Source organism: Paenibacillus sp. VTT E-133280 (assembly GCF_002264385.1).
GTDB lineage: Bacteria > Bacillota > Bacilli > Paenibacillales > Paenibacillaceae > Paenibacillus_AQ > Paenibacillus_AQ nitricinens.
The window spans coordinates 1-57,671 of the sequence record NZ_NFUX01000031.1; the positions used below are offsets into that span (position 1 = coordinate 1).

The 57,671-nt window shown below is 44.9% G+C and carries 52 protein-coding genes and 1 other annotated feature (1 of these 53 running past the window's edge); of the genes, 8 read left to right on the forward strand and 44 right to left on the reverse strand.

The genetic code is table 11. The annotated features are described in order from the left end of the window. Positions 1 to 288: 288 nt before the first annotated feature. The 4 genes from CA600_RS14860 to xylA all read right to left on the reverse strand — a co-directional run bounded on the left by CA600_RS14860 (position 289) and on the right by xylA (position 6,819). On the reverse strand, positions 289 to 1,830 hold the full coding sequence (locus CA600_RS14860; RefSeq protein WP_094870984.1) for a response regulator transcription factor: 1,542 nt from the start codon (positions 1,828 to 1,830) through the stop codon (positions 289 to 291). Continuing rightward, entirely contained in the window at positions 1,827 to 3,614 is a 1,788-nt protein-coding gene (locus tag CA600_RS14865) for a sensor histidine kinase (RefSeq protein WP_094870985.1), read from the reverse strand. Before CA600_RS14865 ends, CA600_RS14860 begins: the two co-directional genes overlap by 4 nt. Positions 3,615 to 3,798: 184 nt before the next feature. Beyond that, complete coding sequence (gene xylB, locus CA600_RS14870; protein WP_094870987.1) at positions 3,799 to 5,295, reverse strand: xylulokinase; 1,497 nt, start codon at positions 5,293 to 5,295, stop codon at positions 3,799 to 3,801. A gap of 207 nt (positions 5,296 to 5,502) precedes the next feature. After that, positions 5,503 to 6,819: a xylose isomerase gene (gene xylA / locus CA600_RS14875; protein WP_094870989.1), complete on the reverse strand. Its 1,317-nt coding sequence runs from the start codon at positions 6,817 to 6,819 to the stop codon at positions 5,503 to 5,505. A gap of 376 nt (positions 6,820 to 7,195) precedes the next feature. Here xylA and CA600_RS14880 point away from each other — a divergent pair, with 376 nt between their 5' ends. Further along, the gene (locus tag CA600_RS14880) at positions 7,196 to 8,356 is read left to right on the forward strand and encodes an ROK family transcriptional regulator (RefSeq protein WP_094870991.1); all 1,161 of its coding nucleotides are present in this window, start codon (positions 7,196 to 7,198) and stop codon (positions 8,354 to 8,356) included. 211 nt (positions 8,357 to 8,567) lie between these two features. After that, positions 8,568 to 8,768: a hypothetical protein gene (locus tag CA600_RS14885; protein ID WP_094870992.1), complete on the forward strand. Its 201-nt coding sequence runs from the start codon at positions 8,568 to 8,570 to the stop codon at positions 8,766 to 8,768. 147 nt (positions 8,769 to 8,915) lie between these two features. Here the strand turns inward: CA600_RS14885 and CA600_RS14890 are convergent, their stop codons facing one another. The 7 genes from CA600_RS14890 to deoC all read right to left on the reverse strand — a co-directional run bounded on the left by CA600_RS14890 (position 8,916) and on the right by deoC (position 16,927). Continuing rightward, positions 8,916 to 9,149 carry a glutaredoxin family protein gene (locus CA600_RS14890; RefSeq protein WP_094870993.1) on the reverse strand — a complete coding sequence of 78 codons (234 nt, stop codon included), beginning with the start codon at positions 9,147 to 9,149 and terminating at the stop codon, positions 8,916 to 8,918. Between the two features lie 68 nt (positions 9,150 to 9,217). Next, a complete protein-coding gene (gene trxB, locus CA600_RS14895) occupies positions 9,218 to 10,159 on the reverse strand; it encodes a thioredoxin-disulfide reductase (RefSeq protein WP_042191901.1) in 942 nt (313 codons plus the stop codon). 156 nt (positions 10,160 to 10,315) lie between these two features. Next, the gene (locus tag CA600_RS14900) at positions 10,316 to 12,280 is read right to left on the reverse strand and encodes a heavy metal translocating P-type ATPase (RefSeq protein WP_094870995.1); all 1,965 of its coding nucleotides are present in this window, start codon (positions 12,278 to 12,280) and stop codon (positions 10,316 to 10,318) included. Between the two features lie 442 nt (positions 12,281 to 12,722). Beyond that, positions 12,723 to 12,908 carry a hypothetical protein gene (locus tag CA600_RS14905; RefSeq protein ID WP_094870997.1) on the reverse strand — a complete coding sequence of 62 codons (186 nt, stop codon included), beginning with the start codon at positions 12,906 to 12,908 and terminating at the stop codon, positions 12,723 to 12,725. A gap of 443 nt (positions 12,909 to 13,351) precedes the next feature. Continuing rightward, entirely contained in the window at positions 13,352 to 14,428 is a 1,077-nt protein-coding gene (locus CA600_RS14910) for a hypothetical protein (RefSeq protein WP_094870999.1), read from the reverse strand. A 211-nt stretch (positions 14,429 to 14,639) separates the two neighbouring features. Continuing rightward, entirely contained in the window at positions 14,640 to 15,932 is a 1,293-nt protein-coding gene (locus CA600_RS14915; protein WP_094871001.1) for a homocysteine synthase, read from the reverse strand. A gap of 317 nt (positions 15,933 to 16,249) precedes the next feature. Beyond that, on the reverse strand, positions 16,250 to 16,927 hold the full coding sequence (deoC, locus tag CA600_RS14920) for a deoxyribose-phosphate aldolase (RefSeq protein ID WP_094871003.1): 678 nt from the start codon (positions 16,925 to 16,927) through the stop codon (positions 16,250 to 16,252). 321 nt (positions 16,928 to 17,248) lie between these two features. On the opposite strand from deoC, the gene CA600_RS14925 reads away from it, so the two are divergent. Both CA600_RS14925 and CA600_RS14930 read left to right on the forward strand, forming a co-directional pair. Further along, entirely contained in the window at positions 17,249 to 17,590 is a 342-nt protein-coding gene (locus CA600_RS14925) for a hypothetical protein (protein WP_094871005.1), read from the forward strand. Between the two features lie 10 nt (positions 17,591 to 17,600). Further along, positions 17,601 to 18,593 (forward strand): ketoacyl-ACP synthase III, encoded by a 993-nt coding sequence (locus CA600_RS14930; protein ID WP_256989859.1) that lies wholly within the window; start codon positions 17,601 to 17,603, stop codon positions 18,591 to 18,593. A gap of 66 nt (positions 18,594 to 18,659) precedes the next feature. Here the strand turns inward: CA600_RS14930 and CA600_RS14935 are convergent, their stop codons facing one another. From CA600_RS14935 to CA600_RS14960, 6 genes are all read right to left on the reverse strand, one after another. Continuing rightward, the gene (locus tag CA600_RS14935) at positions 18,660 to 19,493 is read right to left on the reverse strand and encodes a prohibitin family protein (RefSeq protein ID WP_256989860.1); all 834 of its coding nucleotides are present in this window, start codon (positions 19,491 to 19,493) and stop codon (positions 18,660 to 18,662) included. Positions 19,494 to 19,598: 105 nt separating this feature from the next. Next, positions 19,599 to 20,372: a hypothetical protein gene (locus CA600_RS14940; RefSeq protein WP_094871006.1), complete on the reverse strand. Its 774-nt coding sequence runs from the start codon at positions 20,370 to 20,372 to the stop codon at positions 19,599 to 19,601. A 188-nt stretch (positions 20,373 to 20,560) separates the two neighbouring features. After that, complete coding sequence (locus CA600_RS14945) at positions 20,561 to 21,559, reverse strand: LLM class flavin-dependent oxidoreductase (protein ID WP_094871008.1); 999 nt, start codon at positions 21,557 to 21,559, stop codon at positions 20,561 to 20,563. 21 nt (positions 21,560 to 21,580) lie between these two features. Next, a complete protein-coding gene (locus CA600_RS14950; protein WP_094871010.1) occupies positions 21,581 to 22,063 on the reverse strand; it encodes an Rrf2 family transcriptional regulator in 483 nt (160 codons plus the stop codon). Between the two features lie 219 nt (positions 22,064 to 22,282). Next, positions 22,283 to 23,728, reverse strand: a complete 1,446-nt coding sequence (locus CA600_RS14955) for a SulP family inorganic anion transporter (protein WP_094871012.1) — start codon at positions 23,726 to 23,728, stop codon at positions 22,283 to 22,285. A 193-nt stretch (positions 23,729 to 23,921) separates the two neighbouring features. After that, positions 23,922 to 24,998: a bifunctional 3-deoxy-7-phosphoheptulonate synthase/chorismate mutase gene (locus CA600_RS14960; RefSeq protein ID WP_094871014.1), complete on the reverse strand. Its 1,077-nt coding sequence runs from the start codon at positions 24,996 to 24,998 to the stop codon at positions 23,922 to 23,924. A gap of 679 nt (positions 24,999 to 25,677) precedes the next feature. Here CA600_RS14960 and CA600_RS14965 point away from each other — a divergent pair. Continuing rightward, positions 25,678 to 26,223: a glutathione peroxidase gene (locus CA600_RS14965; protein WP_042131085.1), complete on the forward strand. Its 546-nt coding sequence runs from the start codon at positions 25,678 to 25,680 to the stop codon at positions 26,221 to 26,223. Positions 26,224 to 26,287: 64 nt separating this feature from the next. Here the strand turns inward: CA600_RS14965 and CA600_RS14970 are convergent, their stop codons facing one another. From CA600_RS14970 to CA600_RS15015, 10 genes are all read right to left on the reverse strand, one after another. Then, the gene (locus tag CA600_RS14970; protein WP_094871016.1) at positions 26,288 to 26,629 is read right to left on the reverse strand and encodes a 4Fe-4S binding protein; all 342 of its coding nucleotides are present in this window, start codon (positions 26,627 to 26,629) and stop codon (positions 26,288 to 26,290) included. Next, positions 26,626 to 28,236, reverse strand: coding sequence for an FAD-binding protein (locus CA600_RS14975; protein ID WP_094871017.1), 1,611 nt, complete (start codon positions 28,234 to 28,236; stop codon positions 26,626 to 26,628). The genes CA600_RS14970 and CA600_RS14975 overlap by 4 nt, the downstream gene beginning before the upstream one ends. Positions 28,237 to 28,314: 78 nt before the next feature. Further along, positions 28,315 to 29,373 (reverse strand): ABC transporter substrate-binding protein, encoded by a 1,059-nt coding sequence (locus CA600_RS14980; RefSeq protein WP_094871018.1) that lies wholly within the window; start codon positions 29,371 to 29,373, stop codon positions 28,315 to 28,317. Between the two features lie 48 nt (positions 29,374 to 29,421). Next, positions 29,422 to 29,754 (reverse strand): 4Fe-4S dicluster domain-containing protein, encoded by a 333-nt coding sequence (locus CA600_RS14985; RefSeq protein WP_094871020.1) that lies wholly within the window; start codon positions 29,752 to 29,754, stop codon positions 29,422 to 29,424. Continuing rightward, complete coding sequence (locus CA600_RS14990) at positions 29,751 to 31,358, reverse strand: FAD-dependent oxidoreductase (protein ID WP_094871022.1); 1,608 nt, start codon at positions 31,356 to 31,358, stop codon at positions 29,751 to 29,753. The genes CA600_RS14985 and CA600_RS14990 overlap by 4 nt, the downstream gene beginning before the upstream one ends. 23 nt (positions 31,359 to 31,381) lie before the next feature. Continuing rightward, positions 31,382 to 32,269 (reverse strand): ABC transporter permease, encoded by an 888-nt coding sequence (locus CA600_RS14995; protein WP_094871024.1) that lies wholly within the window; start codon positions 32,267 to 32,269, stop codon positions 31,382 to 31,384. A 36-nt stretch (positions 32,270 to 32,305) separates the two neighbouring features. After that, positions 32,306 to 33,109: an ABC transporter permease gene (locus CA600_RS15000; protein WP_094871026.1), complete on the reverse strand. Its 804-nt coding sequence runs from the start codon at positions 33,107 to 33,109 to the stop codon at positions 32,306 to 32,308. Positions 33,110 to 33,247: 138 nt separating this feature from the next. Next, the gene (locus CA600_RS15005) at positions 33,248 to 34,024 is read right to left on the reverse strand and encodes an ABC transporter ATP-binding protein (RefSeq protein ID WP_094871028.1); all 777 of its coding nucleotides are present in this window, start codon (positions 34,022 to 34,024) and stop codon (positions 33,248 to 33,250) included. Positions 34,025 to 34,204: 180 nt separating this feature from the next. Continuing rightward, positions 34,205 to 35,488: an SLC13 family permease gene (locus tag CA600_RS15010; RefSeq protein ID WP_094871030.1), complete on the reverse strand. Its 1,284-nt coding sequence runs from the start codon at positions 35,486 to 35,488 to the stop codon at positions 34,205 to 34,207. A gap of 162 nt (positions 35,489 to 35,650) precedes the next feature. Next, positions 35,651 to 36,988: a PQQ-binding-like beta-propeller repeat protein gene (locus CA600_RS15015; RefSeq protein ID WP_179281630.1), complete on the reverse strand. Its 1,338-nt coding sequence runs from the start codon at positions 36,986 to 36,988 to the stop codon at positions 35,651 to 35,653. A gap of 283 nt (positions 36,989 to 37,271) precedes the next feature. On the opposite strand from CA600_RS15015, the gene CA600_RS15020 reads away from it, so the two are divergent. After that, entirely contained in the window at positions 37,272 to 38,357 is a 1,086-nt protein-coding gene (locus CA600_RS15020) for an LLM class flavin-dependent oxidoreductase (RefSeq protein WP_094871034.1), read from the forward strand. Between the two features lie 605 nt (positions 38,358 to 38,962). On the opposite strand, the gene CA600_RS15025 is transcribed toward CA600_RS15020, so the two are convergent. Both CA600_RS15025 and CA600_RS15030 read right to left on the reverse strand, forming a co-directional pair. Next, positions 38,963 to 39,199, reverse strand: coding sequence for a hypothetical protein (locus CA600_RS15025; RefSeq protein WP_076285512.1), 237 nt, complete (start codon positions 39,197 to 39,199; stop codon positions 38,963 to 38,965). Further along, a complete protein-coding gene (locus CA600_RS15030; protein ID WP_094871036.1) occupies positions 39,196 to 40,203 on the reverse strand; it encodes a TIR domain-containing protein in 1,008 nt (335 codons plus the stop codon). Before CA600_RS15030 ends, CA600_RS15025 begins: the two co-directional genes overlap by 4 nt. A gap of 157 nt (positions 40,204 to 40,360) precedes the next feature. Between CA600_RS15030 and CA600_RS15035 the strand changes: the two genes are divergently transcribed. Then, on the forward strand, positions 40,361 to 41,512 hold the full coding sequence (locus CA600_RS15035) for an N-acetylmuramoyl-L-alanine amidase (protein WP_094871038.1): 1,152 nt from the start codon (positions 40,361 to 40,363) through the stop codon (positions 41,510 to 41,512). A 72-nt stretch (positions 41,513 to 41,584) separates the two neighbouring features. On the opposite strand, the gene CA600_RS15040 is transcribed toward CA600_RS15035, so the two are convergent. From CA600_RS15040 to CA600_RS15075, 8 genes are all read right to left on the reverse strand, one after another. Continuing rightward, positions 41,585 to 42,499, reverse strand: coding sequence for a glycine betaine ABC transporter substrate-binding protein (locus CA600_RS15040; protein ID WP_094871040.1), 915 nt, complete (start codon positions 42,497 to 42,499; stop codon positions 41,585 to 41,587). Positions 42,500 to 42,543: 44 nt separating this feature from the next. Beyond that, positions 42,544 to 43,200 (reverse strand): ABC transporter permease, encoded by a 657-nt coding sequence (locus CA600_RS15045; protein ID WP_094871042.1) that lies wholly within the window; start codon positions 43,198 to 43,200, stop codon positions 42,544 to 42,546. Continuing rightward, entirely contained in the window at positions 43,197 to 44,336 is a 1,140-nt protein-coding gene (locus tag CA600_RS15050; protein WP_094871044.1) for an ABC transporter ATP-binding protein, read from the reverse strand. The genes CA600_RS15045 and CA600_RS15050 overlap by 4 nt, the downstream gene beginning before the upstream one ends. A gap of 192 nt (positions 44,337 to 44,528) precedes the next feature. Continuing rightward, the gene (locus tag CA600_RS15055) at positions 44,529 to 45,164 is read right to left on the reverse strand and encodes a TrkA C-terminal domain-containing protein (protein WP_256989861.1); all 636 of its coding nucleotides are present in this window, start codon (positions 45,162 to 45,164) and stop codon (positions 44,529 to 44,531) included. 81 nt (positions 45,165 to 45,245) lie between these two features. After that, positions 45,246 to 46,505, reverse strand: coding sequence for an Nramp family divalent metal transporter (locus tag CA600_RS15060; protein ID WP_094871093.1), 1,260 nt, complete (start codon positions 46,503 to 46,505; stop codon positions 45,246 to 45,248). Between the two features lie 306 nt (positions 46,506 to 46,811). After that, entirely contained in the window at positions 46,812 to 48,491 is a 1,680-nt protein-coding gene (locus CA600_RS15065; protein WP_094871046.1) for a glutamine--tRNA ligase/YqeY domain fusion protein, read from the reverse strand. Positions 48,492 to 48,572: 81 nt separating this feature from the next. Continuing rightward, positions 48,573 to 48,833, reverse strand: a binding site (T-box leader). A 70-nt stretch (positions 48,834 to 48,903) separates the two neighbouring features. Then, entirely contained in the window at positions 48,904 to 50,460 is a 1,557-nt protein-coding gene (locus tag CA600_RS15070) for a hypothetical protein (RefSeq protein WP_094871048.1), read from the reverse strand. Between the two features lie 49 nt (positions 50,461 to 50,509). Beyond that, positions 50,510 to 51,364, reverse strand: a complete 855-nt coding sequence (locus CA600_RS15075; protein WP_094871050.1) for a copper amine oxidase N-terminal domain-containing protein — start codon at positions 51,362 to 51,364, stop codon at positions 50,510 to 50,512. 169 nt (positions 51,365 to 51,533) lie between these two features. On the opposite strand from CA600_RS15075, the gene CA600_RS15080 reads away from it, so the two are divergent. After that, complete coding sequence (locus CA600_RS15080; protein WP_094871051.1) at positions 51,534 to 52,745, forward strand: oxalate decarboxylase family bicupin; 1,212 nt, start codon at positions 51,534 to 51,536, stop codon at positions 52,743 to 52,745. A gap of 59 nt (positions 52,746 to 52,804) precedes the next feature. On the opposite strand, the gene arsC is transcribed toward CA600_RS15080, so the two are convergent. From arsC to CA600_RS15115, 7 genes are all read right to left on the reverse strand, one after another. Then, entirely contained in the window at positions 52,805 to 53,224 is a 420-nt protein-coding gene (gene arsC / locus CA600_RS15085; protein WP_094871053.1) for an arsenate reductase (thioredoxin), read from the reverse strand. A 21-nt stretch (positions 53,225 to 53,245) separates the two neighbouring features. Next, entirely contained in the window at positions 53,246 to 54,529 is a 1,284-nt protein-coding gene (locus CA600_RS15090; protein ID WP_179281633.1) for an arsenic transporter, read from the reverse strand. A gap of 96 nt (positions 54,530 to 54,625) precedes the next feature. After that, the gene (locus CA600_RS15095; protein WP_094871057.1) at positions 54,626 to 54,952 is read right to left on the reverse strand and encodes an ArsR/SmtB family transcription factor; all 327 of its coding nucleotides are present in this window, start codon (positions 54,950 to 54,952) and stop codon (positions 54,626 to 54,628) included. A gap of 77 nt (positions 54,953 to 55,029) precedes the next feature. Continuing rightward, complete coding sequence (locus CA600_RS15100; RefSeq protein ID WP_306440398.1) at positions 55,030 to 55,584, reverse strand: GNAT family N-acetyltransferase; 555 nt, start codon at positions 55,582 to 55,584, stop codon at positions 55,030 to 55,032. 49 nt (positions 55,585 to 55,633) lie between these two features. Beyond that, positions 55,634 to 56,959, reverse strand: coding sequence for a sensor histidine kinase (locus tag CA600_RS15105; protein WP_094871061.1), 1,326 nt, complete (start codon positions 56,957 to 56,959; stop codon positions 55,634 to 55,636). Next, the gene (locus CA600_RS15110; RefSeq protein WP_094871063.1) at positions 56,960 to 57,628 is read right to left on the reverse strand and encodes a response regulator transcription factor; all 669 of its coding nucleotides are present in this window, start codon (positions 57,626 to 57,628) and stop codon (positions 56,960 to 56,962) included. Between the two features lie 27 nt (positions 57,629 to 57,655). Continuing rightward, positions 57,656 to 57,671 carry the 3' portion of an ABC transporter ATP-binding protein/permease gene (locus CA600_RS15115; protein ID WP_094871064.1) on the reverse strand. Its footprint extends 1,946 nt past the window's final position, so the window shows 16 of its 1,962 coding nt (coding positions 1,947-1,962); its start codon lies beyond the right edge, outside the window; it ends in the stop codon at positions 57,656 to 57,658.

Sequence of the window (57,671 nt, forward strand, 5' to 3'; positions counted from 1 at the left end):
CTCGCGGTAGAAATCCGAGGATAAAGGCGAGCGCTCCGCTTCTACAGTTCCAAATATTCCTCTTCACTCCTTTTCCAGCAGATTTCATTGAACCGAAATCAAAAGAAAATGCATTATATCTCCGCCTGCATAAGCTTAACCAGGTATCTATTTAACTGCATTAATACTTCACCACGTACAATTGGTGGGAGTAAGGAAAACAAAAAAAAGACCCGTGGACTGAAGTTCAGAAAACCAACTGAACTCAGCCACGGGTATAACAGACAAGACAAGAACACCACACCATCCTTAGATACTTTTTCGATAAGAAGTTGGTGAGATTCCTACATATTTACGGAACTTAGCATTGAAATAATCAGGGTTCATATACCCTACCTTCTCGGCCACCTCGTATACTTTCATCCCTTGCGTCAGAAATTCCTTAGCCTTCTCAATCCGCACTTTGTCCACGTACGTATTAAAGTATTCCCCCGTCGTGTTCTTGAACATTTTGCCGAGATAAGCGCTGTTGTAACAAAACAACTCGGACAAGGTCTCTAGCTTTAGGTTCTCATTGTAGCGGCGGTTGATTATTTCTATGATCTTCTTTATTTCATTTCCACGCCCACTGGTCATCTGACCCGCAATTTCTTCGAGAAATGAGACAGCTTGATCCTGAAGATCAGATAAATAATAACTTTGATATAGCTCCCCTATTGGAGGGGAATGCTCTGCTGCATAGCTACGTATTTCCGGATACGTAGGCTCCAGACGGGCCAGCACAGTACTAAGGAGTCTCACAAAGGTCTCTTTAATTCGCAATTCGTCGCTGCCTGCAGATACAAGCTCAGCACAGATGGTCTGCACGATCGGTCGGATCGCGCCAAGACTTCCTGTCTCTACCGCAAGCAGCAGACGACTCTCTGTCTCTTGCGCGTCTTCACTCTCCTCTTTCATCTCCACCAGAAACCCTGAAGGATCTGCACTGATGATGATCCCCTTCTTGAAGAAGAAGGCGCGTCTTATTAGTTCACGTGCTGAATTAAACGATTCTCCCGCCATTTCAGGCCGAGGTACTACTCCCCCCGTTACTGCAATGAAGTCGTAACCCTTTGGTTCTATCACTGCAGATAACCCCTCATATAATTCTTCCCGTTTGCTTGTGCTCTGGTCCGGATCCTTCATGAGAATACCTAAATACTGGGATAACGTAAAGAAAGAAGCATTAGGATGATTACTAAAATACTGTTCCATTACTATTTTGATTCCCCGGAGATCCTCATCATTTGCACCAGCTGTTTTTCTTAACGCAATGAGAATGACTTCATAATTCCCCTGATCGAGTCCTAGCGCATCCGCATGTCTGCTAAGGTCCTCCTCCAGTTCTTCCTCTGAAGTTGGCTGCAGAAGCGCACGAAGTAAAGTTTCCCTATTGCGAGCGGGCTCCTCCTCATTCCAGTCACTGAACCGCTGCTCCTGCTCGATCGTTTCATGTAGCTGTTCCAGACATACGATCATCTCATCCTCATCCACTGGCTTCAGCAAATAACCGTCAATCCGATAACCAATCGCCCGCTTAGCATATTCAAAATCCGCATGACCACTTAGAATAAGCACATGACTTTCTGAGCCTTCTTTTCGAAGCTCACTAATCATTTCTAGACCATCCATTCCAGGCATACGAATATCAGCAACGATCAGCTCCGGGTAGAAGGTATGATACTTTTCAAGTGCTTGCAAGCCATTAGCTGCTGTAGCTACCACCGTATAACCGAGTCTCTCCCATGGGATTAGACTCCGCAGTCCTTCCCGCAGCTTCGGCTCATCATCGACAATCATCACTTTTATCATAGATTGTTGTCCTCCATTGGTATGCAGAAGAAAATAACCGTTCCTACATTAGGTTTACTCTCAATCGTTAGCCCATACTCTGCGCCATAAGATAGTTTTAGCCGGTCATGGACATTACGAAGGCCAATTCGCTCACCTTCACGCTCTTCCTGGCGCTCAAGGGTGTTCTGTAATTCCTCCAGCTTAATTGGAGATATCCCCACTCCATTATCTGTAATCGTAAATTTAGCATGATCTCCAACTTGTATAACTTCCACCGTCACAAATGCTCCCTCCATCGTATTATCCAGTCCATGGATTACTGCGTTCTCGACAAGCGGCTGAATAAGGAGTGGAGGCATGTAAAGGGTTTCAACGGCAGGGTCTACGGTAAATTGATATTTCAACCTCTCCTCATAACGGAATTGCTGAATATCCAAGTAACAGCGTACCACTTCTAATTCCTGACTAAGCAAAACTTTACTTCGTCCTACCTCCAGGCTACTGCGCATCATTTTACCCAAAAGACGTACTACGCGAGCAATTTCCACTTGCCCTTTCATGTGAGCTTCCATTCGAATTGCTTCTAGTGCATTGAACAAGAAATGCGGGTTAATCTGGCTTGCCAGCATTTTGAATCGTATATCATTCTGTTTCTGTTCTAAAAGACGGTTCTGAGCATTGGATTCCTGTACCTCATACATCAAATCATTAACGCTACGCACCATGGAATTGAATTGACGAGCTAACAGGGCGATTTCATCCTTGCCATCAATTTTTAATGTCGTATCAAAATCCCCGGTACTGACTCGGTTAATATGTCTGCTTAAATGTAACAATCGTCGTGAGAACAACGAAGAGAAGCTATATATAATTAAAAAGGCTAGAAGAACACTTATCGCAACTACAGTAATTGAAAGCTTAATCACTTGATTGGGTTCTTTCACAATACTTTCAATGGAAAAGACAGATATAATTCGTAGTGCATTTCGGCTAGATTGTGGTTTAAGCTCCTCGATCACAATTTTGGAGGCTTCACCATCTACTACTGCTTCATAGCTTCCACTCCCCTGGCCCAAGAGCTTGGTGTCAAAAGAAACATCCGCTAGCTTTTTACCTGTTCGATCTTTCCGGTTCGCTGCAATGATATTGTCCTGATCATCGACGATCATCGTATCGAAAGACTCCTGGCTTAGTATGGATGCAAGCTGCTGACTGTTCACATTAATAACGAGAACACCGATTTTGCTGGAGCCCTCCAGCTCGATTTTGCGAACAAGACTTAAATAATTCCGCTTATCACGCTCATCTTCGATATATTCCCAACCGACAAAGCTATCGTACCGCTGTGCTCTCTGATACCACTCACTCTCCTTAATTGCAGGAGAAGGATTGATCAGCTCCCAGTTGTTAAGCAGCGTCGCATTGTCAGTGTATAAACGAATGTTAGATATATCTTTATACAACCTAAGGTACTCACGCATATCCGAGTAATCGCGGTAAGCTTCCACCACATCATAAGTGCTAACATACTGACGAATGGCAAGTCTTTTTAACCGTGCATCATTGCTCAGGCGATATGCGATATCTTGAGAGACACCGATGACTTCTTCCGTTCTTTTCTTTACCCGATCTACGTTGATTGAAGCTTGTTCCAGTGCGCTTTGGAACGCCATGGTCCTCATCTCAAACGTAAGATAACCACCTACCAGTAATACCGGAAGTAATGTGGTGAGTAAAAAAGCAAGCAACAGCTTATTGCGGATTTTGATGTCATTCAACAGCCTAACCATCCATTGGAACATGGCCTTCCGCCCCCCGAAACCTTCACTATCTCATGCAGAGTTTATCTTTGCCCTGGAGATACCCCATACTTTACAGAAGAAAAATAGGAACGGCAACAACTTCATGTTCATAAAAAGGTCCTCCGCCATATGCGAAAGACCTTTTTTATCAGACATATCAAGCATAAACCTTCGGCGTCCTTATTTATTGGCGGTATGCTGCCAGCTTGTTATTCAGTTCACGGGTCTGACCGTAGACTTCCTGATAGAGGTTAAATAAGCCGTCATAGATTGCCGCTTGCTTCGGATCTGGTTTATATACATCCGCAGGACGGATGAAAGCTTCTGCACATGCACTAAGAGAAGTGAACCAGCCGCTACCGTAAGCTGCCAACATCGCTGCTCCCATAGCCGGACCTTGCTCACTTTCAAGCTTCACGATGGATGCATTGAAAATATCTGCTTGCATCTGGAGCCATGCCTCATTCTTAGCCCCGCCACCGATCGCAATGATTTCTGTAATCTCTTTGCCTGAATCACGTACAATCTCGATAGATTCACGTAGCGAAAAGGTAATGCCTTCTAATACGGAACGTGTAAAATGAGTCAACGTATGCCCTGAATCCATACCAATAAAGCTTCCACGAATATTCGCATCTGGATGAGGTGTACGTTCCCCTACGATATAAGGTGTAAAGAGCAGTCCGCCGCTACCCGCTGGAATGGAGGACACTCCACTTAGCAATTCATCAAAGCTCTTGTCCGCCGCAAAGGTTTCTTTGAACCATGTAAGGCTATGCCCAGCCGCTAGAGTAACGCCCATAATATAGTAGGCATCCTTTTCACCATGGTTGAAGAAATGGACTTTGCCTTCGAGGTTTAAATCTTTATTGCTCTCATAGGAAAGGACCACACCAGATGTACCAATACTGCACATCGTCCGTCCTTCACCAAGGACACCCGCTCCGAGTGCGCCGCATGCATTATCCGCGCCACCAGCAAATACCTTTGTGGATGATAAAAGACCTGATGCTTCCGCAATATCCGGCAATAACGTTCCTGTCTGTTCAAAGGACTCTACCAGTCTAGGACAAAGGGAAATCGGCAGTTCAAAAGCTTCAGCAATTTCAGCACTCCAAGTTTTAGAACCTACATCTAATAGAAGCGTTCCTGCAGCATCGGAATAATCCATCGCATAATCACCGGTCAACCGGAGACGCACATAGTCTTTGGGCAACAGGAACTGATGCGCTTGTGATAATACCTCAGGTTCATTCTCTTGTACCCATAGAATTTTAGGGAGTGTGAAGCCTTCCAGCGCACGGTTTCTAGCAACCTCAATAAGCTTTGCTCCGAGCGTCTTCTCTATTCTTCTGCACTGTGCAGTAGTACGTGTATCATTCCAAAGAATGGCCGGACGAAGCACTTGTCCGTCCTTATCGACCAGAACTAATCCGTGCATTTGCCCGGAGAAGCTAAGACCGTCAACTTGTGATGGGTCTATGCCTGATACTTCAATCAAGCGATGAAGACTGACTAGCGTGCCTTTTACCCAGTCCTCAGGATTTTGTTCGCTCCAGTTCGGCTGTGGTCTGCTTAGCGGGTAGGACTCGGAATGCTCAAAAGCCACCTTGCCTTGTGGGTCCACTAAAACAGTCTTCACTGCGCTAGTGCCCAAATCTACACCTATAACGTATTTCATTTTTGACCTCCTAAAAGTTTTGTGAGCATAGGCTTCATTGAATTACTTCGAACAAAACTCGCTTCGTAAGCATCCACTTAGTTTTGTGAGCGTTTCTAGAATTTCTTTGAACAAAAAGGGGGCTGCCGAAGAATGCTCTCTTCAGCAACCCCCGTTGCATTTGTTCATAATGCGCTCAAGGCGTATGCCTTAAGCTCCCTATAAGCACTACTCAGCCAAGATGTATTGGTTAAGTGTAGCTCTCAGGTATTCTTGACGTCCGGATTGGTTAGGACGTGGGTTCTCATTGTTCAAAGCATATTCAGCCAAAGAAGCCAGAGTTGCTTTGCCGGACACGATATCCGCACCAACACCTTCATTGAAGCTGCTGTAGCGTTTGTCGACGAAATCTTCGAATACGCGGTCTTCGATCAATTTAGCAGCTACTTTCAAGCCTTTTGCATAAGTATCCATACCAGCGATATGTGCTAAGAACAGATCCTCAGGCTCGAAGGAAGGACGACGTACTTTAGAGTCAAAGTTGATTCCGCCTTTGCCAAGACCATCATTCTTGAGTACTTCATACAGTGTGAGTGTTGCATCGTAGATGTTCACTGGGAATTCATCAGTATCCCATCCGAGCAATGTATCCCCTTGGTTGGCATCAAGCGATCCAAGCATGCCGTTGATACGAGCTACACGAAGCTCATGTTCAAAGGTATGACCTGCAAGTGTAGCATGGTTAGCTTCTAGGTTCAGCTTGAAGTGCTTGTCGAGGTTGTATTTTTGTAAGAATGAGATCGTTGTTGCTGCATCAAAATCATATTGATGTTTCGTAGGCTCTTTTGGTTTAGGCTCGATCAGGAATTGACCGTCAAAGCCGATTTCCTTAGCGTAATCTACAGCCATGCTGAACAGACGAGCAATGTTGTCTTGTTCAAGACCCATATCTGTATTCAGCAATTCTTCGTAACCTTCACGACCGCCCCAGAATACATAGTTGCTAGCGCCCAGACGTTTACCTACTTCCAAACCTTTCTTCACTTGTGCTGCTGCGTGTGCAAAAACATCAGCATTAGGTGTAGAACCTGCACCGTGCATGTAACGTGGGTTAGTGAACATATTAGCTGTATTCCACAACAATTTCTTGCCGGAAGTCTTCATGCCTTGTTCTAGGATATCAACGATAGTGTCGATGTTGCTATAGAATTCACGCAAAGATGCGCCTTCAGGTGCGATATCTACATCATGGAAGCAGAAGTAAGGCAGATCCATCTTGTCCATAAATTCAAATGATGCTTCAGCGCGAGCCTTAGCTTTGTCCAGACCGTTCAATTTGTTCCAGCTGCGAATTGCTGTTTCAGCGCCAAACGGATCAGAACCGCCAGCAGTTAATGTATGCCAATAAGCCATTGCAAATTTCAGATGCTCTTCCATAGTTTTGCCGGCTACGACTTCTTTAGGATTGTAGAATTTAAATGCGAAAGGGTTGGTGGAACGGCTTCCCTCGTAAGAGATTTTGTTCACTGTCTCAAAATAAGCCATTGTGTAATCCTCCTCAATTTGTGCTTCGCCCGCAAGCGTTTACAGGATCATCTTAACACATCTTTTGGACTTTGTATATTGGTTAAACAAAGTTTTGAAAAGTTTTTTATATCCATTTTTTTTGACCCTATCTAGCCTCCTCTCTCCGCTTCCCAAATATAGGAGAGCCCTGTTGGAAAATTCCCTCTAGACGCTATGTATTGCAATTTCCAGCACATCACTCTAGACTAAGTGGCATACAACAAATGGGAACAATGCCAAGCTAAAACGCCTTTAGCGTCCTTTTAAGGACGGTAAGCGTTTATGCGAGAATTATAAGGAGAAAGTATACCGTGAAGCTTATACTTTCTTATAATTTAAGAAGGATGTGTGATTTGTGAAGGTTACTGGAGACCAAGCACTGGTCAAAAAAATAAATAAATCGATTGTACTACATACCATTCGAAGACACTCTCCACTCTCGCGCGCGAAGGTCTCAGAGATGACCGGACTGAATAAAGCTACTGTGTCCAATCTGGTAGCCGAGCTGTGCACGCAAGAATTGGTAACTGAAGTCGGACCTGGGGAATCAAGCGGTGGCCGCAAACCATTAATGCTGCATTTCAACACGATGGCTGGTAGTGTAATCGGCATAGAATTGCGGGTAAAGCAACTAACAGCGGTCTTATGTGATCTGAGCGGGGGCATTCTTTACGAAAGCGATTTCTCCTTAGAAAACCATGATTTCCCTTACGTTCTGGAACAAATGAAAAAACTTATCTCAAGCTTGATTATCAATGCTCCAGAATCCCCTTACGGCATCGTCGGTATCGGAGTAGGTGTCCCCGGCATGGTGGATGAAAATGGTGTTGTACTCTTCGCTCCCAACCTTGGCTGGGAAATGGTCGAGCTGCGAGCGATACTGGAAGCTGAATTTTCAGTTCCTGTCACCATTGATAACGAAGCGAACGCAGGTGCACAGGGTGAACTCAACTTTGGTGCCGCACGAGAGGTAAGGCATCTCCTTTACATCAGTGCGGGATCAGGGATTGGATCTGGAATTATTATTGGTGGAGAGCTATACAAGGGTGCAAGAGGATATGCCGGCGAAACCGGACATATGACGATTGAAGCACAAGGCAAGCCTTGCAGTTGCGGGAGTCGTGGCTGTTGGGAGTTATATGCTTCTGAGAGAACTTATGATAATCCCGATCTCTCCCTCCCAGCACATACTACGCCAGAGCTGGTTCGATATGCAGCCAGCGGGCAAGAAGACGCTCTGCATCACTTCTCAACGATGGGCGAATATCTCGGTATCGGGGTGACCAATCTAATCAATAGCTTCAATCCCGAGCTTATTGTGATTGGTGGGGCATTGTCTGAGGCTGAAGAATGGCTAGGCGAACCGCTGCGCCGGGTTGTAGCTGAGCGTACTCTTCCTTACCATAAGCAGCAACTCGAAATTACATTCTCTAAGCTCGGCAGCCGTGGAACGATGATCGGCGCAGGTTTCTCTGCTGTTATGCATTTCCTGGGCGACATTCGAGTGACCCTATAGTCCATAACGGTAGGCGTTTTATGTGAGAAATATAAGAATAATTTATAGCGTGGAACATATACATTCTTATATTTTGAAATAATTGACGTAAAATTGACGCATTTGAGTGAATCAAAAGTGCAGTAAAAGGAACAGAAATCCTATATAATAAAGGTCAAGCTAGTGTGACATTTATCACTACAACCCCTTTTTTGAAATGGAGAGCGAGTCCATGACCTATGTTGATACGTCTGATATCTCGGCACAGATGTTCATCACTGTGTTGCTTTTTCTGCTCATTATTGCCCCTTTGATCAGCCTCGGTGTGCTCCGTTTTTTTCAAGCTAAAAAGAAATCAGGATTTATTCTTATTGGCAGCGGGGTTGCTGTATACGCGCTATTTCAGATCATTACATCTTTCACTCAAACCTAAATTCTACTTCTAGATCTACTTTCATAAAAATAGTCTGCGCACAGATGCGTCAGACTATTTTTTATATGTTAAAAGCTCACAACAAAAAAAGACCGCCTCCTGACCGGAAGCGGTCTATTACAATTCCCTTGCGGAAATCTTATTTAATTAAACAGTTGAAAGTGCTTTGTCGAACTGCGTTTTGTTCATGCCAACAATTTTATGCTCACCGATTACAGTTACAGGAATAGCTCTCACGCCCATGTCCCATACTTGCTGCGCAAAATCATCGCTCTGCTCGACATTGCGTTCTTCGTAGGATACGCCTTTTTCGCTTAAAAAGCTCTTCACCTGACGGCAATGAGGGCAATTTGTTGAGGTATATACAATTACTTTCTCCATGATATGACCTCCTATAAAAGATATACAGTGATGATATCAATGTAGCATTGAAGGCTTTTCAAACCCAATTATAGAATGACTGCACTGTGCTCCAAGCTTTCGATATATTTCTCAGCATCCATAGCTGCCATACATCCACTACCTGCTGCAGTAATCGCTTGTCTGTAACGAGTATCCTGCACATCACCACATGCGAAGACGCCTGGGATATTAGTTTCGGAAGTGCCTGGGTTCGTCATGATATAGCCATCCGCATTGGTTGTGATTTGTCCACCTAAGAAAGAGGTATTAGGATGGTGACCAATCGCAACAAACACACCGCTTGCTTCGATGATTTCTTCTTCTCCAGTCTCATTGTTAAGCACTTTTAGTCCATTGACGCCTCTTTCGCTCGAAGTCACTTCCAAAGGAGTACGGTTCAAGTTCCAGTCTACTTTAACATTTGCGCGTACACGATCCTGCATGATCTTCGAAGCACGCAATTCTCCACGACGATGTACCAAAGTCACTTTGGAAGCAAAACGAGTCAAGAAACCCGCTTCCTCAAGTGCCGAATCTCCACCGCCAACAACCACGATTTCTTTATTACGGAAGAAAAACCCATCACAGGTAGCGCAAGTGCTAACACCACGTCCCACGTTATCTTGCTCCCCTGGGATACCGAGGTATTTTGCTGTAGCGCCTGTGGAAATGATCAATGTATCTGTAGTAAGAACACCCATTCCTTCAACATTCAGCTTAAAAGGACGCTCTCCAAGTTCTACACTGTTCACCCAGCCCGTACGGAATTCCGCACCAAAACGTTCAGCTTGTTTACGCATATTATCCATCAAGTCAGGGCCCATGATTCCTTCAGGAAATCCAGGGAAATTCTCCACTTCTGTAGTTGTGGTTAATTGTCCACCGGGTTGGGGTCCTTCGATTACTAGTGGGTTCAAATTGGCACGAGCCAAATAGATAGCGGCGGTTAATCCTGCCGGTCCAGTACCAACAATTATTGATTTATACATATCTATGTCCTCCTTGAGCTAAACGGCAATGACGTCGCTTCTTATTTAAAATAATTATAATGTAGTGTTAATTATGATAACTGAAAGCAAATATGTCAATATGCCAGACTCCCAAGTCCCGAAACTATTTTGTGAACAATTTAATTTTAAGAAATATTATCTCAATAATCTTAGTCCATTTAGAATCACTAATATTGTACTGCCTTCATGACCTATCACGCCAAAAGGAAGGGCAATCCCTTGCACAAAGTTGCTGATCATAAGCACTGCGATCACAGTCACAGCAAAGATCATATTTTGTTTCACAATACGCTGTGAACGGCGTGCCAATGATATTGTGGAAGCAATCTCTTCTATATTATCATTCATTAGCACTACATCGGCTATTTCGAGTGCTGCTCCGCTCCCTTTCATGCCCATACCCATGCCTACGGTAGCTGTCGCCAAAGCTGGTGCATCATTCACACCATCACCTACCATAACGACGTGACCATACTTTTCACGCAATGCCTTGATATGCTTCACTTTATCCTCTGGTAATAGATCGGCAAATACCATATCTACGCCAGTTGTACCTGCAATAACCTGAGCCGTAGCCTCACGGTCACCTGTAAGCATGGCTACTTTAATCCCAAGTTCGTGCAGCTTCCGCACTGCGGCTTCTGCTTGTGGACGAACCGTATCCTGCAAAGCAATCATTCCGGCAATTTGCTCACCGTCCAGAATGATGGAGACAGTCTTTCCTTCTTCAGCCAACTGCTGCCGCTTAAGTTTCCAATGCTCTAGTTCAGGATTCATAGCAGATGGAGCCAGCTCATCAAGCAAATTAGACTTTCCGATTCTCCAAAGACGTCCGTCGATTTGACCTTCAATTCCCCAGCCTGTGATGGTCTTACTGTCCTCTACTCCCTGTAGCTCTAAACCTTCCTCTTCCGCTTTACGCACAATCGCTTCCGCCAGTGGATGGCGGGACATATGCTCAATGGATGCGCTAACCGTTAGCAACTCGTGCCGACTGTAGCCTTCACCTGCAATAAAATCAGTTACCTGAGGAGTTCCCTCTGTAAGCGTCCCTGTCTTATCGAATGCCACAACCGTTGTACGTGCCATATTTTCCAGATGGACCCCGCCTTTAAACAGAACCCCTTTTCGCGCACTTTTGGAGATGGCTGACAGCATCGCCGGCATTATGGAAGAGACCAAAGCGCAAGGTGATGCTACTACTAGAAAGACCATCGCTTTATAGAAAGTTGCGCTCCAGCTCCAGTCCAGCAAAAACGGTGGAAGTATAATCAGTGCCACTGTCGAGGCAACGACAACCCGTGCATAGATGGCTTCTAGTCTTTTAATAAAACGCTGCGAGTTTGGAACTTCCGTTTCTGCCTCTTCTACCATTTTGATGATTTTAGCAAAAAGGGTATTCTCAGCTGCTTTCGTTACCTCAATATAAAGGGGACCTTCTCCATTCACAGTGCCTGCAAAAACTTCGCTACCAGCACGTTTCTCTACAGGAACCGATTCTCCCGTAATGGAAGCTTGATCTACTGCCGATTCTCCCCCATATACTTTACCGTCTGCAGGAATCAAATCTCCCGGGCGCACAAGCAACAGATCTCCGATCACCAGCTGGTCGATATTGACCTCATTCATACTTCCTTTTTCAATGCGCATAGCCGTGGCCGGCTTGAGTGCCATCAGCGAGGAAATATCCTTTTTACTACGTTCCATCGTATAGCTCTCTAATGCTCCACTGAGAGCAAAAATGAAAATAAGCATAGCCCCTTCATTCCAGTACCCAATAGAGGCTGCGCCCAATGCGGCTGCAATCATTAATAGGTTCACATCGAGATCTCGCTCTTTGACGAGCGTTTCTACGCCTTCCTTTGCCTTGTTCCAGCCACCAATCGTATAAGAAATGACATAGAGTGTTATGGAAAGAATTTCTGACCATCCACCAACTGACCAAGCAAAAAGCATAAGCAGTCCGCTGCCCAGAGCAGCCTGCATTTCAGAATTGCTGAGCATGGCACGCGGATCGAACCGACGCTTTGGAGCACCTGGCTTTTTCATACTGCCAGAGATAGATGACTGCTTGGGTAAATGTTTTGATGTTGCTTGCATAATAATCGCCGTCCTTTAAAGTTTTGTGAAGCTTAACTTCATTTGATTTCTCTTCGAAACAAAACTCTCTTCGTAAGCTTACGCTTTGTTTTGTGTAGCTTAGCTTCATGTGACTTTTCTTCGCAACAAAACTTGCTTCGTGAGCATCCGCTTTGTTTTATGGAGTTTTGCTTCTGCCAAATGAGAATGAGAGCCATTATTAAGACCCCTAAAATGACACATGCTGCCCCGGCTTAGCCGGGACAGCATGATTGATAACTATGGGTAGTGAGAATGATAATCATTGTTGCAATAGTACAACTATATTTCCTTAGTGCAACTTATATTTTAATCATACCATCAGAAATGAAAAAGTAAAGCCTATCTATTCAACTAACCCAAGAGGTCTGACCGCCGTTATGGGCCAAGCACCACACGCCGGAAATCAATTTCAGCTCCCCGCTTAGTGGCGTATTTTTCTTAATAGCTGATCCTCAAGCTGTGCCTTCGTTTCACGGGTTTTGGACTTTTCTCCGGCGGGGAAAGAAAAAAGCTCCGCATGAAAACCGTTCTGAATCAGCTGTTCCAGTAAGGCTTGTCCATACAGCACTTCAACTTTGGGATCCTTAATTATCGCAAATTTGCTCACATTCTCTACGATTCCTTGTTTTAAGTCCTCTATTAATCAGTTAAATAAAGCTTCACCGATCTCAATGTCGTAAGAATGGTCAACAATCTTCTTCAGGGCAACTCTAAAATTTGCGGACATGCGCAGCGCCTCTTTTCAGCAGGATGCTAATAGCTTCGATCCGCCTCTTCCATTATCCTTTTTATGTAAATTAATAAAGGTCTGAAAGCAAATCGTCTGGAGCAAGACGATTTGACCCTGAAGACAGGATTTATAAATGAAACGCTCAACATGAAGAAGATCCCCCAACAATAAATTACAGTGAGCATTCAATAACGAAGAGCAGTGATCCTCTAATCATAAAGAGCAGTGATTCTCCAATAACGGCAGAATCCCTGCTCTCTTGTCTTTTTATCTTATTTAGAAGAAGAAGCGGCTTATGTGACAGCCGCTTCGTTGTTGTCCTACTGCCTTCCACCGGCGGCAGTGTCCAGTGTTTCCTGCTGCCTGGCGATCCAGATCAGACAGGCTGCTCTAAGCAGCGCTTCGGTCCGCTGGCCGGCGCTGCAAAAGATCCCGCTGAAGCCGATCTGATACAGATCGGCCAAAGCCGACGCCGCCGGAGTCCCCGCGGCGAGAACTACCGCCGCCGGCTTCACGCTCCGCACGGCGGCAAGGATCTCCCCCGCCGCCAGGGCAAAGCCCTCTGCGGCGGCCCCCTCCGGCGCGAGCTCGCTTGCTGCGCCGTCGAGCACTAGGAAATCGGCGATGCGCGCGATTTCCGCGGCGGCGGAGGGCGCCACATCGGGCGCGATCAGCGCCCCGATGCGGCACGCCGCCGCATAAGCGTGGCCGAGGGTCTGATCGGCCACGACCTCGATGAATTCGCGCTTTGCCGCGAATTCGGCTCCGCTTGCGGTGTAGGCGGCCAGCAGGTCCAGGCGGCAATCGCCGCCTTGCCGCTGGCTCTCCGCCACCGCAGTAAAAAGCGCTTCGAGCTGCGCGTCCTGAAGCGCGGTGAGCTTTGCGGGCTGCGTCGCAAGCTCCTCTGGATGCAGCAGCGTAACTGCTGCCCATTCACCATCCGGTGATTCCAGCAGCGCTGTCGTCGCTGCCTGCAATCGATAATAAATCCGCTGCAGCATTCGATTGGCCTGCAGCTCATCTTCACTGGATAACCAGTTCTCATAAAGACAGAACAATTCAGGTTCGAGCAGCCATTCCTCACTTCGTATCAGACAAGGGCCAGCTTGAACGGATCTTATTCCTTCCCTTGTTGCAGGGCGCTCTTCACGTTCTTCTCGTCCTTCACGCAGCACTAAGAAGGCCGACGGTTCCCCAGGCCGCTTAAAATAAGAACGGTTCAAAGGTTCTACGACATCCTTCTGCTCTACTCCGTTGATAAATTCTGCGGCAGCGGAGGCTACAGATCCGGCTTGGCTCATCTCCATCCCAACAGCCCGATCACTGGCCTTATACATGAACTTGAACGGGCGCTCTTCACTACTCCGAAAACCATCCTGCTGACGTTCACCCTTCATCTTCGCACCCACCCTTTATCTTTGGATTGCTGCCGGTACGCCTAGTACATAAACATCATGCCACCGACATCTTATTACCACACTTATAAATACGGGAACCTCACATGAAATATGCAAGCGTTGCCAAATCATATGAAGATTTAGCCTTATTAAATCACAAAAAAAAAGCATCGCCGCATAGCAGCAGATGCCTTCCTTGAACTTCATTGTTCTATTGTTGACTAGCGGCAATGGCCTGTTCCAGATCATAAATAATATCATCAATAGATTCCGTACCAATCGATAAGCGGAGCAATTCCGGGGTTACTCCCGCTGTGGTTTGCTCTTCTTCGGACAGCTGTGCATGTGTTGTACTTGCAGGGTGAATAATCAATGACTTGGAGTCACCGACATTCGCCAAATGCGAGAACAGCTTCACATTTTCAATCAGCTTGCGTCCCGCAGCACTTCCACCTTTAATACCGAAGGTAAGGATCGCTCCTTGACCTTTAGGTAAATACTTTTGCGCTAATTCATGAGATGGATGAGTAGGAAGTCCAGAATAACTTACCCATTCTACATCTGCATGTGCCTCCAAATATTGCGCAACCTTCAGCGCATTCTGGCTGTGACGCTCCATTCGCAAATGGAGGGTTTCTAGCCCTTGCAACAGCATCCAAGAGTTAAATGGTGAAATAGCAGCACCTAAATCGCGAAGTAATTGAACGCGGGCTTTGATAATATAAGCAATCGGTCCAACAGCTTCCGTATAAACAACGCCATGATAACTTGGGTCAGGCTCTGTAAGTCCTGGGAACTTACCGCTTGCCTTCCAGTCGAACTTACCACCGTCCACAATAATTCCACCGATGGATGTACCATGTCCGCCGATGAATTTGGTTGCCGAATGAACAACAATGTCAGCTCCATGCTCAATCGGACGCAGTAAATATGGACTTGGGAACGTATTATCCACAATCAGAGGAATTCCATGTTCATGTGCAATCGCTGCAATGGCTTCAATATCTAAGACATTCCCCTGTGGGTTACCAATGGTTTCTGCATACAAAGCTTTGGTTTTGTCATTGATCGCAGCACGGAAATTTTCTGGATTATCTGAATCCACAAAATGCACCTTAATGCCAAGCTTAGGCAGTGTTGTAGAAAAAAGATTATAAGTTCCACCGTATAGGCTTGCCGCAGATACAATTTCATCTCCAGCGCCCGCAATATTTAGAATGGAAAAAGAAATAGCCGCTGCCCCGGAAGCTGTAGCAAGTGCACCTGCTCCACCTTCTAGTGCTGCCAAGCGCTGTTCAAATACATCTGTGGTCGGATTCATCAGCCGAGTATAAATATTCCCAAATTCCTTGAGTGCAAACAGATCTGCTGCATGATCAGCATCACGGAACCCATAAGACGTGGTTTGATAAAGCGGTACAGCACGTGCGAAAGTAGTTGGATCAATTTCCTGGCCTGCATGAACAGTCAAAGTTTCAAATGACAGCTTACGGTCTTCTGACATTGGTATTTCCTCCCTTTATAAATAAGAATAGAAATCTTTAACAAATAATAATTGTACCCATTCTCTCATAAACAGCACCATTTGAAAAGAAAAAAATCTTATTATTCCGGTGTGAATTATTATATTTTGATTCATTCGAAGGAAACCCTGTCCGACAAAAATCAGATAACGCTTTCAATAAAAGTCTTTAAACTAAAAAACTTATGAAAACCTATGTAGCTAGTACAGAATGTCTACGTAATAAAAAAGAATAGCGGCGAATAAAGCTTGTCCACCTCATCTCACCGCTACCGATTCACTTATCTTTTTATCTTCTATTAGTAATTGCTTTGGCTTGTTTCTCCCTTAGCAATCGCTACACCACCGCTAGTACCAATACGGCTTGCGCCTGCTTGTACCATTACTTGGGCATCTTCTGCACTACGAACACCACCAGAAGCCTTCACACCCACATTAGGTCCAACCGTTGCACGCATCAGCGCGATATCTTCCTTCGTTGCTCCACCTGTAGAGAATCCTGTGGATGTTTTTACGAAGTCTGCTCCAGCTTCAACAGAAAGCTTGCAGGCACGGACTTTTTCTTCCTCCGTTAATAAACAGGTCTCGATGATGACCTTAGTCAGTGCTTTACCGCGAGCTGCGTCTACAACTGCTGCAATATCACGTTTAACGAGCTCATCGTTACCATCTTTCAGTGCTCCGATGTTGATGACCATATCCACCTCACCCGCACCATTAGCGATTGCATTGGTGGTCTCGAATGCTTTGGTCTCTGTTGTCGAGGATCCAAGTGGGAAGCCGATAACTGTACATACTTTAACCTCAGGCGTATCCTTCAGCACTTCATGGGCAGTAGCTACCCAAGCAGGGTTTACACAGACCGAAGCAAACTTATAGGCTTTTGCTTCCTCTGCCAATTTAACGATATCTTCTTTCCGTGCATCTGCTTTAAGCAGTGTATGATCAATGATCCGCGATAGTGTAATTTCGCTCATTTTTGTCATTCCTCCATGATTTGGATAGTGAATTTTTTTCATCTCTGTAATCATACCAATAGAACTCTGCTTTGCAAAGTCGACCGGGTGATCAGAACCACCCTAACCTGGGTTAACTCATATAAATATATTTAAAGCAGGTCATTATTAACTCAATTATCTTTTCAAGTTAATTTTATAGCTTCTTGTATTTTTTAAAATATAAAGGATAATCCCCCTAAACTTTCCCATTAAAAAATACGATAATACCTATATAAATAGGTTTTTTAGCCTATTTATTGAATTTTTTCTTTTATCTACTTAGGAGGAGATTGATTTAAAATGGGAAACTTTAATTTCACCTCAAACGCTACAGCCCAAAAACTGAATGTACAAGTGGAAGGTTCTATGTCCACTGAGGACGCCGGGCGCTTCATTCAGGAGTACAATCAAATTGTAAGTACATTTGACCCGGCACAATACGAGATCATTTTAGATTGCAAGACATTAAACGTATCCTCGCCGGACACTCTTCCTATGCTTGAGCAATGCTACATACTGTATAAAGAATCAGGATTTAAAAAAGTAACCTTCATTATTGCCAAAAGCCCTGTCTTAAAAATGCAGCTAAGCCGAGTAGCACGGGCAACGAAATTAGAAAATTACGAAATTATTGAAGCATAGGAGGTTTCATTTGGGACATATAACCATCCGCCAAGCCGCTTATTACCATCCGGAGCATGTCGTATCTAATGATTATTATCTGGAGCATTTCCAGAGTATGGGCAAGGACATCAAGCGATTCCTAGAAGTCATGGGTCGTGACCGGAGGTACATCGTAAAGGAAAAGGATGAAAATGCCCTAACGATGGGACTAAAGGCCGCCCAAAAAGCGCTACAAGAAGCCAATTTACAAGGTGAAGATATGGATATGATCATGTTCGCTTCACAGACACCGGAATATACCTACCCTACCAATGCACTCCTGCTGCACCGTATGCTTCAAGGTAAACATCGGACCATTACGCAAGATTCCAATGCCAACTGTGCAGGAATGGTGTCTGCCGTGGAGCAGACAAGTCGTTATATGCAGGCTAATCCTAGCATCCGGTATGCGCTCGTCGTGGGAAGCGACTATAGCTCGGTGAACTGCAATACGGATGATGAAATTACTTACCCTAACTTCGGGGATGCCGCAGCAGCTGTCATTCTGGAGCGAAGTAGCGAGCAATCAGGCTTCATTGACTCCCTTTATTACACTGATTCTGAGGGATCTGAGAATATTATGTTCCCTGCTTGCGGTTTATCGAATATTTATCATGAGGACATTACACCGGAGCAAATCCGGATACGCTGGACACCCTTTGACGGTACAGTTTGTGTAAATGCGGCGGTTGCAGACATGAAGGAGCTTCTCTCAAGAAACGGCCTGACTACAGATGATATCTCTGCCTTCTGCCTTTCACAATTCTCTCTCAAAAATATCGAACTTATCCAAGAGGGTCTAGGACTAACTAATGAGAAATTCATCTATGTAGGTGACGAGTTCGGGTATACAGCTACAAGCAGTCCTTTTATCGCCTTTCAACGCGGCATCGAAGACGGACGAATCAAACGTGGCGATTATGTCTTCTTCTGGTCGGTTGGCGCGGGTTGGCAAATTCCTACAATGCTTTATCAATATTAATAGTAAAAAGAGCTCTTCTTCTATTGAAGGAGGGCTCTTCTATATTTTCATAATTTCAATCAAAATTTATTTAGTCAGGGATTGAATATCTACAAATGGAGTGGCTCCCCCTGTTACAGACGGCAGCACGCCATTCCATTTTTCTAACGCTTTCTCTTGGACCTCTATTTGCTTCAGCTGCACCAGCTCAGGAGTAACCTCTTGCTTCTTAAGTCTTAAGGATTCAGCCTCTGCTTGCGCCTGGGCGATTTTTTGCTTCGCTTCAATCTCGATCCGCCGGAGATCATTTTCAGCCTTCAGCGCCTGCTGCTGAGCGACCTGCTTCGCTTCAATCGACTGATTGAACGCCTCCGAGAATTTAAAGTTAACAATGTTAATATCGTTGACGATCAGGTCATATTTTGCCAGCCTAGCAGTTAAATGCTCACTGATCTCACTCGACACTACATCACGACGTGTAATCAGGTCCTCTGCTGGATATTTTGCCGTCACTTCCTTGACGATTTCCTGAATAGCCGGATTAATAATTACATTATCAAAATTACCTCCGATATTGTTCATCAGATTAAAGGCGGAAGCCTTATTTACGGAATAGTTCACCGCCACATGTGTGGATACGGGCTGAAGATCTTTTGAAGAGGCGGATGTATCGGTCTCCGCTTTCGTTACCTGCGTATTGACTTGAATCACCGTCTGAATAAACGGAACTTTAAAATGAATGCCAGGTGACAACGTATTGTCATTTAATTTACCAAAGGTTTTGTACAAACCTACATGCCCATATTCCACAGATACAAAAGAGTTCGCGCCAATCAACAATACAATGAGCACTGCTGCAACACCGCTAACTATTTTTCCCGGACGCAGCTGTTTCAATTTCGGATTCATTTGCATATTCATCCAATACCCCTCCTAGATTATGGATAATCATTTAAGCTTAATCGTCTATACGGAGTTTTGAGGGAATTGGTCGCAGGAAATATTTCAGCAGCAGTAGTCATGGCGTTACCGCTCTGGGATCAGTCCTTCTAGGGTCAATCGGAATCTTTTGCTCTGCTTGTCCCCGATATCAGAAGCTTCATATATTCCTTCATCTGTTAGCACCACGGAGTCCGCCTTCAAAGCATCATTAACGTAAGTTACCTCAGCGTGATCAACATTCCAGCGGTAAATGTAGGCACTCATCGGATTTCCATGTGCAGCTACACTCTCTATAGAGCCATCCCCATCAACATCCAGCTCTTTGGAATGTCCGGTATCTATTTGCAGCAAACCCAAGGGGTTACCGCTCTCGTCGATTAAATAATAGTTACTGAGCGAGTTATTTGCTCCTAGTCCTCCGGTGATTTTCAACACCTTTTCGTTAAACAGCCGCACCACTTCTACCTTGATATCCTCCGGTTGACGATAATTATAAGTTCCTATCGCCCCTAGACTGTATTGTCCTTGGGATGTAGAAATTCCGGCAAACACATAGTCTTCGTCACTAGCCATCGTATACACACTCACTTGAATTCCTCCGAAATCATCCAGCTTCTTCTCTGTAATCAAAGTAGCGCCTGTGGGTGAAGCACTAAGTTGAGAGACTACGGGGATTGTATCCACCAGCTTCCACTCCAGCTTTATGAGGTTAGCAGCGGTGTCTGTTGGCTTCGGTCTTGAGGTGTGGTAGCCGTTAGCCGATTGAAGGGGGGATGGGTCAACCTGATGTTGGCAGCCTGCCAGCAAATTAATTAGAAGCAAGGCTGTCAGCGTAACGGATTTATGTAAAGGAAACATCTCTTGGTCACTTCCTATCCTCTTTTTAAAATTTAATCTTTCATTAATCATAGATGAAGTTAGAATTTCAAATGTTACTTTTAGGAGGCTGTAGGGTTAATTTATTGTCTTTTGAGGGTATGTATCGATCAAAAAGCTAAATTGGCATACAAAAAACCCGCATCAAATGCGGGTTTGAGAGGAAAGAATCAAGAGCCTAGCAGTTCACGCGCCAACAGTCGATAAACCTCTAGACGTTTCTCCTGCGAATGCGGAATGCTGCATATCATTGCTTCTTGGAATCCATAGTGTGCTTGTTCTTCTTGCAAACGTACAGCGATGTCTTTAACCGCACCAACCAAATGAATCTTGCGCCCTTCCTTGATTGACATCCGGTCAATTTCCGATAACGAAATGTTCTGAGCTTCTTCTGGTGTCAGCACCTGAGTAATCCGGCCCTTACTCATCATCAACCGAAAAATATCCTGCGGTAATGCTTCATACTCAGCTTCTTCCTTCGTTTCTGCTGTGGTCACCATATAGGATACACTGATCTCTGGTTTGTCCATAAAGATAGAAGGCTGGTAGTTATTCCGATAATGGTCCAAGATCTCATTACTCATCGCACCATTAAAAAATTGTGCGAAGGAGTATCCGACTCCCATTTGTGCAGCTTTTCGCGCACTATTGCCACTTGAGCCTAACAACCATACTTCAGGAAGCGCCACCTTCGTTGGAGCAGCGAGATTTTTGGCATATAGCTCATCTTCCGGAATCTGATCACTAAGCAGCTGCATAGTAATGCCAAGCTTGTCATACATATTATGCAGCATTAACTCGCGGCCTTCAGACAAAGCGTACATGGCGCTTGTATCGCCACCCGGAGCTCGCCCTACACCAAAATCAATTCTTCCCGGGGAAAAAGCACTTAACGTTTTAAATACTTCCGCCAGCTTAAGCGGAGAATAATGCATCATCATTACACCGCCGGTGCCGATTCGAATACGGTTGGTTTTGGCGGCTAAACGGGCAGCCGTTACTTCCGGAGCTGAGCTAGCAAATGTATTTCCGCCATGGTGCTCTGCCATCCACATTCTGCTATATCCCAGCTCATCTGCTAAAATAGCCAGTTCTTCTGCTTTATTCAAGGCACCTTCCGCAGTGTTACCGCTTGTCACGGGTGCCTGATCCAATATGCTTAATCTCATGCGAATACATCCCTTCTTTGGTTAGATGACCATTTTATTGCTGACCCATTCCTCTAAGGCTGCAATCTTATCTTTAAAGCGTTCACCACGCATTTCCTCCGACAACGAAGCAATGGTCTCCCGCTTTAATACAGCTTTCCAAGAGGATTCAGCTTCCTCCATCAGATTCGTTAACAGGCAGCAGCTATCTTCTTTTTCTAAATCCAACATGTCTACCAAAATACCATTGGATGAGTACAGCGACTGCTGGCCTTCCACTGCAAGGTAAACGTCATATACACGAATATCTTCAGGTCTTTTCTTTAATTTAAAGCCACCTTTAATGCCGGGAACAGACGTGATGATGTCTGCGGTTACCAGCTTTCTTAACAGTTTTTGAAAATAGGTCGCCGATGCTCCGAGCTGTTGGCTAATCGCTTCTCCAGGCAGCACCGCCTTGTCCGGCAGCATGTTAAGCAGAACCAGTGCGTACACCGACTGTTCTACCCCTGTTTTCATATGCATGTATAGCACCTCGATTTACGTAAATAGCTTGATTAAAAATGTAGATAGTACCGTCCGCGTATAAAGCGGATAAACATTATCCACTTTATATTTTATATTAGATTGTACCAAAAGTAAAACCTTGCCCGTCTTCTCTTACCGTTAATATCTGCTATAAAAAAAAAGATCACGCATATAGCGCAATCTTTTATCAGGGTATCCGTTATTTTCTTGTATGTCCTACTGTATAGATAACCCCACCCGCTGAACCAGCTGTGAGCTCTGATCATTAAGTCCGGTAATGGTGACTTTTTTGCCATGCTCAGCATATTTGCTCATTGTCTTCGCTATGGCATGAACTGCAGATTGGTCCCACACATGGGAGTGTGAAAAATCGATAATAATATGATCCGGATCGCTATCGTAGGCGAATTCATGAATGAAGTGGCTTGTCGTGCCGAAGAACAGCTGGCCGGACACCGCATATGTTTTGGAAGAGGTTGCTTCCTGAACCGTTAGGCGGATCGAAGCTATTTTCCAAGCAAACGTTAAAGCACTTAACAGAACCCCAAACAAAACTCCAATAGAAAGGTTGTCCGTAGCCACCACAGTAACCACCGTTACAATCATAACGAGTGCATCGCTTAGCGGGACACGGGTTAAAGTTTTGAGTGAGCCCCATTCAAAGGTGCTGATACAGACCATTATCATTACGCCGACGAGAGCGCCCATCGGGATCTGCTTCACCACATCGCCAAGTACAATAATTAGAAACAATAAAAAGATCCCTGACACAAACGTGGACAGACGCGTGCGTCCTCCTGACTTCATGTTAACCATCGACTGGCCAATCATCGCACAGCCTGCCATCCCTCCGAAAAAACCAGTGACTACATTCGCCAGCCCCTGTCCCTTCGCCTCTCTGTTCTTATCACTACCTGTGCCCGTAATATCGTCTATTAAGGTGGCAGTCATCAGGGATTCCAATAGCCCAACTACGGCCAGTGAGAGTGAATATGGCAAAATAATAAGCAGCGTATCCAGCGTGAACGGGATCTCAGGGAGATGGAATAGGGGCAAAGTTGCTGTAATATTCCCCATATCACCTACGGTTCTTACGTCCAGATGAAGAGCGATACTAAGAACAGAAACGATAACAATCGCTACAAGTGCTGAAGGTACGGCTTTGGTAAACCGAGGAACCGTGTAGATAATAAGCAAGGTCAGAGCTACCAGGCCGTACATTACCCAACCTTGTCCCTTAAAATGGGTAAGCTGCGCCATGAAAATCAGTATCGCCAGCGCGTTAACAAAACCCGTCATGACCGGCTGTGGCAAAAACGTAATAAATCGCCCCAGCTTTAGCATCCCCATCAATATCTGAAACACACCAGCCAATACCGTTGCCGCGAACAGATACTCAATTCCGTGTTCTAGTACAAGACTTCCGACTAATAGAGCCATAGCCCCCGTAGCTGCCGAGATCATTCCGGGTCTGCCCCCGGCAAGTGCGGTTACAATTGCAATACAGAAAGAGGCATATAAACCAACCATCGGACTTACTCCTGCCAGGATCGAAAAGGCAATCGCTTCAGGAATGAGTGCAACGGCTACGGTCATCCCCGATAAAATATCGGTCCGAGTGTTAGAAAACCACCCATTATTTAAGGTAAGCTGCTTCAAAATCTAATTTCCTCCTGTGACTAATAAGGTATATAGGCCTTTTTCAAAAAGACCCGGGGCCGGTGCAACGCTTATGTTCCTTATTGTACTCGACCCGCCTTCACCTTCACAAAAAGATTAGATAGACTTGTAAGCGCTTATTCACCTCATTTTCTAGCCAATCCTTGAAATATCATTTAAATTCTATATTTCTAGATTACCGGTATAGTCCGGAAGCTTTCACTTCATTAAAGAAGGTGTTGAACTCATCAATATTCAGCTGCTGCGCGGCATCGGACAACGCGGTTGCAGGATCAGGATGCACCTCGACCATAATACCATCGGCTCCGGCTGCGAGTGCGGCTTTCGCACATGGGATAAGAATATCTTTGCGTCCTGTGGAGTGAGTAACATCGACCAATACTGGCAAATGGCATTCCTGCTTGAGAATAGGCACCGCTGAGATATCGAGCGTGTTGCGGGTCGCTTTTTCATACGTACGAATTCCGCGTTCAATCAACATAATTTGTGTGTTGCCACGAGACATAATGTATTCCGCTGCATGGATGAATTCATCGAGCGTGGCAGCCAATCCGCGTTTCAACAGCACTGGCTTATTAACTTCTCCGACCGCTTTTAGCAGCTCGAAATTATGCATGTTCCGTGCACCGATCTGGATGATATCTACATAGTCCAAGGACTCTTCAATATGTCTTGGATCTACAATCTCACTGATGGTCAGCAGGCCATAATCATTTGCTGCTTCACGTAGTATTCTTAGGCCATCCATGCCTAGACCTTGGAAGTCATAAGGGGAAGTCCGCGGCTTGAAGGCACCTCCACGCATTACACGTACGCCAGCTTTTTGCAGGGCTGCAGCTACGGTGCGGGTCTGTAGTTCGCTCTCCACAGAGCAAGGACCGGCTACCATCAGGGAAGAAGAACCGCCAACGGTCACATCTCCCGGCAGAACAATTACTGTGTCTTCTTTGTGACTCTTACGTGCGACTAGCAAAGTTTTTTTATGTTCATCGGATTGTAAGTCCAGAGATGCTGAAAAAATTTGTTTAAAGAGGCTGCGGATGGTCCCGTTAGTGAAAGGTCCTTGATTGCTCGCTACGAGCTGATCGAGCATTTTCTTTTCACGTTCTGGATCAAATTTAGGCACACCTTGCTTTTCTTTAACTACTCCAATCTCCTGCACAATCTTAGCCCGCTCGGAGATCAGCTCCAGCAATTGACCATTGATTTCATCCAGACGACCTCTAAGCACATCCAATTCCACGTTACTCATTACCCTTCCACTCCCTCTTGTTATTTATAATTTGAAACGCAAAAAGGCCCCCCGTCGCAAGGGACGAGGAGCCGTGGTACCACCCTTATTTAGAATTAACCTGAATACTAGCACAAAGGAATAGACAATCCGATTCCCTGGACTAAAGATTAACTCTGTCTTTCACCCGGTAACGCGGAGCGCGGGCCTCCCTACTCATACCTGTCACGACCTGTGACAATTACTTCAGGGGCCGACTCGGAAGTGAACTTCGGCATTCATCGTCTCATGAGGGTGCTCTCAGTCTCCGGCACGCCTTCCCTGTTAAGATCCGCTATAATGCTTACTCTCTTCGTCATTGTCTTTGATTATGTCAGCGCGTCTTTTACGCTGGTTTCTGCTATCTTAATCAAAAAATGTTGCCGACGCAAGATAATAATGTAACGCTGAGTAGCTTTAATTCATTAAAATCATTTGAAGTAAAGTTTTTCCTATAACAACTTGTTTGAATAGGCTTTGAAGATGAAATAACCCATATGCATACTATGATAGCAATACCTTAAAGGTTCCTATCCCTTTCTATGTATGATGTTGACAGCGATATTTTGATTGTTTACAATTAAATCATTGAAAATATTTCCTTTTCTTATTCACTGACAGCTTTAACGTTTTGAATACACAACTGAAGGGATGTAACAGCATGAGCATTTATCCATATACAGCACGCAGTATTCGGGGAAAAGATATCGAACTAGAGCAATACAAAGGTAAAGTCCTTCTGATTGTGAATACAGCAAGTAAGTGCGGATTTACCCACCAATATTCCGACCTGCAAAAGCTCTATGAGAGATACGAAGATCGCGGCTTCCAAATTCTCGGATTCCCATCCAATCAATTTGGGGAGCAGGAACCTGGCAGCAATGAAGAAGTGAATGTATTTTGCCAAATCAATTACGGCGTTACGTTCCCTCTCTTTGAGAAGGTTGAAGTAAAGGGCGAAAATAAACATCCCCTCTTCACTCACCTTACTGAGCAGGCTGGATTTGAAGGTTTCGACATGAACCATTCTTCAGGAAAGCTGCTTCAAAGCATGCTTGAGAGCAAAGATCCGGAAGCATTGAACAATGATGAAATCAAATGGAATTTCACTAAATTCCTGATTGATCGCGAAGGCAATGTTATCACTAGATTCGAATCTACAGTAGACCCGCTGGATATTGAGCCAGCTATTGAAGCACTGCTATAGATTTTAACGTATCAAAAAGCCCCCCCTTTCGGGTGGCTTTTTTAGTTTTTGTACACTAGCACTTTCACGTACGGTACTGCTCCGTAAACACTTCAAAATAAGGGGTGGTATCCCTTTCCGCCATCGAGCCGTTAGCCTCTGGCCCCCAGCCGATCTCAGCCCTCCAGCTTCCTAGCACTCCCGTCCAAATTAACGCCTCCTCATTTACACCAATCAACCGATCTGCCTGCGGCGCTACATAAAGTGCATCTACAGGACAATAAGCTTCACACATGAAACAAGTCTGGCAATCTTCCTGACGCGCAATGACCGGAATCTTCCCCTTCATCTCGAATACGTTCGTTGGGCAAACCTTCGTACACAGTTTGCAGCCCACACAGCGTTCCAAGCTAATTAGTTCGATCATATCGCTTGCCCCTCCTTTAGTGGATTCAGTTCATGAGCATGGGGCACAGCCTCGGTACTGATCCTTATTTGCTCTATACCGGATACAATCAGCCGGTAGGTTTGACGCGGATCAAGCGCTGGATATTCCGCGAGCTTTTGCAGGCCGCGCGTCTCCTTGCGGGCGAGCGCGGCGGTGTACATCCACCTGCCGACCGCGAGCATTGCCGCGGCTTCACGCGATTGCACGATGCCCTGTACGGTGGAGGGAACCCGCCCGTTCAAGAAGGGCATCAAGGCATTCAGCCGCTTCAAGGCTGAAGAAATGCCCGGCTCGCTGCGGAAATAATTGATCTGCAGCGGCAAGATTTCACGCTGGATCGCCGCGACTAGCGGCTTCACCTCCAGCGTGTCCGAGGTGTTGGCGCCAGCCGCCAGACCGTAGCGTCCCGCTGCGGTGAGGTTGCGGCTGTTCGCCTGCCCTCGGCTGGACCGCGCATGCTGCGCGGCTCCCTGGCCTGCCCAGCTTCCGCTGCATATGGCCCAGGAAGCGTTATAAGCCCCGCCGCCGGAGATGGCGCCGGTCACTTTCTCGCGTGATGCGGCATCTCCGGCCGCATAAAGTCCGGGCACGGTCGTCCGGCAGTCCATGCCCGTAAGGCGCAGACCCCCAGTGCCGCGCATCGTGCCCTCATAGCGCAGGGTGAGCGGGAATTTCTGCTTAAACGCATCAATTCCCGACCGCTCCAGCGGCATAAAGAAAATCGGATGCGCTTTTCGCAGAAAATCCTGTTTCTCCGCTGTATCTGCCAGATCAAGCGAAGCATAAACCGGCCCCTTGAGCAGCATTTCAGGAATGCTGCCAAAAGTCCGATCCCCTTTATGCAGCGGATGACCGTCCGCGTCATAAAGGGTGGCCCAGGCCAGCATACGTCCACGTGTTACGGTTCCGTCTGCAAAGCTCGGCGCGTATTGGCGGCTGAATTCCATACCTGACAAATCGGCTCCCACTTCAGCGGACATCAGCAGCCCTTCGCCTGTCAGAACATTGCAGCCAAGACCTTTGCTGAGAAAAGCACAGCCTCCGGTTGCCATCACAACGGCGTTAGCCTTCACTTCCCAGGTCTCTCCTGTCAAACGATTGATCCCGCGAGCCCCGCCAACCCCATGTTCATCATGAAGAAGTTCCAGCGCTGGCGACTGATCGAGGATCGTGACCCCCGCTTTGCGGACAACTCTTCGCATAATCCGCATGTATTCTGGTCCGTGCAGATGTGTGCGCAATGAGTTTCCTGCCTCATCTTTTGGAAAAGGATAACCCCACTGCTCGATTAAAGCCAGATTCTGTTCTACCTGATCCAGCACACGGTGAATCCAAGCATTCTCCGACAAATATCCACCGGATTTTAGCCTGGATTGTACCGCCTGCTCCCGCAGCTCAGCAATTGGAGGGATAACGAGCAGCGTCGTCCCTCCAGGCGCAGTTGCGCCGCTTGTGCCCAAGTAGCCCTTATCTGCAAGGACTACCTTTGCACCTTGTGACGCTGCACTCCATGCCGCCCAAGCTCCTGCAGGACCTCCGCCAAGCACGAGGACATCCACTGTCAGTTCCTTCTTAAGCTGCGACATTTGACTTCCTCCCCAAAAACTCGCTAGTACATGTTATTCTAGACAGCTTCAAATTCAGTTTTCGCTTTCCAGCCATAGTTATTTCAGCTGCCAATCGCTAATATTAAAGTCTTTTTTCGCTAGTTTTTCTTCGACAAGGAAGTTCTTGGTACCCTCTAGTAGCTTGGTTCCTTCGTTAGTAAACGCGGTATCTTTGATATCACTGATTGGATTTACTTGCTTCGCCAGCTCTGGCGTTGTATCTCCGATTTCAGCCAGAAATTGATAATACTCATCCTCATGCTGCTTAAGATCTGCTAAAGCTTTCTCACGAGCCTCGTTCCACACCTTCGGAAAATCAGGGAATTTCGCCAGATAGTCCTCAGACACAACAGTTGCACTGGTGCCAAGCAGATTCGGATGCTTCGAGGCATCATCTAAATGAGTGTAGCCTTGGTCAATTAACTTCAGCGCAGGAACACCAAGATTCGTTGTAGCATCTACATCTCCACGGGCTAAAGCTGCGGTAGCATCCGGAATGAGCATATGCACGAGTTTGTAGTCAGTTACGCCTTCCTCCTGAAGTAATCCAACGACATAACGGTGCATAAAAGAGCCTTTTTGAATGGCAATAGTCTTCCCTTGCAGATCTTTCACCGTCTTTGGTCCATCTTTCTTACCGATTAGATAACCGATAGTGTTGGCTGAGGATTGTGAAATCAGACGTGTCTTGGCACCAGAAGCATAAGCAATAATAGCAGGTGTATCCCCAAGGCTGCCGATATCTAATCGACCACTAATTAAGGATTCTGTCTGATCGGGACCGTTTGGAAAGCCCGTAAGCTTCACTTCAGTAATGCCATATTTCTTCAGCTCTTCTTGAATGATCCCTTTATAAAATCCCCAGCCCTCCGCGCCACCTGGCACATTCAACTTATTAGAGCCTATAAAACCAAAGTTCAGTACCGCTGGAACGTTACTTTCGGATTTGCCTCCAGATTTCTCTGTACTAGAGCCGCCGGATGCAGATGCTCCATTACCTCCAGCGTTATTTCCGCAAGCCTGAAGTACCAGCATAACCATCATAATCGTAGTTAAAAGTGCAAATCGTATCCTTTTAGAACGTTTCCCTTGAATCTCTCTGTACGCTGGTTTCATTTCTTTCTCCCCCTAGATTTATGTTATTTATCTTAATCTTAATCAAGGTCAGAACCCTGCCCTCGACGCCAATTGGTACATAAAGTCATGACTTGCTACCGGTTGTCTGCCTTTGCCCCAGCCTACCTTTTCACGATAACCACCAAGTAATCCCTGCTCCTCTAGCCCTGCCTCTGTCACCCCAATCACTTTCTCTGAATCTGGCGCAACGTAGAGAGCATCCACAGGACAATACAGCTCACACATAAAGCAAGTCTGGCAATCGCTCTGCCGGGCAATAACAGGAATGCCATCCTCTACCCGTTCGAAGACATTGGTCGGGCAGACCGATACACATTGGTTGCACTCTACACATCTGGCAGCGCTGATCACCTCAATCACGATAGAACCCCCTCCTTGGCCACGGCTTCTGTCTTCACCCATACCTGATCCAATCCACCGCTAATTAAGCGATGATGCTGTTCTTGATCCGTTCCCTTAAAATCTTCACGCTTATGCATGCCCCTCGTCTCCGTACGGGCAAGCGCGGAATTGTACATCCAACGGGCAGTTGCAGTCATGGCTTCTGCTTCACGCGCTTTAACCCCTTCAGGGGTACGCTGAATCTCACGGCTACGCTGTTCTTTCCACAATTCATTCAGACGGCCTAATGAAGAGGTCAGCCCTTTGTCCGTACGGAATAAATTAATGTCATACGGCTTCACTTCAGCCTGCACAGCAGACACAACCTCTGACGTATGAGCTGATACTCCAGGCTTCACTTCTTGATGAACCAGTGGGGAAGATGATAAGCCGACTGGATTACGGTACGCTGCATTCGAGCCAAGGCTCTGCGCATAGATAGCAGCCCCTTCTCCTGCAAAACTGCCGGATGACATAGCCCAAGCCGCATTATGGCTGCCACCACCAGTAAATCCCCCGCAAATTAGCTCACGAGTAGCTGCATCTCCTGCCGCATAAAGTCCGGGAACACCTGTGCCACAGCTTTCGTCTGTGATATGAATACCACCCGTCCCACGAACCGTTCCTTCGAGACGAAGCGTAACCGGAAAAGCATCCTTGAAAGGATCGATCCCTTGTCGATCAAAGGGTAGAAAAAAGTTCGTCTGCGCCACCCGCAGAAGAGGTCTTAAATCTTCTGGTGCTCCATCCAACTTGGCGTATACCTGATTGCCTGCTAGCAGATTCCGAGCGATAACTGAACGCCCTTTCTTGGAACCCGCCCCTTCCACAATGCTTCCATCCTCATAATAAAAGCTGGCATAGTTGTAATATGCTGTCTTGGTTACAGAGGAGAACGTAGGGCAGATCGCGTAGGCATTAGAGAATTCCATGCCGGACAAGTTCGCCCCAGCCTCAGCTGCAAATAGATAGCCATCACCAGTAAGCACGTTGCAACCAAGCGCCTTACTTAGGAAGGCACAACCCCCAGTAGCAATAACGACTGCCCCTGCTTGAACCGTCCAGGTATCACCACTCTGGGTATGGACTCCAGCCGCTCCAGCTACGCCATGCTCATCCGCAAGGAGCTCCATGGCTGGGCTATGATCTAAAATTTTAACGCCCGCCTTTTTCACCAGCTTACGCATTAATTTCATATATTCCGGTCCCTGAAGACTTTTACGATACTGGTTACCCTGCTCATCTACAGGGAATGGATATCCTGAAACGCCAAGTTTGTTCATATTGGCATAGGTACGGTCTAGCACTCGGTCCATCCAGCGGGATTCAGCCAACTGACCGCCCAATGTATAACGACTTGCTTTGGCCTCCTCCCGGAGCTTCTCATCCGGCTTCACATACCAGACTCCTGTTCCTGAGGGGGCCGTTGCACCGCTCGAACCGCAGTAGCCTTTATCTGCGAGGACAACTTTCGCACCCTTCGCTGAGGCCGTAAGGGCTGCCCATGTTCCTGCCGGTCCTCCACCTATAACAAGCACATCCGCCACCAAATTCAACGATCCTTTTTGTATCGATCCACGCATAGCTCAAGACCTCCTCAAATGATTTACCCTTCGTAACTATCGCGCCAGAACAGGAACTTACGTTCAATGATTCGGAACAATGAATCGATCAGCTTACCGACAATTGCAAAAATAATAATGCCCACAAACACAACCTCTGTATTGGAATTCTGCTTCGCCTCATTGATAAGGAATCCAATGCCGGACTGTGATCCAATGAGTTCAGCTACAACAAGACCGATCCATGCTACAGCCAAAGACAGTCGTAATCCTAACAAAATTCCGGGCAAAGCTGCTGGTAATATCAGCCTGCGCAGCTTTTGATAAGGGCTAAAACCCAACACCCGAGATACCTCGAACAGCTTATTGTCCACATTGCGAATGCCCATAAAGGTATTAATATAGAGCGGAAAGAACGACCCTGTCAGAATGATCACTACTTTGGACATTTCCCCAAAGCCGAACCACAAAATAATCAGTGGTGCTATAGCTAGATGAGGAACAAGCCTAAGTACCTGTACACTGGGATCAAGCACATATTCCACACTGCGAAACAAGCCAGTCAGTATCCCAAATAAAAGACCTAGCACACCTCCGATAAGAAAACCAATGCCCGCTCTCCCCATACTGACCCCAAGATGATGAGTTAACTCTCCAGTCACCAATAGGTCTGTAAAAGCTCTGGCGATCGACAATGGAGTCGGCAGAAACTGCGCAGAGATCATTCCGGTGCTTCCTGCCAGCTGCCAAAGAATGAGCGTCACCACCGGAATGATAGCGCCCGTTCCCCAATCTGACAGTAGAGATTTCCATGCTATAGATACCGCCGATTTCTCCAATTTCTTAGTCGATAAAGGAGCAATATCACTGCTATCTAGCGATTCTCTTGCTCTTGTAGTATTTTTCAAAATAGCTTCTACTCCATCGCTCATGGCGTATCCCCCTTTCGTTTCATGCGCGTTTTCTGTTTATCCGCGATAGTTGTCCTGCCATCTCAGCAGCCGTCGTTCAATGTAGCGAACAAGAGAATCACTCACCAGTCCTGCAATGGCAAAAATAATAATTCCCACGAACACCACAGGTGTATCCGCGAATTGACGCGCGTCCGACATCATATACCCAATGCCTGAAGTGGAGGCAATCAGTTCTGCGACTACCAGACCTAACCAAGAGAGCCCCAAGGAAAGGCGTACTCCGAGAATAATATTCGGCAGCGCCGCTGGAAGTACTAATCTTACAATTTGCTTTATAGGGCTAAATCCAAGCACTCGAGATACTTCGAACAGCTTGTTATCCACGCCGCGGATGCCCATGAACGTATTAATATACAGTGGGAAAAATGCCCCCTTAGCAATCAGTAACACCTTCGACTCCTCACCGATCCCGAACCATAAGATGAACAGCGGGACTACCGCCAGACTCGGGATCATACGAATCATTTGCAGGGATGGATCTAGCAATTTCTCTGATCTGCGGAACAGACCTACGAGAATGCCTAATAGCAGACCAAGTCCACCACCGAGCAGGAATCCGGATAGGGCTCTGACCAAGCTGATCCTAAAGTTTGGCCATAAATCTCCTGAAGCGGCCAAGGCTACAAAAGATTCAGCAATGGTATACGGCGTCGGGAACAACATATCTGAGATCATTCCGTAGTGTCCAAGAGTCTGCCACAGAATCAGTACACTGCCCGGCAGCAGGAGACCCAGTCCCAAAGTCGTTACCTTTCCGGGGCGTCCGGAAGTTCTTACGGCCATCGCCCGATTTGTCATACTCTGCACCCACCTTTTTTAAGCTTTACCTTCACTTTAAATAACAAAAAGAGACCCTCGAATGTTAGTTCATTTCGAAAGTCTCCATCGGTATGGTCGACATCTTTATAGTCATTAAGCTACTTAAATTTGTGAATTCTATATTCCTGCCCCATCAATAAGCTCAAGCTCATCGACTTTTTCAAAATAATTCAATACCTTCAGGCGTAGCTCTTGAAAGGAAGACGTTGTTTTTTTACGTGGATACGGTAAATCTACCGGTACAATCTTACGTATTTTTCCGGGGCGGGGTTCTAGAATCACTACCCGATTACCTAGAAATACAGCCTCATCAATATCATGCGTTACAAAAATCATGGTTGTTTTGTTGGCCCTCCAAATGTCCAGCAAGACTGTCTGCATATGCGCTCTAGTGAATGCATCCAGTGCACCAAACGGTTCATCCAGCAACAGAATTTTGGGATTTCGCAGCAGCGCACGGGCTATCGCTACCCGTTGGGCCATCCCTCCCGATAACTCCCGGGGATAGGATTTCTCAAACCCATTTAGCTTGACGAGATCAATCAACTCATCGACCTTGCGTCTAATTTCCTTGTTGCCTAGCGTCAAATCGGAAGCAATATTCTTCTCTACGGTGAGCCAAGGAAATAGACGATGCTCTTGAAAAATAAACCCCTTATCGATGCCGGGACCTCCAATTTCCGTCCCTCCTAAGGTAACACTCCCCGTATATCCACTGTCCAAACCGGCCACGATGCGCAGCAGCGTGCTTTTTCCGCAGCCACTGGGCCCGATGACCGTAATGAATTCGCCCTCTTGCACATGGAGATCAACATTATACAGTGCCTGAACATGCCCTCCGGCAGACTCAAAACGTTTATTTAGATTTGAAATCGACAGCAATGCTTCTCCCATCGTGACCCCTCCTTCAATTCTGTATACAAAAAAACAGAGGTATTGCGCTTTTACATTCGCAATACCTCTGTAGGAACAGTCGGTAATTATTATTCAAAGTAAATCAATTGGAATTATAATATTTAAAATATCATCCATTTGAAAAGCTGTCAACAATAAAACTTTTTCAGACACACTTGTTCACATTAGATATCTTAAATATAAATATACACTTGAGATCACAATGGACAGCAGCATTAAAGGGAAACCCACCTTCAAATACTTCATAAATGTAATCGGATAGCCCTCCTTTCCAGCTAGACCCGCAACGATCAGATTAGCACTGGCACCGATCAATGTACCATTGCCACCCAAGCAGGCACCCAAGGCTAGACTCCACCAGAGGGGCTCCAGATTGGTGATCCCCATCTGCCCCATCTCCTGTATTAAAGGAATCATCGTTGCTACAAAAGGAATGTTATCAAGAAACGCAGAAGCTATTGCACTGACCCATAAGATCATCATCGAGCTCATGAGCACATCCCCACCCGTTAAATCAATTGCTTTGGCAGCCAGCTCCGCGATGACACCTGTTTCGACGAGTCCTGATACCAACACAAACAGTCCGATAAAAAAGAAGATCGTAATCCATTCCACGCTGTGAAAAGCTTTTTCCAGCATGTGTTCTCCTCCAGTTAATAAGAGCAATAAAAAAGCCCCCGCTAAAGCAACTGTAGCGGACTCCAAATGTAATGCCTGATGTAAAAAGAACCCGGTAATCGTAATTCCGAGTACAACCAGGCATTTTCGCAGCAGCTTATGATCCGTAATCATTGCTTTCTCATCCATGTCCATGATACTCTGCTGCAATTCTGGTGTGGATTTAATTTGCTTCCCAAACATCAGTAATAGGAGCGGGATATACGCCAACATAATGATGATAATCACGGGTGCCAGATTGTTGATAAAAGACATAAACGTTAGCTCTTTCACAGCACTGCCAATCATAATATTCGGCGGATCTCCAATCAATGTTGCTGTTCCACCGACATTTGATGCGATAATTTGTGACATCAAAAAAGGCAGCGGATTTATGCGCAATTGCCTTGTAATACTGAAGGTAACGGGTACCATTAGCAGTACTGTTGTCACATTGTCCAAGAAAGCTGAAGCGAGTGCAGTAATAACAAACAAGGCAATCAGTATCCGTCTCGGCTTTCCTTTTGCTAACTTAGCTGATTTCACAGCCGCATATTTAAAGAGTCCTGTCTCTGCAGTAATCCCTACAATCATCATCATCCCCACAAGTAGTCCAAGGGTATTAAAATCAATATGATGCAGTGCCGTCTCCTGATCCACAATGCCCATCGCTACCATAACAATAGCGCCTAACATCGCTAAGATTGTACGGTGAATTTTTTCGGAAATAATCAGTCCATAAATCAGTAGAAAAATACCTATTGCCCAAATCGCTTGCTGTTCCATGTTATCCCCCGGTCCTTCTCTTTAATTTCGTTAATGTATAACCTACTCATTATATAACCTATTTATCATAAAATAGATTTGTTTTTTTCACACTGGAATTGTGGATATTCCATAAAAAAACGACCCCACCGAAATTCTTCGGCGAGCCGCTTAGATGTTCTACTATTTCATCTTGAGAGCCTGCGGCTCCGTAAAAGCAGTTAACTTCCCTTTGCTCTGCACAATGATCATACCGCTTTCCAGCAGGGTTGGTCCAAATACTCTATCCGAAGTTTTGAGCTGCACCATCGGTTTTGCGGAAATCAAATCTATTGCGATTAATTTGCCGTCGGTCTGGGCGACATACATACCATGTCCCAGTAGATCGAAGCGGGCAATCGGATTGCTGATTCCACTATACTGAACCGCTGACTTATTCGCCATTTTAACACCATAAATGCTTTGTCCGTTGCTGAAGAGGATTCTTCCATCATAGGGACCCGCCGCGTAGGACAGCTTATCTCCAATGGATTCGTAGGAATAATTATCGCGTATTACGGTAGAAGGGTCAGCATTGACTGGGTAGCTGTAGACTCCTTTTTGTCCTGTTATAAAAATTCTGTCACCATCGCTCCAGGCACTGCCCCCCTTTGGTGCCTCGGGATCATTTGGGTCTATATTAGCAGGGTTATAAACGACTGTCTTCACTACTTTACCTGTCTTAACATCCAAACTATCGAGTGTAGTAAGAGGAAGAGCATCGAATAAGGTAGCCTTTCGTTGTGTGATAAGCGTTCCGTTAATCTCAGTAATCGGAAAATAATAATCTCTGTTATTCCAAAGTTCTTTACCCGTATTTCGATCAAAGGCATGTAGAATGTCATACGTATACGCTCCGGATTCTGAGTTTTGAGCTAATATCAGGTTTCCCTTAACCATGAACGGTTCATACAGCTTTTCACCGAAATTATCACGCCACTGCAATTTTCCATCCTTTAGATTGAAGGCATGAATATCCCCATTGGCGGCAAAAAGCTGATCTTTATCAATAACTAATTGGCTGATGCCTTTACTGTTTGCTGATGAACTCCATTTATTTTTTCCAGTAGCCGCGTTGACTGCGTAGATCGTACCCGCTTCTGAAGTCACATAGGCCACGCCATCTTGATAAAGTATCGGAGCCTTTAATTTGGAGCCGTATTTCCACATTACTTTTCCCGTCTGGGCGTTAATGGCTAAAAGCTGGCCCTTTTGAAGGATAAAAGCTTTACCTGTGCCGGCTGCAACAACGCCCTTACCCATGAGGTAGTCTGTCGATATATCTCCTAAAGTTGGTAAATCCATCGTGGTTGACCACTCAACCTTTGCAGCAGACAGGTTTGCATAATAGTCATCAAAATTTGAGCCTATATACGAGGTATGTGAATCAACCGCAGCAGCTTGTACAGGATTTACCATAAACAATACTCCTAAACCAATAACTGTAGCACGAAGACATGATTTCAATAATGTTCCTCTCACGGCCCAACTCCTCCTCATATGTACCTCATTTCCCCATTTCAAAAAAGCTGTGTGTACGTGATTCCCCTCATTAGGATAGATTCTCAAAATCAAATATAATACTAATGAAGATGAGAATGTAAAAACATGGATTATTATTCCTCATTTTGCCATTAACAAAAGAAGAAATCAAAACATTTACTCATAAACTTACATTTTGTAAGTAATTGTGTTATAATAATCACATTCTTTCATAAAACGAACAAGATCCAACAAATATATGAATAACAAGGGGTTTGTTAACATGAGTAACGAGGTAACCACAGCATCTGCATCCGATTTTGAATTCGGTATCTACACTTTAGGAGACATTGTAGCGGATTGTCATACCGGTAATAAGATCAGCCCGAAACAACGACTCGACGAAGTGATAGCTGCGGCCAAGCTGGCAGATGAAGCAGGGCTTGATGTATTTGGTGTAGGTGAACATCACCGACTTGATTTTGCAATTTCTTCGGTTCCAGTCGTTCTGGCAGCCATCTCTCAGGTTACCCGTAGAATCAAGCTGACGAGCGCCACTACTGTATTAAGCACCATTGATCCTGTGCGCGTGTTCGAGGATTTCGCCACACTTGATTTACTGTCAAATGGCCGCGCAGAGATTATTGCCGGACGTGGTGCTTTTGTGGAATCTTTTCCGCTCTTTGGATATGAACTTGAAGACTATCATAAGCTATTCGCCGAGAACATTAATCTGCTCTTGGAGCTGAATAAGCATGAAATTATGAATTGGGAGGGTTCCTTCCGCTCATCCTTGAAGGATTCTGAGATTGCACCACGCCCTCTTCAGCAAAGCCTTCCTGTATGGATTGGTGTAGGTGGTTCTCCTGAAAGCGCGGAGAAAGCTGGAGCACTCGGAACTGGAATGGCCATCGCCATTCTTAGCGGCAGTCCAGATCCTTTCCAAGAGCTTGCCGCTACTTATCGACGCGCTGGAATTCAGGCGGGGCATGCTCCTGAGTCATTAAAGATTGCAATTACTAGCCACGGCTACATTGCTGAAACCTCACAGCAGGCACTCGATGAATATTACCCGTACTACTATAGCTATCGTAATTCCATCAGCCCAAAACCTGGACAAGAATACAACGTCTCTCGTGACGACTTTGGACGATATGTATCTGCTGATAACACAATGGCTGTGGGCAGCCCGCAGCAAATTATTGAAAAAATCCTCTATCAGCATGAGCTGTTCGGCCATAGCCGCTTTATGACTCAGCTCGACATCGGCGGCCTTCCTTACACCAAGGTAGCCAAAGCTATTGAACTATTGGCAACTGAGGTCGCCCCTGTTGTACGACGCGAGATTGCCAAGAAGAATAGCCGATAGAGCTGGAGGCTGTCTCAGTAAGCACAGTAGCGCTTCTCCTGTTAATGGAGAAGCGCTTCTATGTGCTGCTGTAACATTGTTTGTGGCTTGGTTGCACTATGACTTGCTGCAACACGTTATGTAGAGCGCCCTCACAACGGCTGAGTTGATCCTACTCAAAAAACAAGGCTGAAGAATTGAAACGGAAGCTCATCTTAGGAATTAGGGAATATCTCCCTAATAATCGAAGGTTTCTGCTCATTAAACTAACAATTAGGGAATATCTCCCTATAATTGACCTGATTCGGTGTTAAATATAGATATTGCTCTTATTTTTAGGGAGGAAATCCCTGATTCCGTTCATTTAGGGTAATTACCAACTATTTTCAGGGAGTTTTTCCCTAATTACTCTAAAAAAATCTTTCATTAGTCCTCGTCTCACATCACATCCCACAATGGACATATTATTTCCTCTATTTATCCATACCTATCGCTGATCTAGAGAAAGCCTGCAAATGCGCTGCTTTTTGTGCAAATATTCTCTTCATTAATCGATCCTTACATTTACGCAAAAAAAAGCTGCCCCCTAAGTAGATTCACTACTTTCGAGACAGCACTTATGCTCTTTACGCAAAGGATGGTTTATTGTTGTCTACCTTCCCGCTAATAAGCTTCTTATATTCATCGTCTCCACCATCTAAAGAAGGCGCAGTATAAATTTGAGCTGAAGCTGGTTGCTGAGCGGAATGGCTCGACCCTGTTTTGCTTGTGGTATTCTTATTATCTTCTGCACTCCTGCTTCCACCACTTGCAGAGCGGAGAACAGCACCCGATAAGTTGTTAATACCCTTTATTCGCTTCATGCTGAATCCTCCCCTACTAAATGATTGATGGTACGGAATAAATCCTGATTATTCGCAACTACCGCCTTAAGATCATCCGCAGATAATCCATCACTCCCTGAAAAGTGTACGGAAAGAACATACTTCTTACCTAGAGGATAGCATAGGATATATACCTCCGCAACTTCCGTGCGTTGAAAAAAAGTCCATTTGCTCGATAAAAATGCATCTACCACACTAGGCTGCTTCTCCTTCCCTTTCGTTACAGTCAAGGAATAGGAGTGCCCACGTCCGACATTTCCTCCCACCTGAACAAGCTGTTCTTTCTCTTGAGCCTGCCAGATCGCAGCACCGATCACACGACAATGCTTCGGAGGTAAGAAAGAATTGCGGATCGCCTCACTGAGTGCGTGATACTTCTCTCCATCCTCAGAGATGGTCACATTACTATTATATTGCCAAAAAAAATGAAGGATACTTTCTTTGCGCCTTAATTCCATCTTTAGCTGCTCTAAATCTTTCACCGGGTCACGGAATTTCCCAAACCCCTGGACACTATCAATAATCTTACCACAGCTCACATCCACAGCAGCCGTAGGATTATCATGGTGCATCTCATACTCTAAAGCTGTAATTCCCGACAAATCGGACAATAGATGATATTCTTCAACATTCTGTCCAGGGATTAAATCATCGCGGGCAGTCACCTGATCCGGCACTAAGCAAAAGACGCGGTTACGCCGTAATCTGGCCCAAAACAATCCCATTTCAAACCCCGTATTATCACGAGTCACATAATAAAATTTACCGCGTATTTTGGCAACATCATCTGGCGAGAACACAAATACGGCAAAATCACTCTCATCCAAATTTCTCTCCAATGCCTCCATCGTGTATTCATTCGCTCGAAAGGCATTGGCATACCAAGGATGTACTTCAGCATCCCTCTTCAGCTGCTCATGAATCGCTCTTGCATAACGTATGGATTCCCTGGAAGATCCAATGAATAGCTTTGGTTTAGTCACGGCAGTGCTCCTTCATCCTTCCCGATATGTAATAATTATACAAGTCTTTAGACCACCGGAAAAGAGGCCAAGTTCTCATAAATATCTCAAAAAATATTATTCTAAACCTCGTAAAATGGGTAAAAAATTACGACTACTTTGAAAAAGCGAGGATACTATGAAAAAAATGATAGGTGTCACATGGCTTGCAGCAAGCCTTATGGGTATAACAGCGTCACAGCCTGCTGAAGCTAAAACGGCAGCCGTTAGTTATACCGCTCAGGTATACGCGAACTCTTTAAATGTACGCAATGAGCCGGCAAAGAATGCAACTGTTGTAGGATCTATTAAGAACGGAGCAAAAGTAACTGTGACCGATGAACAGCACGGGTGGTTAAAGGTTAAGACGGGGAACACCTCTGGCTGGGTAGCCGGCTATTACCTTAAAAAGGTGAACAATAGCTCCAAGCCATCTGGCGCTTCTGGATCATCGGTAGCTTCCAAACCCAGCACTATTTCTTCCACCTCAACCAGCGCCTTGAGTAGTACCACAAAGGTTACAGTTACGGCAGATTCACTACGCGTACGAAGCGGTCCAGGCACACAATATAAGGTGCTCGGTTCTTTAAAAGCTAAGGATACAGCTACCCTCCTCCTTCATCAGAACGATTGGGCACGAATTCGAACAGCCAGCGGTGACATCGGTTGGGTCGCAGCGCAATATATCCGATCTGGAACCACGCCAAAAAGCACAAGCACTACAAGCAGTATTTCACGCACAGGGAATTTGCGAGGTAAATTAATCGTCGTAGATCCTGGTCATGGCGGCAGTGATCCGGGAATGCTTGGCACTACATATAACACCATGGAAAAGGATTTGAATCTGCAAACTGCAATTTATGTTCGTGATGCCCTTCTAGCTAAAGGTGCACGGGTAGAAATGACGCGTACCCGGGAGAATCAGAAGCCTACACTCGCTCGGCGTGTTCAGATGAGTGAGGCTCTGCGTGCAGATGCATTTGTAAGCATTCATTATAATTCTTCTCCGAAAAAGGTGTCCGGGACACTAACCTTCTTTTATTCCGAATCGGATGATCTGAAGCTCGCTCGGGCGATTGAAACCAGACTTGGGCAAGGCATTGGTCTAAAGAGCAACGGGTTGTCCTTTGGTGATTATCATATCCTTAGGGAGAATCGCATACCAGCTACCTTAGTTGAACTCGGATTTCTTACCAATCCTACAGACGAGTCTATTGTCCGTAAATCCTCCTATCAGAAAAAAGCAGCCAAAGCGATCGCTGAAGGATTGGCAGACTATTTCAAAAACTAATCAGACGTACAAATAATCAGTAAAGAAGCAGGCTAGGAAATTCCCTAGCCTGCTTTAAGTTTAGATTTGTATTTAGCCTTCGATTAATCCCTTCTTGATCAGGAAATTACGAGCTACATCCTCTTCCTTGAGCGCATCCACATCAACCTCTGCGTTCAACTGCTGCATTTCTTCGTCACTGATTTGTCCGCTCAATTGATTCAGGATACCTTCCAATTCAGGGTATTTATCTAGCGTATCCTGACGAATAATCGGTCCTGCATCATACGGTGGGAAGAACTCTTTATCATCTTGCAAAATCACCAGATCATGTACTTTAATTTGCGCATCCGTCGCATAGGCATTGGTTACATCGGTTTCCCCATCGTCGATCGAACGATACATGATACCATGGTCCATTCCTTTGCTCTGCTTGAAATCCATACCATAAAGTTTTTGGATACCAGGGTATCCGTCCTCACGATCCAAGAACTCGAACTCTACGCCAAGAACCATATCTCCAGATACTTTCGCCAAATCGCTAAAGGTCTTCAGATTGTACTTCTCAGCCGTTTCACGACTAACCGCTAAAGTATAGGTATTATTTATGCCGAATGGGTCCAGGAACGCCAATCCATCTTTTTCGAGCAGCTCTCTGGTTTTTGTCAACGACTCCTCAGAGTTTCCCGTCTCCTGCTGATAGTAATTGGCTACAATGGTACCGGTATAATCTGGATATAGCTGGATGTTATTATTCTCAAGTGCACTCCAAGCTACATTAGAGCCGCCTAAGTTCATCTGGCGCTTCACTTTAATATCGGTTTTATCTTCTATTAGATCTGCCATCATATGAGCGAGTAGAACATTCTCCGTGAAGTTTTTGGAGCCAATCGTAATTTCTCCACCGTTACCGGCAGCAGCTTTATTATTCCCGCCACCACATCCAGTAAGTAACGCCCCTATTAATACTGTAGTTAAAACGCCTGTCATTAATTTTGGAATTTTCATATAATATCTCCCCTTTTTATATTCTTTCGAGACCAGAGTTTTAGTTATACTTTTAATCCCTTTGGAGTCGTTACCCGTTCAAGCAAGCCGAGTAGATAATCCAGTATGAGTGCAAGAATCGCGGCTGGAATAGCGCCAAGCAAAGTTAGAGCTTCGATGTTCCGTTGAATACCGAGGAAAATAAATTCACCCAATCCGCCAGCACCGATAAAGGCTGCCAAGGTTGCTGTCCCAACATTAATAACTGCAGCAGTGCGGATCCCCGCCATAATTACACTTAAAGCTAAAGGGAGTTGAACCCTGAATAGAATCTGCCAGTTCTTCATCCCCATTCCTCGGGCCGCTTCCACGATAGACTGATCCACATCCGTAATTCCCGTGTAGGTGTTGCGGATAATTGGCAGTAGTGAATACAGAAATAATGCAACAACCGCCGTCTTCATTCCTATGCCAAATAGAGGAATCATAAATCCGAGCATCGCCAGACTAGGTATCGTCTGAAGAATCCCTGCCGCGCCAAGCGTAATGCCTTTCAGAGGTTTAACCCGGGTAATCATAATTCCAAGCGCAATGCCAACAATAATTGCAAATAACATGGACAAGAGCACAAGTTGCATATGCACTCCCATAGAATGAATCAAATCATCTCTACGTATATCTAATTGATAGATGAGTTGTTGCCATAACGATTGATCTCTCATACAGACACTTCCTCCTCCTTCACGCCTCCCCATTGTGCAGCAAACGCCGTCAGAAGACTGCCTCTTGTAACAATCCCGGCAATGTTCCCCTCAGCGGTTACGATCGGAATAATGCCGTAAGGAGCTTCCGTAATTAATGATAATGCGTCTCTTGCTGTTGCTGTATCCTGCAGCACCACCCCAGGTGGTGTCATAATTTCTTCGATAGTAAGACTTTGTTCCATTTTAGCGGTAACATCATAAGCGGAGACGATGCCAAGCAGCTTACCTTTTTCGTTTCCAACCAGTAAGGTATCCATTTTGCGTTGACGCATAAAGGTAAGAGCCTTACCCAGTGTGCGGCTTGGAAGGGATGTAGATGGATTGTCACGCATGACTTCTGTTACGGGGATATACTCAGGGTTTTGGTAAATACGGTTTTTGCCGATAAATGACTCTACAAAATCATTAGCAGGCCGGCTGAGTAGCTCATACGGTGTATCTAGTTGAACGATTTCACCATCTTTTAGGATAGCGATTTTATCTCCAAGCTTCAGTGCTTCATCCATATCATGTGTTACAAATACTATTGTCTTCTTCACTTCTTGTTGCATGCGTAGCAGTTCATCCTGCAGCTGCTCACGGGTAATAGGGTCCAAAGCACCAAATGGTTCATCCATCAATATAATCTCGGGATCAGCTGCCAATGCACGAGCTACACCTACACGCTGCTGCTGTCCACCTGATAATTGTTTCGGATAACGTTTAGCATATAAGACCGGATCAAGTCCGACTAGACGGAGCATTTCGAGCACCCGTTCTTTTTTCTTATTCACATCCCACCCCTTTAGGTCGGGAATCAGGCCTACATTGTCTTCTATGGTGTAATGCGGGAATAAACCAGCTTGTTGTATAACATAACCGATGTTCTTGCGGAGAGTTACGGGGTTCTCCTTGGTGATATCTTTGCCGTGGATATAAATATGGCCTGAAGTATGCGGAACAAGACGATTTATCATTTTCATCGTTGTTGTCTTTCCGCAACCGCTCGGGCCGATCAATACTAGTATTTCTCCAGCTGCGATTTCAAAACTAATATTCTTAACTGCTTCATAACCATTTGCATACTTCTTACCTACTCCTTCAAATTTCAGCATGGGTTTCCTCCTTCTAATAACTATCGTCAGATCATCTCTCCGGCGACTCTGTAAGTTAAACTATAACAAACAACTCCCAAACTGACAACCTATATACTAGATATAAGTTGTTTGTAAATAATTGTAATAATATAATTATAAAAAAAACTATCCAGTGATAAACCCTGCTGGATAGCCTTTTTCAATCTATTTTTATAAATGATTCTCTGAATTTTTATTGATAAATTGTTCCGTTCTTTGGTACATTTTCTCATCACCAACTGCTACAAGTACATCATGTTCTCTGAGGATGACATGAGGACCTGGGGAGATCGTTATATTAGCACCTCGGCGAAGCGCTATAATCGTAGCACCTGTATTCTGCCAAAATTGTAATGCTCCAATGGTTTTGCCAACCACATGTGATTCTTCATGGATTGTGATTTCTTCCGGATGGTACGGCTTTAAATTCTTCATCCGGTCTGATGCTTCGATAATTCCAGTGAGTACCCTTTCGAACTTACCGTCGAGCTTCTTTTTTTCAAGCAACAATTGCTCTAGGTCCTGTTTCAACGAATAAGCTGATTTCAGATAGTTATTCCTGGTAATATACTCATACGCCTTTTGATCAGAGATGACAATAATCTCTTTCCCCTGTGAAACAAACACTATATTCTCATCCTTCAATAATCCCATAGCCTTACGAATCGTCTCGGGAGAAACATGATATTGCCCTGCCAATAGAGAACGCCCGGAAAGCTTACTCTGTACGGCAAATTCCCCGCTTACAATTCTTTGTGCAATATCAAGGGCTATAGACTTATAACCGGATATTTCTTGCATGGACATTGTCGATCTCCTTACTCTGGCGTGAATTATAAACATGCTCAAGTATACCTTTTTTCACTCACCAAATAAAGATGTCCTGCCTTATACAAACATTTGATATACCAAAAATAAATTTAACGATACAACCAGACCCGAGATAACCCAGCCGAGCGCAGCTGTCATCTTACGGTTCACTAACCCGCCCATAATCTGACGATTGCTTGTAAACACAACCAGTGGCACCAGTGCAAAGGCAATCCCAAAGGACAAGATCACCTGGCTGATCACGAGCGCCTTCGTTGGATTTACACCAAAGCCGATGATCGCCAAAGGTGGAATAATTGTAATCGCACGGCGTAAGTACAGGTTAATTCTTTTGTTGATGAAGCCTTGCATCACTACATCACCAGCCATAGTTCCTACAGAAGAGCTCGATAGTCCTGCGATGAGTAGTCCTAAACCAAAGGAGATGGCCGTTACAGGTCCAGCTAAATGACTAAATTGCTGAAACGCAACATCCAAATCCTCAACCACGATACCATTTTTGAAAAATAATGCGGCTGAGACAATAACCATTGCCAGATTCACTGCCCCTGCAATAATCATTGCAATAATAATATCTATGAATTCCAGTTTAAAGATCTGTTTCTTCTCCGCTTCATTTACTCCGACAATTCGGTTCTGTGTAAGGGATGAATGTAGATAAATGGCATGTGGCATCACGGTCGCGCCTAGAATTCCTGCGGCTAAAAGGATGCTATCCACCCCTTCAAACTTAGGTGTGAACATGCCTACAGCAACTGCCCCCATATCCGGCTTAGCTACAATAACTTGAAAAGCAAAGGCTAATACAACTATAAGAATCATTGCAGCAATTCCTGCCTCAAGGGAACGGTAACCCCGGCGCTGAAGCTCTAGGATAGCAAATGAACCCACCGCAGTGATAAGTGCTGCCGGCAGCATGGGAATATCAAATAATAGATAAAGCCCCAATGCCGCCCCGATAAACTCCGCCAGATCCGTAGCTATAATCACCAGTTCACTTTGAATCCATAAGAAGATCGAAACACTCTTCGGAAAACGATCATGAGCGATCTCCGGCAGGTTCTTTCCTGTAGCAATACCTAGCTTGGCGGATAACGCCTGAATAAGAACGGCCATTAAATTCGAGGCTACAATCACCCACAATAAAAGATAGCCGTATTTTGAGCCTGCCGTAATGTTGGTGGCAAAATTACCCGGATCCAGATAAGCAACCGCAGCGATAAACGCTGGACCTAAGAAAGGCAGTAATCTTTTAATGCCTTTGGTCTCCCCATTAAGTACGGCCTGCGCCGAAATGGAGTTTTTATGTTGTCTCATTTGCGGTTGTTCTATATGTGGTTTTTCTATTAAAGTTTGTTCCAACATGTCAATTCCTCCTCTTGCCCAAAAAAAGTTGTCTATATACACGAAAGTTTCCTATGTGCAACTTATATTTAAAGTATATGCTCATTCCTGAAAAATGTAAATATGTTTCATAAGAAATTTTCATATGCTTGTCCACCTACGACCAAGAACAAAAAAAGCTGGACGATGATCAGAAATTACCCGATCTTCGCCCAGCTTAAGCCAATTACTCCGAAATGCTTATGGTGTGAGACTTTGAATATCTCTATGTGCTGTGAATTACGAATTTTTCTTCCATGTATCCTTCAGCGGTACAATTCGGTTCAGTACCAGCTTATCTGCTGTGGTATATTTCTTATCCACACAGAAGAATCCATGCCGGATGAATTGAAATTTATCTTCTGGAAGTGCACTCGCCATGGAAGGCTCCAACAAACAATCTTTCAGAATGGTTAGAGAATCTGGATTAAGATACGCGTCCCAGCGTTCATCCTCTTCTTTAGGACCCTCGTTATCTTTTAGCAACCTCTCATATTGATGAACTTCCGCCTTGATCGCGTGCTCAGCCGATACCCAGTGGATGGTCGCCTTAACCTTCCGTTCATTAAATCCGCTTCCACTCTTCGTTCTCGGATCATAGGTGCAGCGAAGCTCTATAACTTCTCCAGTTGCTTCGTCCTTGAGCACCTCATTGCACTTAACGAAGTAGGCGCCCTTTAACCTAACCTCATTCCCTATGGTCAGCCTGTGATAACCTTTGGGTGGCTCCTCCATGAAATCCTCTTGTTCAATATAAAGCGTCCGTGAAAAAGGAACTTCCCTTTCCCCAAGCGTCTTATCCTCACTGTTATTCTCAATCTTCAGCCATTCGCTTTGATTCTCAGGGTAGTTAGTAATAACTACCTTTAGAGGCTTTAGAACAGCCATCACGCTAGTTGCCTTCGCCTTCAAATCTTGTCTTAGCGAATGCTCCAACATGGCAATATCTACAATGGTGCTATTCCTAACAAATCCAATTTCCTTCACAAAATTCCGAATACTCTCCGGCGTAAAACCTCTTCTCCGCAGTCCGCGAAGCGTTGGAAGTCTTGGATCATCCCAGCCATCCACATAATGTCCTGTAACCAGTTGTCTAATATACCGTTTGCTAGTAACGACGCCGGTGATATTTACGCGTCCGAACTCCCTTTGCTTTGGAGCCTCAGGGGTATCCAGTTCATTCAGCACCCACTCATACAGTGGTCGATGATCCTTAAACTCAATCGAACATAGGGAATGCGTAATCCCTTCGATCGCATCTTGTATAGGATGGGCAAAATCATACATCGGATAGATGCACCAATCGTTGCCTGTTCTATAATGCTCCGCATGAATGATTCTGTAAATCACTGGATCACGCAAGTTGATATTAGGTGAGCTCATATCTATTTTGGCCCGTAATACTCTGGCTCCCGTCGGATAGGCTCCATTCCTCATCTCCGTGAATAACTTCAAATTCTCTTCCACAGAACGCTCCCGATAAGGACTGTTCGTTCCCGGCTCCGTAAGCGTTCCTCTATAAGCTGACACCTCTTCAGGTGATAAATCGCAGACGTAGGCTTTCCCTTTTCGGATTAACTTTACCGCGCTATTATATATTTTATCTGAATAGTCTGATCCGTAGAAAGTATGGTCTGGCGGGTAGCCCATCCATAGCATATCTTCGCAAATAGCATTTACATACTCCAGATCCTCTTTTAAAGGATTGGTGTCATCGAACCGCAAATGGAACTTTCCGCCATACTTCTTCGCCGTCGTATAGTTCGTGTGAATAGCATACGCGCTGCCAATATGCAGATACCCATTAGGCTCCGGTGGGAATCTCGTGCAAATATCTCTACTGTAAGTCCCAGCTTCCAGCTCTTCTTGAATCAATCTGTCGATGTAACTCTCTGCTAATACTTCCGGTTCCTTGTTCATTGTTATTACCTCCTGTTTATGAGTGATATCCGCTTTGTTCATCTGCAAAATAAAAAGAACCTCACCTCCAAGACTTATGGTCTTGGGGACGAAATTCTCGCGGTACCACCCCAGGTTCATTAATATGTCGCCATATTAATCTCATCAAGTACGGCAATGCATCTTACGCAGTGCTTATACTCTAGCTCTATAACAGGAGCTCCCGTCATACCATCCCCGTCGATCGGTTCCGATATGCCGCTCAGAGGCTTGTTTCGATACAATCGTCCTTACCCTATTCTCATCATCCAGGGCTCTCTGTGAAGGAATGAATGTATTTACTCTTCTCGTCATCGCGTTTAATTATTTTGTATAGGATACCAAATAGAGGGTCCTATGTAAATGGTGCTTTCACTTCTATTTAGCTTACGCTCTATTCCTCGCTCAAAGCCGTTATCAGTTCCAATACCACTTCATTATCCGGCTCTACAGCCAAAGCTCTACGCGCGTATTCCAGTGCAGCCCCTTCAGCTCCAAGCTCATAGTTACAAATGGCCATGCTATAAAGCACTGATGCTAACGGTTCTTCCGTGTTGATATGCTTAGAACGCTCTAAGTAGACTAATGCCTCCTCGAACTTATCCATTTCATACAGCAGTAATCCAGCGTCCAATGAGAGGTCATAGCTCTGTTCCATCGGATAATAACCTGTCCACATGAGCTGTATGCCTTGCTGGAGATCCAGCATTTCTTCATCACTAGCGTCGGGTAACAGCTCCGAAATCTTCTCAGCACTATGGATAAACCATTCCGCTTCGTACCCACCCAAACGCCAAAAGGCCAAAATTTCCTGCAGTCCCATCGTATCTAATTGCTGATCCATCCATTCCTTCATACTGAAGAAATCATCCGGACCAAAACGCTCTATAAACCGCTTGTAACCCAGCCGAGTGTTCGTATAACTTTGAGGGGCTTCCACCATAAGAATACATCCGATGTTCAGGTTCTTATAGTGATGTGTAGTAAATAAAGAGTGTGCCCCTTTTTGTTCCAACATATGCTGGATCGCATGATAATTCGCCGTTAAGGAGAAACTACCGTGATGAATTAGCATAGGCGGTTCCGCAAATTCCCAATTCTCTATTCGGTGATCCCCCTTATCCGCTGTAAGGAGTACGAACCCTTCTGTTGACAACCTAGCCAGCCGCTCCAGACAAGTAAGCCCCACCACAGGAAACAGAATATGTGAATCCTCCAGCTTCTGCTGATAAAGTTTTATAACATCGTGATAAGGGTAAGTCTCCGCTTCGTAACTAGCCCCACGACGATAATGATACTGTGGAATGATTGTGCCCAGAACATCTGAGGGGTTATCCGAATCTGCATCCTTTGAATACTGAATAGATACCTCACATTCAAATATTTTACCTTCATCCACATAAATCAATTCCTGCGGGATACTATCAAAAAAATAATTCGCAACAAGCAGCAGCGGCTGCTGTAAATCACCGGGCCTGATACTGAGCTTAGCACGTACTAAATACAGTTCAGTATCCTGTACTGCATCAAAACGTGCGAAATCAAGAATACCCTGCTCTACGAATGGAAGTAAGCTTGGGTGCTGCTGCCAGCTGGTTATATTTTTAGCAGGCAAATCACTCATCACATAACGAAAAGGAGGAAGTGGAGTCCCTGCGTAATCTATGATTTCGCAAAGCTTCTCAAGGATATGAAACGCTAATCGTCCCGCCCCTGCCCCTAATTCCAGTATGGTAACTGTTTCAGAGAAATGTCCTTGTCCAGCCCGATCTTGCAGAAATCCGAAGATCATTTCCGCATAGGCAGTCGCTATCATAGGATTACTCGTAATATACTGTGGGACCTGATCATTATTCCAAGCCTTTAATCCCTGTTCCTCATAATAAGCTCGTTGCAATTCCCAAATTGGCGCTTCACTGAAGCGATAGCGCTGCCCTTCTTTACCTGTCATCTATTTCTTAACCTGCTCTCTATATATCTTGTTGAACATGCAATGATCCTTACTCCGCTCTCAAGGTACGTGATCTGAAAATGACATATTCGGCCTCTGCCGGAATGGAAACGGAAAATGACAATAATGCCGCTTTGGAGGTTAACGAATCAGGCCCTTTTAACGTTTGGTAGTAAGAGTTCCCTTTACTGTCCACACTCACCAGCTCCAGTTCCGCATTCCCTTTAGGGATAACAAAGCCAGAGGTATTTTGCACACCTAAGGTTAGTCTGTATTCTTTCCCAGATGGAGTCTGTGTTAGCTTAAATGGATATAACGGATATGGATGGGCTGTCGTTTCCACTGGGTAAGGGGCAAGCGCTCGATCCGCCTCAGGCTTTGCCCATTCCTCGCCTTTTCTGGCGCCAATACCAAGGGTTAATTTATTCACGTTATTGAACTGAGTTTCCCAGCGAAATGTCTTTAACCCCTCTAGAATAGGGGATGCTGGAACAAATAGGATTCCATCCTTGATCTCTGGGGCGATCCCTAATGAATCTTCTGTCTCCCCATTAAATTCTGCCTCAAGTTGCCCTGCTTTAATCTTTCCAACCGATCGATCCAGTAGTGAAACCGTAACACTATTCGTTAACGCGTCATAGAGCAAATCTGCACCAATCGCACTCGAGAAAGCCCGAATCGGCACCATTAATTTACCTGATTTAAAATAAGGAGCGAGTTTACCTGGAAAAAGGACGTAATACCCCCCGTATGATAGAGGCATTACCTGAGTCCCTAACTGAACAGCTGCCGACACCGATGTAGGTGTAACCGCGGAACCCGCGGCGAACATGATTACCAATAGACCTATGACATAAGCTCTTATTCTCCCTAATCGTTGCAAGGACTCCTTAATGTGATTCATCTCAAACCCCTCTCCCTCTCTACTCCGTCTAGAACAAAGCCTCTATTAGTAATAATCAATGATCCCCTTCCGCATGTCAACTTGTTCCACTTCTGCTATTCATCATAAAAGACAGGATTCCGCATATATTTTCATTGAGTTATTTAGAATCATGAAAGGAGTGCGATGGATGACTGCAGATGGACAGGATTCGCCAAGAAAGACAAATATCCCCCAGCCCATTCGAAGTGATGGCGCAGGGGGATTAGATAAAGGACCGCGTGATATCATGCGGGATTTGGAGAATCCGGACATGTTTGTCCCTCCCGTGACCGATGCCGGTCTCGTCCCCAATTTAAAATTTTCTTTCTCCGATGCACATATGCAGCTTAATCATGGTGGCTGGTCGAGAGAGGTGACGGTCAGAGACCTCCCCATCGCCACTACACTAGCTGGCGTCAACATGAGCCTAACCCCCGGTGGAGTACGTGAACTCCATTGGCATCAGCAAGCGGAATGGTCTTATATGCTGCTAGGTCGAGCTCGAATTACTTCCGTAGATCAAAATGGTCGAAACTTCATCGCAGATGTGGGGCCAGGTGATCTATGGTATTTTCCGCCAGGTATTCCCCACTCTATACAAGGTCTTGAAGAAGGCTGTGAGTTTCTGCTAGTATTCGACGATGGAAGTTTCTCTGATCTAAACACCTTGTCCATTTCCGATTGGTTTGCCCATACTCCGAAAGAAGTTCTTTCGGCTAACTTTGGGGTGCCTGCCGCTGCATTTGACTCTATTCCCACCGAACAGGTCTATATTTATCAGGATCGGGTTCCGGGCTCATTGCAAAGTCAAAAAGTAGAATCTCCATACGGTGAGATTCCACAAACCTTTAAATATTCCTTATTGGCTCAGCCTCCGCTGAAGACTCCCGGCGGGAGCGTCAGAATTGTCGATTCCAGTAACTTTCCGATCTCCAAAACCGTCGCTGCCGCATTGGTAGAAATTGAACCCGGAGGGATGAGAGAGCTGCACTGGCATCCAAATAACGATGAATGGCAGTATTATCTTACCGGAAAAGGACGCATGACCGTATTCGCTGGAAATGGTGTAGCACGAACCTTTAATTATAGAGCAGGTGATGTAGGATATGTTCCTTTTGCGTTTGGACATTATATTCAGAATACAGGCGATGACTCCTTATGGTTCCTTGAAATGTTCAAAAGCGATCGTTTTGCCGACGTTTCTCTGAATCAATGGATGGCTCTCACTCCCCAAGAATTGGTTCAAAGTAATCTGAACGTTGGACCAGAGGTTATAAACGCCTTAAGGAAAGTGAAATGGCCCGTTGTGAAATACCCTGAGCCAAGTAAAAACGCCTCCGGCTTTCCTAAAGGACGATAAATGTTATGCTGGAAATATAAGGATAAGGTATAAAAAGAAAAGGATACTTCACCTGGTAACTATTCACCGGTCTCCGCAAATCGTTTGATTCTTTCCTCAATCTGGTCACGCACACGCTGGAACACTGCCCACTTCTCTTCATCGGTCCCTTGCGCTTTTGCCGGATCATCGAAGCCCCAGTGTTCCCGTTTGACCTTCGGAGGCGTCATTGGACATTTATCCGCAGCGTCCCCACATAACGTAACGACTAGATCAGCATTATTCAGCAGATTAGAATCAATCATATCCGAGGTCTGTCCGGTGATATCTATGCCTACTTCGCTCATGGCTTGTACAGCTTTTGGATTTAGACCATGGGCTTCAATTCCAGCGCTATACACGTTCCATGCTTCCCCTAGATAACGCTTCGCCCAGCCCTCAGCCATCTGACTCCGGCAAGAGTTTCCTGTACATAAAAAATAAATCGTTTTCTTGTTCATCTTGATCTTCCCCTTTTCAAATTAAGTAATCAACAACCACAGATAAAGACCTAAAAGTGTAATAAACAACGTTGGAATAGTTAATATAATACCCGTCTTAAAATACGTTCCCCAGGATATCTTCACCCCTTTGGCCGAAAGCACATGGAGCCACAGCAGCGTTGCTAGTGAGCCAATCGGGGTGATTTTAGGCCCTAAGTCTGAACCTATAACATTCGCATATATTAACGCCTCTTTAATAACTCCGGTTGTATGCGTTGCATCAATTGCGAGTGCGTCAATCATTACAGTAGGCAGATTATTCATCAATGATGAGATCAATGCAGCAATGAACCCCATACCCATAGTTGCAGCGAATAGACCCTCATCAGCAATCATTCCTATCGCCTTAGCGAGCAGATCAGTTAGACCCGCATTCCGAAGTCCATATACCACGACATACATTCCAATGGAGAAGAACACAATCGCCCAAGGTGCTCCTGTAAGCACTTCTTTCACCTTGACGGAAGGGCTTCTTCTCGCGAGGAGCATGAACACAATTGCAATGATTCCCACAACCACTGATACCGGAATCTTCAAGAATCCACTAACGAAATACCCTATTAAAAGAATAGCCAGTACAATCCATGATAGACGGAACATCTTCTTATCTTTGATAGCCTCTTGCGGATCTTTTAGCTGGGAATCATTAAATCGCTTCGGAATACTTTTGCGAAAAAAGAAATAAAGCACTACGATACTCGCCATCAACGAGAATAGTGTAGGTACAATCATTTTCCCCGCATACTCCATAAAGGTAATTCCAAAAAAGTCAGCCGATACGATATTCACAAGATTGCTAACCACAAGCGGTAATGAGGTAGTATCCGCAATAAAGCCGCTAGCAATAATGAATGGAAATACTTTTTTCTCATCAAAATTCAGCGCTCTTACCATAGCAAGTACAATAGGGGTAAGTATTAGAGCCGCTCCATCATTTGCAAAAAAGGCAGAAACCAATGCACCAAGAACGATGACATACACAAACATTCGTGTTCCGTTCCCCCGTGCCGCTCGCGCCATATGTAAAGCAGCCCATTCAAAAAATCCGATACTGTCTAAAATCAAGGAAATTAAGATGATTGCAACAAACGCCAACGTAGCATTCCATACCATCTGTGTTACATCCAGAACATCATTAAAGCTAACTACCCCAGCTAGTAAAGCAATGATCGCTCCGCCGCAGGCTGACCATCCAATCGATAAATTTCGAGGCTGCCAGATTACAAAAATTAAAGTGACTATAAAAATAAGTATGGCTAGCATGACCACTTTCTCAACACTCCTATAATCTGCGAATGAATCCTATATCACCATATAACTATATAGTTATATACACTCTAAAAAAACCACAACTATATTTTAGTCACAGCAAGGTGCTTTAACTTCTTTATTCAAACTAGCCAATATCGCGGCTGAACTGGGCATTTGTTGAAGAACAGCCCTAAGATGCGGTTTATCCTCGACATTTAATGAATAATGCACCCACTGTCCTCGTTTGCTTTCTTTCACGATCCCTCGACTCTTCAATTTCCGTAAATGCTGACTAATCGCCGGCTGGGATATATCAAAAATATCAAGGAATTCACACACGCACCATTCCCGTTCTTTCAAAAGTGATAGCATGGCCAGTCGCGTCTTATCTCCTAAGAGCTTCAAATCATCTGCAATATCCGTCAGTGATTGCATCCCTACTTCTCCTCCTTCCAATATATATATAAGCGAATACTTATATTGTAATGAACTAGACATTGAGAAGCAAGAATTTATTTTAAATTGTCTTGCTTACACCACTCGTGCTCCAGCATACTGAACATCAAAGAATCACGCCAGCCATCTTTTATGAGTAAAGCATCTCTTAATCTGCCTTCATAGGTCATGCCAATCTTGGTGAGCACCTTGGATGATCCACTATTTCGAGGGTCACAGGTCGCGTATATTCGATGTAGATGCTGCTCTTCAAAACCAAACTTCAACATTAGTCCGGCTGCTGCTGTAGCGACTCCCTGTCCCCAGACATCAGGATGGACAATATAGCCGATTTCACCGCTTCTGTCCGTATGGCTTCTTATATTTAGTTCAACCATGCCGATCAAATTTTCAGTTCCTACTGCAACTATGGCTTGTGCGAACCTAGTTCTGGGAACTTTTTGAGAGTCATCTAGTGCCTGACTCACAAAGGAAAGGGTTTGATCAGGAGTATTTGGGCCCCAGGCTTGAAAACGACACACACGATCCTGTGAACAATACGCATGAACATCTCTCCAGTCCGTTTGCTTCAATTCGCGTAAATAGATTGGATTTAGATCTTGCATCATCATCCCCCTCTAAGTTTCCCTTTAGCTTTATCCCATTAGCTATTCATGTGGTTTAGGTTCTAGGAATCGTTACAACAAACTGTGTTCCTTCTCCAACTTTACTCTCCACTTCAATTCTACAATCATGTATTTTCAGAATCTTCGTTACAATGGAAAGTCCAAGTCCATTCCCTTTAAGAGCGCTGCTACGCGCCTTCTCCACCATATAAAATCGATCAAAGATAAGCGGAAGTGCTTCCTCAGGAATGCCTTTTCCAGAATCTTTAATATATACCTTCACAAATTGCGCGTTCATCTCAATTTCAACATGAATGGTACCTTCTTGCCCCGTATATTTTATAGCATTATTTATTAAGTTCTGCCAGACCTGATCAAATAAATCTTTATCCACCGTGATCTCGCAAGGCAATAAATCCAATTCAATCATAATATCTTTCCGTGCCCATTGTGGTTCCGCTAATACGATCGTTCTTCTTAATTGTTCATCTAATTGGAATGTGGTGGGATTAACCGGATGGTGTTCTGAATCGAGTGAGGCTAATCGGAGCAGATTATCACTAAGCCTAGATAATCGTAAGGTTTCCTCATAGATAATATCCAGATGCTCTTTTTGCTCTTCTAATGGAATGACACCGTCTTGTAGCGCTCTTGTAAATCCTCTAATCGATGTAAGTGGTGACTGCATTTCATGAGAAACATTGCTGACAAAATCATCACGAACTGAGTCCATTTTCTGCAGCTCACTTGCCATACGATTAAAGCTCTCCATCAGTTCACCAAATTCATCCTTATTACGATAGGTCAATCGGACAGATAAATTACCTGACGCCATTTCCTTAGCTGCAACAGTCAGCTTCTTAATAGGCTTCACAATATACCTGGACATGAACAAAATAAGCAAGCTTCCGATGACTAGTACAGCTAATAGTGTAAACAGAAGCGTAATTCTCAAGCCTCTTACAATCGATGAAAAATCAATCTTGATAATGAAAGCACCTTTCCCATCATCTATCTTAGGAATCCCTACGATAGCAAGTCCGCCCCTACCCGATAAAAAGACCGCATCGGTTGTGTTGGATTTGAATAAGGTAGCAACCTTCTCCTTGTCTAATGAAAAAACAGATTCACTTGGCTCATTAACAACCGCTATATCAATACCAAATCGATTAAGCAGATCTGCAAATGCGTTTACTTTTTCCGGATCATCTATTAGATTTGTCACCTTAGCTATATCTTTAGCAATATTAATGAACATATGGTTTGGGGTATTATTTTTTTCTGAAAACTGCATAAAAAGAAAAAAGGAAATAATTAAACTGACTAAAACAATACCAATGAACGTAACGACGATTCGAAGACGCAAGCTTTTTCTCACCATCTAGGCTAGCTCCAGTCGATAACCAAGTCCTCTTACCGTAGAAATAATGACCTGAGGAATAGGCTCAAGACGTTCCCTTAAGCGTTTAATATGCACATCAACTGTACGATCATCACCTTCATAGTCCATTCCCCATACATTTTCTATAAGCTGAGTCCGTGTGAAAATTTGCTTTGGCGAACCCGCCAAAGCAAATAACAATTCACATTCTTTCTTTTTCAATTCAACCATTTGATCGGCATTAGAGACTATTAAATTCCCTAGATCAATCGTTACTTCCCCTAATTGAATAACATTCGAAGGTGTCACATGATATCTCTTCAATAATGATTTGACACGAAGAATCAACTCTATGGGATCAAACGGCTTTACTAAATAATCGTCTGACCCGGCATTAAATCCCCTGACTTTATCTTTAGACTCTCCCTTGGCTGTAACCATCAGGATTGGCATATCGATATAAGATCGAATATCTTCTGTCAGTTCAATACCATCGATATTCGGCATCATCACATCCACAATCACTAAGTCAATTTTTGTATGAGCTAGAATGTCTAATGCTATTTGACCATCTTCCGCTTCCACTACGGAAAACTGATTTTTTTCAAGATATAATCGGATTAGCTTGCGGATATGGGAATCATCATCAACCACTAGAATTGTGCTCATACATCAATTTCCTTTCCAACATTGTATTTATTCGTATCGTAGA

Bases quoted from the DNA above. Each gene is read 5' to 3' on its own strand.
- CA600_RS14860 (WP_094870984.1), bottom strand. From the start codon at position 1,830: ATGATAAAAGTGATGATTGTCGATGATGAGCCGAAGCTGCGGGAAGGA.
- CA600_RS14865 (WP_094870985.1), bottom strand. From the start codon at position 3,614: ATGTTCCAATGGATGGTTAGGCTGTTGAATGACATCAAAATCCGCAAT.
- xylB (WP_094870987.1), bottom strand. From the start codon at position 5,295: ATGAAATACGTTATAGGTGTAGATTTGGGCACTAGCGCAGTGAAGACT.
- xylA (WP_094870989.1), bottom strand. From the start codon at position 6,819: ATGGCTTATTTTGAGACAGTGAACAAAATCTCTTACGAGGGAAGCCGT.
- CA600_RS14885 (WP_094870992.1), top strand. From the start codon at position 8,568: ATGACCTATGTTGATACGTCTGATATCTCGGCACAGATGTTCATCACT.
- CA600_RS14890 (WP_094870993.1), bottom strand. From the start codon at position 9,149: ATGGAGAAAGTAATTGTATATACCTCAACAAATTGCCCTCATTGCCGT.
- trxB (WP_042191901.1), bottom strand. From the start codon at position 10,159: ATGTATAAATCAATAATTGTTGGTACTGGACCGGCAGGATTAACCGCC.
- CA600_RS14900 (WP_094870995.1), bottom strand. From the start codon at position 12,280: ATGCAAGCAACATCAAAACATTTACCCAAGCAGTCATCTATCTCTGGC.
- CA600_RS14910 (WP_094870999.1), bottom strand. From the start codon at position 14,428: ATGAAGGGTGAACGTCAGCAGGATGGTTTTCGGAGTAGTGAAGAGCGC.
- CA600_RS14915 (WP_094871001.1), bottom strand. From the start codon at position 15,932: ATGTCAGAAGACCGTAAGCTGTCATTTGAAACTTTGACTGTTCATGCA.
- deoC (WP_094871003.1), bottom strand. From the start codon at position 16,927: ATGAGCGAAATTACACTATCGCGGATCATTGATCATACACTGCTTAAA.
- CA600_RS14925 (WP_094871005.1), top strand. From the start codon at position 17,249: ATGGGAAACTTTAATTTCACCTCAAACGCTACAGCCCAAAAACTGAAT.
- CA600_RS14935 (WP_256989860.1), bottom strand. From the start codon at position 19,493: ATGAATATGCAAATGAATCCGAAATTGAAACAGCTGCGTCCGGGAAAA.
- CA600_RS14940 (WP_094871006.1), bottom strand. From the start codon at position 20,372: ATGTTTCCTTTACATAAATCCGTTACGCTGACAGCCTTGCTTCTAATT.
- CA600_RS14945 (WP_094871008.1), bottom strand. From the start codon at position 21,559: ATGAGATTAAGCATATTGGATCAGGCACCCGTGACAAGCGGTAACACT.
- CA600_RS14950 (WP_094871010.1), bottom strand. From the start codon at position 22,063: ATGCATATGAAAACAGGGGTAGAACAGTCGGTGTACGCACTGGTTCTG.
- CA600_RS14960 (WP_094871014.1), bottom strand. From the start codon at position 24,998: ATGAGTAACGTGGAATTGGATGTGCTTAGAGGTCGTCTGGATGAAATC.
- CA600_RS14965 (WP_042131085.1), top strand. From the start codon at position 25,678: ATGAGCATTTATCCATATACAGCACGCAGTATTCGGGGAAAAGATATC.
- CA600_RS14970 (WP_094871016.1), bottom strand. From the start codon at position 26,629: ATGATCGAACTAATTAGCTTGGAACGCTGTGTGGGCTGCAAACTGTGT.
- CA600_RS14975 (WP_094871017.1), bottom strand. From the start codon at position 28,236: ATGTCGCAGCTTAAGAAGGAACTGACAGTGGATGTCCTCGTGCTTGGC.
- CA600_RS14980 (WP_094871018.1), bottom strand. From the start codon at position 29,373: ATGAAACCAGCGTACAGAGAGATTCAAGGGAAACGTTCTAAAAGGATA.
- CA600_RS14990 (WP_094871022.1), bottom strand. From the start codon at position 31,358: ATGCGTGGATCGATACAAAAAGGATCGTTGAATTTGGTGGCGGATGTG.
- CA600_RS14995 (WP_094871024.1), bottom strand. From the start codon at position 32,269: ATGAGCGATGGAGTAGAAGCTATTTTGAAAAATACTACAAGAGCAAGA.
- CA600_RS15000 (WP_094871026.1), bottom strand. From the start codon at position 33,109: ATGACAAATCGGGCGATGGCCGTAAGAACTTCCGGACGCCCCGGAAAG.
- CA600_RS15005 (WP_094871028.1), bottom strand. From the start codon at position 34,024: ATGGGAGAAGCATTGCTGTCGATTTCAAATCTAAATAAACGTTTTGAG.
- CA600_RS15010 (WP_094871030.1), bottom strand. From the start codon at position 35,488: ATGGAACAGCAAGCGATTTGGGCAATAGGTATTTTTCTACTGATTTAT.
- CA600_RS15020 (WP_094871034.1), top strand. From the start codon at position 37,272: ATGAGTAACGAGGTAACCACAGCATCTGCATCCGATTTTGAATTCGGT.
- CA600_RS15025 (WP_076285512.1), bottom strand. From the start codon at position 39,199: ATGAAGCGAATAAAGGGTATTAACAACTTATCGGGTGCTGTTCTCCGC.
- CA600_RS15035 (WP_094871038.1), top strand. From the start codon at position 40,361: ATGAAAAAAATGATAGGTGTCACATGGCTTGCAGCAAGCCTTATGGGT.
- CA600_RS15040 (WP_094871040.1), bottom strand. From the start codon at position 42,499: ATGAAAATTCCAAAATTAATGACAGGCGTTTTAACTACAGTATTAATA.
- CA600_RS15045 (WP_094871042.1), bottom strand. From the start codon at position 43,200: ATGAGAGATCAATCGTTATGGCAACAACTCATCTATCAATTAGATATA.
- CA600_RS15050 (WP_094871044.1), bottom strand. From the start codon at position 44,336: ATGCTGAAATTTGAAGGAGTAGGTAAGAAGTATGCAAATGGTTATGAA.
- CA600_RS15055 (WP_256989861.1), bottom strand. From the start codon at position 45,164: ATGTCCATGCAAGAAATATCCGGTTATAAGTCTATAGCCCTTGATATT.
- CA600_RS15060 (WP_094871093.1), bottom strand. From the start codon at position 46,505: ATGAGACAACATAAAAACTCCATTTCGGCGCAGGCCGTACTTAATGGG.
- CA600_RS15065 (WP_094871046.1), bottom strand. From the start codon at position 48,491: ATGAACAAGGAACCGGAAGTATTAGCAGAGAGTTACATCGACAGATTG.
- CA600_RS15070 (WP_094871048.1), bottom strand. From the start codon at position 50,460: ATGACAGGTAAAGAAGGGCAGCGCTATCGCTTCAGTGAAGCGCCAATT.
- CA600_RS15075 (WP_094871050.1), bottom strand. From the start codon at position 51,364: ATGAATCACATTAAGGAGTCCTTGCAACGATTAGGGAGAATAAGAGCT.
- CA600_RS15080 (WP_094871051.1), top strand. From the start codon at position 51,534: ATGACTGCAGATGGACAGGATTCGCCAAGAAAGACAAATATCCCCCAG.
- arsC (WP_094871053.1), bottom strand. From the start codon at position 53,224: ATGAACAAGAAAACGATTTATTTTTTATGTACAGGAAACTCTTGCCGG.
- CA600_RS15090 (WP_179281633.1), bottom strand. From the start codon at position 54,529: ATGCTAGCCATACTTATTTTTATAGTCACTTTAATTTTTGTAATCTGG.
- CA600_RS15095 (WP_094871057.1), bottom strand. From the start codon at position 54,952: ATGCAATCACTGACGGATATTGCAGATGATTTGAAGCTCTTAGGAGAT.
- CA600_RS15100 (WP_306440398.1), bottom strand. From the start codon at position 55,584: ATGATGATGCAAGATCTAAATCCAATCTATTTACGCGAATTGAAGCAA.
- CA600_RS15105 (WP_094871061.1), bottom strand. From the start codon at position 56,959: ATGGTGAGAAAAAGCTTGCGTCTTCGAATCGTCGTTACGTTCATTGGT.
- CA600_RS15110 (WP_094871063.1), bottom strand. From the start codon at position 57,628: ATGAGCACAATTCTAGTGGTTGATGATGATTCCCATATCCGCAAGCTA.